At 62.7% G+C, this 43,680-nt stretch carries 34 protein-coding genes; 20 read left to right on the plus strand and 14 right to left on the minus strand.

Translation table 11 applies throughout. The features are described 5' to 3' along the window. Positions 1-460, plus strand: a 460-nt coding sequence (locus tag CIC12_RS33195) for a zinc-binding dehydrogenase (RefSeq protein ID WP_238812674.1), incomplete at its 5' end; no start/stop codon positions are given. 94 nt (positions 461-554) lie between these two features. Here the strand turns inward: CIC12_RS33195 and tssJ are convergent. From tssJ to CIC12_RS16885, 10 genes are all read right to left on the minus strand, one after another. After that, positions 555-1,166: a type VI secretion system lipoprotein TssJ gene (tssJ, locus tag CIC12_RS16840; RefSeq protein ID WP_168665253.1), complete on the minus strand. Its 612-nt coding sequence runs from the start codon at positions 1,164-1,166 to the stop codon at positions 555-557. Positions 1,167-1,203: 37 nt separating this feature from the next. Beyond that, positions 1,204-2,223, minus strand: coding sequence for a type VI secretion system baseplate subunit TssG (gene tssG / locus CIC12_RS16845; protein ID WP_168665254.1), 1,020 nt, complete (start codon positions 2,221-2,223; stop codon positions 1,204-1,206). Between the two features lie 74 nt (positions 2,224-2,297). Next, a complete protein-coding gene (tssF, locus tag CIC12_RS16850; RefSeq protein WP_168665226.1) occupies positions 2,298-4,121 on the minus strand; it encodes a type VI secretion system baseplate subunit TssF in 1,824 nt (607 codons plus the stop codon). Between the two features lie 37 nt (positions 4,122-4,158). Then, positions 4,159-5,733, minus strand: coding sequence for a type VI secretion system protein TssA (tssA, locus tag CIC12_RS16855; RefSeq protein ID WP_168665227.1), 1,575 nt, complete (start codon positions 5,731-5,733; stop codon positions 4,159-4,161). A 37-nt stretch (positions 5,734-5,770) separates the two neighbouring features. Beyond that, positions 5,771-9,517, minus strand: coding sequence for an ImcF-related family protein (locus CIC12_RS16860; protein ID WP_168665228.1), 3,747 nt, complete (start codon positions 9,515-9,517; stop codon positions 5,771-5,773). Then, positions 9,498-10,886 carry a hypothetical protein gene (locus CIC12_RS16865; RefSeq protein WP_238812675.1) on the minus strand — a complete coding sequence of 463 codons (1,389 nt, stop codon included), beginning with the start codon at positions 10,884-10,886 and terminating at the stop codon, positions 9,498-9,500. The genes CIC12_RS16860 and CIC12_RS16865 overlap by 20 nt, the downstream gene beginning before the upstream one ends. After that, entirely contained in the window at positions 10,838-11,101 is a 264-nt protein-coding gene (locus CIC12_RS16870; protein ID WP_342030544.1) for a PAAR domain-containing protein, read from the minus strand. The genes CIC12_RS16865 and CIC12_RS16870 overlap by 49 nt, the downstream gene beginning before the upstream one ends. A 166-nt stretch (positions 11,102-11,267) precedes the next feature. Then, on the minus strand, positions 11,268-11,873 hold the full coding sequence (locus CIC12_RS16875; RefSeq protein ID WP_168665229.1) for a hypothetical protein: 606 nt from the start codon (positions 11,871-11,873) through the stop codon (positions 11,268-11,270). Between the two features lie 10 nt (positions 11,874-11,883). Continuing rightward, positions 11,884-14,214 carry a M23 family metallopeptidase gene (locus CIC12_RS16880; protein ID WP_168665230.1) on the minus strand — a complete coding sequence of 777 codons (2,331 nt, stop codon included), beginning with the start codon at positions 14,212-14,214 and terminating at the stop codon, positions 11,884-11,886. 6 nt (positions 14,215-14,220) lie between these two features. After that, complete coding sequence (locus tag CIC12_RS16885; RefSeq protein WP_168665231.1) at positions 14,221-16,542, minus strand: type VI secretion system tip protein VgrG; 2,322 nt, start codon at positions 16,540-16,542, stop codon at positions 14,221-14,223. Positions 16,543-16,784: 242 nt separating this feature from the next. Between CIC12_RS16885 and tssB the strand changes: the two genes are divergently transcribed. From tssB to CIC12_RS16960, 15 genes are all read left to right on the plus strand, one after another. Beyond that, positions 16,785-17,294: a type VI secretion system contractile sheath small subunit gene (gene tssB, locus CIC12_RS16890; RefSeq protein ID WP_168665232.1), complete on the plus strand. Its 510-nt coding sequence runs from the start codon at positions 16,785-16,787 to the stop codon at positions 17,292-17,294. A gap of 25 nt (positions 17,295-17,319) precedes the next feature. Then, on the plus strand, positions 17,320-18,867 hold the full coding sequence (gene tssC / locus CIC12_RS16895; protein ID WP_168665233.1) for a type VI secretion system contractile sheath large subunit: 1,548 nt from the start codon (positions 17,320-17,322) through the stop codon (positions 18,865-18,867). A gap of 128 nt (positions 18,868-18,995) precedes the next feature. Then, the gene (gene tssK, locus CIC12_RS16900) at positions 18,996-20,342 is read left to right on the plus strand and encodes a type VI secretion system baseplate subunit TssK (RefSeq protein WP_168665234.1); all 1,347 of its coding nucleotides are present in this window, start codon (positions 18,996-18,998) and stop codon (positions 20,340-20,342) included. Then, entirely contained in the window at positions 20,339-20,998 is a 660-nt protein-coding gene (locus CIC12_RS16905) for a DotU family type IV/VI secretion system protein (RefSeq protein WP_168665235.1), read from the plus strand. The genes tssK and CIC12_RS16905 overlap by 4 nt, the downstream gene beginning before the upstream one ends. After that, a complete protein-coding gene (locus CIC12_RS16910) occupies positions 20,998-22,788 on the plus strand; it encodes an OmpA family protein (RefSeq protein ID WP_168665257.1) in 1,791 nt (596 codons plus the stop codon). The genes CIC12_RS16905 and CIC12_RS16910 overlap by 1 nt, the downstream gene beginning before the upstream one ends. A gap of 15 nt (positions 22,789-22,803) precedes the next feature. Continuing rightward, entirely contained in the window at positions 22,804-23,289 is a 486-nt protein-coding gene (locus CIC12_RS16915) for an Hcp family type VI secretion system effector (protein ID WP_168665236.1), read from the plus strand. Positions 23,290-23,416: 127 nt separating this feature from the next. Further along, positions 23,417-26,125, plus strand: a complete 2,709-nt coding sequence (gene tssH, locus CIC12_RS16920) for a type VI secretion system ATPase TssH (RefSeq protein WP_168665237.1) — start codon at positions 23,417-23,419, stop codon at positions 26,123-26,125. Next, a complete protein-coding gene (tssE, locus tag CIC12_RS16925) occupies positions 26,122-26,556 on the plus strand; it encodes a type VI secretion system baseplate subunit TssE (protein WP_168665238.1) in 435 nt (144 codons plus the stop codon). Before tssH ends, tssE begins: the two co-directional genes overlap by 4 nt. Before the next feature lie 409 nt (positions 26,557-26,965). Further along, positions 26,966-27,445, plus strand: coding sequence for a Na+/H+ antiporter subunit E (locus tag CIC12_RS16930; protein ID WP_174772080.1), 480 nt, complete (start codon positions 26,966-26,968; stop codon positions 27,443-27,445). Further along, positions 27,438-27,698 carry a monovalent cation/H+ antiporter complex subunit F gene (locus tag CIC12_RS16935; RefSeq protein ID WP_121324549.1) on the plus strand — a complete coding sequence of 87 codons (261 nt, stop codon included), beginning with the start codon at positions 27,438-27,440 and terminating at the stop codon, positions 27,696-27,698. Before CIC12_RS16930 ends, CIC12_RS16935 begins: the two co-directional genes overlap by 8 nt. 3 nt (positions 27,699-27,701) lie before the next feature. Then, positions 27,702-27,944 carry a hydrogenase subunit MbhD domain-containing protein gene (locus CIC12_RS16940; protein WP_121324550.1) on the plus strand — a complete coding sequence of 81 codons (243 nt, stop codon included), beginning with the start codon at positions 27,702-27,704 and terminating at the stop codon, positions 27,942-27,944. Positions 27,945-27,947: 3 nt separating this feature from the next. After that, positions 27,948-28,292, plus strand: coding sequence for a monovalent cation/H(+) antiporter subunit G (gene mnhG, locus CIC12_RS16945; protein WP_168665240.1), 345 nt, complete (start codon positions 27,948-27,950; stop codon positions 28,290-28,292). Continuing rightward, the gene (locus tag CIC12_RS16950; protein WP_174772081.1) at positions 28,292-29,011 is read left to right on the plus strand and encodes a Na(+)/H(+) antiporter subunit B; all 720 of its coding nucleotides are present in this window, start codon (positions 28,292-28,294) and stop codon (positions 29,009-29,011) included. Before mnhG ends, CIC12_RS16950 begins: the two co-directional genes overlap by 1 nt. Before the next feature lie 16 nt (positions 29,012-29,027). After that, the gene (locus CIC12_RS16955) at positions 29,028-29,402 is read left to right on the plus strand and encodes a sodium:proton antiporter (protein WP_168665242.1); all 375 of its coding nucleotides are present in this window, start codon (positions 29,028-29,030) and stop codon (positions 29,400-29,402) included. After that, positions 29,396-32,491, plus strand: coding sequence for a complex I subunit 5 family protein (locus tag CIC12_RS16960; RefSeq protein WP_168665243.1), 3,096 nt, complete (start codon positions 29,396-29,398; stop codon positions 32,489-32,491). The genes CIC12_RS16955 and CIC12_RS16960 overlap by 7 nt, the downstream gene beginning before the upstream one ends. A 29-nt stretch (positions 32,492-32,520) precedes the next feature. On the opposite strand, the gene CIC12_RS16965 is transcribed toward CIC12_RS16960, so the two are convergent. From CIC12_RS16965 to CIC12_RS16975, 3 genes are all read right to left on the minus strand, one after another. Further along, positions 32,521-33,960 carry an MFS transporter gene (locus CIC12_RS16965; RefSeq protein ID WP_238812677.1) on the minus strand — a complete coding sequence of 480 codons (1,440 nt, stop codon included), beginning with the start codon at positions 33,958-33,960 and terminating at the stop codon, positions 32,521-32,523. Positions 33,961-34,059: 99 nt separating this feature from the next. Further along, the gene (locus CIC12_RS16970; RefSeq protein WP_168665245.1) at positions 34,060-35,052 is read right to left on the minus strand and encodes a PDR/VanB family oxidoreductase; all 993 of its coding nucleotides are present in this window, start codon (positions 35,050-35,052) and stop codon (positions 34,060-34,062) included. 47 nt (positions 35,053-35,099) lie between these two features. Continuing rightward, entirely contained in the window at positions 35,100-36,422 is a 1,323-nt protein-coding gene (locus tag CIC12_RS16975; RefSeq protein ID WP_168665246.1) for a Rieske 2Fe-2S domain-containing protein, read from the minus strand. 281 nt (positions 36,423-36,703) lie between these two features. Here CIC12_RS16975 and CIC12_RS16980 point away from each other — a divergent pair, with 281 nt between their 5' ends. From CIC12_RS16980 to CIC12_RS16995, 4 genes are all read left to right on the plus strand, one after another. Then, positions 36,704-37,822 (plus strand): FAD-dependent monooxygenase, encoded by a 1,119-nt coding sequence (locus CIC12_RS16980; protein ID WP_168665247.1) that lies wholly within the window; start codon positions 36,704-36,706, stop codon positions 37,820-37,822. Positions 37,823-37,849: 27 nt separating this feature from the next. Further along, the gene (locus tag CIC12_RS16985; protein WP_168665248.1) at positions 37,850-38,641 is read left to right on the plus strand and encodes an IclR family transcriptional regulator; all 792 of its coding nucleotides are present in this window, start codon (positions 37,850-37,852) and stop codon (positions 38,639-38,641) included. A gap of 331 nt (positions 38,642-38,972) precedes the next feature. Continuing rightward, positions 38,973-40,088, plus strand: coding sequence for a porin (locus CIC12_RS16990; RefSeq protein WP_168665249.1), 1,116 nt, complete (start codon positions 38,973-38,975; stop codon positions 40,086-40,088). Positions 40,089-40,158: 70 nt separating this feature from the next. Beyond that, positions 40,159-41,115, plus strand: coding sequence for an AraC family transcriptional regulator (locus CIC12_RS16995; RefSeq protein WP_168665250.1), 957 nt, complete (start codon positions 40,159-40,161; stop codon positions 41,113-41,115). A 356-nt stretch (positions 41,116-41,471) separates the two neighbouring features. Here the strand turns inward: CIC12_RS16995 and CIC12_RS17000 are convergent, their stop codons facing one another. After that, positions 41,472-43,163, minus strand: a complete 1,692-nt coding sequence (locus CIC12_RS17000; RefSeq protein WP_168665251.1) for a Na/Pi cotransporter family protein — start codon at positions 43,161-43,163, stop codon at positions 41,472-41,474. Positions 43,164-43,680: the final 517 nt, after the last annotated feature.

Raw genomic sequence — 43,680 nt, forward strand, 5'->3', positions numbered from 1 at the left:
GGACGGCAACGATCACCGCCTCGACATGGCCCGCAGGATGGGCGCCGACGTCACGCTGAACTTCAGGAATTGCGATGTGGTGGACGAGATCATGAAGCTCACGGGCGGACGCGGCGTCGATTCGTCGATCGAGGCACTCGGGACGCAGGGCACGTTCGAATCTTCGCTGCGTATTCTCAAACCGGGCGGTACGCTGTCGAGTCTCGGCGTGTACTCATCCGACCTGACGATTCCGCTCGGTGCCTTCGCGGCCGGTCTCGGCGACCACAAGATCAACACCGCGCTTTGCCCTGGCGGCAAAGAGCGCATGAGACGTCTGATGAACGTGGTGGAGTCCGGACGTGTCGAGCTTGGCCCGCTGGTCACCCACCACTACAAGCTGGACGATATCGTCGCCGCGTACGATCTGTTTGCGAATCAGCGGGATGGGGTGCTGAAGGTGGCTATCAAGCCGCATTGAGCGAAAGGCGGGCGCGTGCAGGGCTGTGGCGCCGCAAGACAGGGCGCCACGTTATGGTCCGTTGCGCAATTTGCCCTCGAGCGACCCGCTCTGCTCACCCCGCCTGCGTCCCATACTCCTTGACCGCCGCGGGCTTCCGCTGCCGCGGGTTCGGCACGCTTTGCACTGGCGCGTTGCGCCTGATCGTGTCACCCGTCGCGCCGACGAGCGTCAACGTGTTGTCGCTCGCCTCGATCTTCACCGGATCGGTCCTCTTCCATTGCTTCTTCGGAATGACGAGCTTCCACGTCGCGTCTTTCCCCGCGTCGCGAAAAAACGCGACCACGCCGACATATTCCGCGTCGCCGTTCATCGGCTCGCTGATGCTCGCGCTTGCATCGGGACGCAACACGATATCTTTTGTCGCCAGCAGATCGGCCTTCAGGGTGTCGAGATCGTTCGTCTGCAACTGCCGATAGTCGAGTTGCTGAAACGTCTGTGGCGCCTTCAGTTGATAGATCCGCACCACCGTCGACAATGATTGTCCCGCGCCGTTCGCATTCAACGAGGCCCGGCTGACGAGGTCCACGTTCATGGTTTTCACCTGCGTCATGAACGCCCATTTTGCGGCGTTCACCGTGCTGTCCGTCACTGCCTGTCCCACTCCGCACGCTGTGATGGTCACGAGGGCGCACACCGAGACGCCGGTTCGAAGCTGTCGCATCATCATCCTGTTGATCCTTCCTGTTGGTCCTCTTGCGCGTTCATTGATCGCTGTCCTGATGCGCGGGCCAGTGCTTGTGTCGGCGCGCCTCGGGCACCTGACGAGTGTCTCGCTCGCTACCGCCCGCCCAGTCCCCCAGTTGCACGCGTGTGACCGTGGCCGCAGCGGCGCCTGTGCGTGACGCCGGCAACTGCGTCGTGAAACCCAGACTGACGTGAGCGGAATTCAATTGCTGCGCCGGCATCAGGTCCGGGCTGACGTGCATGACCAGATGCGCGCGCGCTTCGTAGCCGAGGTAAAAGCGCAGCAACGCCATCAGTTCGCGATGATTGCCGCGCCCCGGCATCAGCCCGAGCACCGCTTCACGCGTGTGCGGCGTAATCACGACGCGCACCGTGTTCGCCCGATCGTAGAAACCGCGGCCCAACAGGCAGCCTTCGCCTAGCGCGCCCGGCGTGCAGCCGTCCGCAGTGATCCAGACCGGATGGAACTCCTCGACCGCGACCCATGCGTCCGGCACCGCGTGCTGAAGCACGCCCGCCAGTCCTTGCGCCGTGCGCGTTTTCTGGCCGGCGAGCCCGAGCATCGACAGCAGCTTGCGCGAGCCGACCGCCCGCGCGACCTCCGGCGCGCCGAAGCCGAGCCCCGCGAAGCTCAGCAGGTAGCGCGACATCTCGTCGGTCCCGCCGTTGAGGAAACCCGCCGGATAGTAATACTTGCGCCAGATCCGGTAGTACTGCGTGACCACGCGGTGATGGAACAAGTCGAGAAAGGCCGCCATCGGCTCCGCGCCGTCGCGGTTCTGCGCGATCTCGTCGACGAAGTACGACGGCATGCGCGCATCGACGCCGTACAGGCCCAGAAACGTCGTTCGCACCGTCGGCGGCGCCGATGCATTGTCCGGGTCGTATTCGATCGCATCAATCTCGCGGTTGGGAAACCCGAGCTGCACCCGCGAGCGGAAACGAACCGGCTCCGAGGATGGCGAATCGGTCGTGCCCAGCGGCGGCTTGTCCGGCGCGGCCAGCTCGATCAACTCGCAAAAGCGGAAGAAATTCATCCACACGGCATCTTCGAGCAAGGCCGGCAGCAGCGGCCGGTCCGCACACGATGCGAACTCCCTGCCCGGCGCGTTCAAAACGGTGCTCCTTCGCCCTTCGTATCGGGCCATTCGATGCGGCGGCCGGTCGGCTGCGACACGATGACGAGCTTCGTGAACAGATTTAACGTCGCGTACAGCCCAAGGAAGCGGTTCAGCATCCCGCCAAACAATTCGACGTCGCCGTCGCCGGCGAACTGATGGCTGTCGAGCGTCACCTCGATCTCGACGCCGCGCTGCAAGCCGCCCGTCACGAGCTTCTGCAACAGCCGGTGCTTCACGTCGGTGATCGCCTCGACGCGGCGCCGGTTCAACTCGCCGTCAGTCCAGTCGTATAGCGCGAGCGAGCCGCGCAAAATCTCCGGGTTCAACAGCGACAGATAGTTCGGCGCAAGGTGCGACAGCACACGCCACTGGAAACGGTCGCCGGTCGGCGGATAAACCGGCAGCGTTGGCGCGCTCAGGTTGCGCACCGAGCCGATGTTGGTGAAGCCGCTGCGCATCCTCGTGATACCCGCTTCGCGTAATCCCTTGCTCGGCAGCATCCCGTTGGTGCCGGTCACGGATAACGACAGCGTTTCCCTCGGCAGTGTTGCCTGCTGCTCCCACGCATGACCGCCGAGCACGACCCACGTGTCGAACCGGCCCGATGGCCCGCGCCGCACGCGGGTATGGAAATAGCGCTCCGGCATTTCATGCCGCAGCATGCCGCCGCGATGACGAAACGACGCGAACGGCGCGTACTCGAAACGCCGCCCCGCGCCAGCCTCGAAGCCCTGCACGGTATCGACCGAATACACGTCGACGTGCTCGCCGTACTGCTCGATCGCACGGACGCGGTATTCGGTGTCGAACTGCGTGGCGACGACCGGGTTCGCTTCCAATTGAAACAGGTTGATGATCGGTGTGCAGAAGAGACGCACGTTGTCGGCGCAGAAGCGCATATCGTCCGGATAGTTCTTCTCCAGCACGACCTCGATGTCGAAATACGGCGCGTCCTGCGCAATGGCCCGCATGTCCAGACCGAGCACGTCCACAAACATGAATTTCTCGGGGAACGTGAAGTACTCGAGCAGCAACTGATAGCCGCTGAACGCGTTGTCGGCCTTCGGCCACAGGCGCTCGCCGGCCGCAAAGCCGGCCGCTTCGATGCGCAGGCCCGGCATTGCTCGCGGCATGCCGGGGCGGCCGGCGGGGTAGCCGGGCACGCGCACGTTGATCGTCACGGGCCTCGCGGTGAGCGCCGCATAGAGCGCGAGCGCGACGGGCCGCTCGGCGTTCAGGAACAGGCGCAGGCGCGGCACGTCCAGTTGCTCGCGCCGCGCCTGCGGTTGCACTTCGAGGCGCAAACGCAGCACCGAGCGGCCGTCCTCGCGCGCGTAGGCGTTGGCTTCACTCAGATACAACGGATACAGGTCGACTTCCTGCGTGGTCCGGTAGATGCACTCGACGCGTTCGTCGCCCGTACCCGAAGACGATCCCACGGGAATCGGATCGGAGATGACCTCCAGTCCCGCGGCGAGCGTCTCGTGCTTCTGCAACGCGCCGTCGGTCGGACTCAGCTCGAGAATCGATAGCGACGGAATCATGCGCAGATAGTGCGGCCACAACATGCTGACGAGCCCTTCGGTGAGTTCGGGAAACTCGTCGTCCAGCTTGTGACGTAGGCGTCCCATCAGGAACGCGAAGCCTTCGAACAGGCGCTCGACGTGCGGGTCGCGCTCGCCGATGCGGTCGATGTTGAGCATCCGCGCGCGATCCGGAAACGCCCGGGCGAATTCCTTGCCGGCCTCGCGCAGGTAGCGCATTTCCGCTTCGTAGTAGCGGAGAATTTCGTTGTCCTTGGTGGCGCGGTTCATGAGCGCGGTCTCGCAAATTCGATGTCGTGGTGGGAGCTCACGCCAGCGTCACGGCGCGCGCCGGATCGATCGCGGTCAGCTCGCCGGTCAGCGCGTCGATTCGCGCGCTCAGGGCGGACTTGTCCGCGCCCTTGCGGTTGATGCGGATCTTCAACAGGCGCAGCAGGCGGTGCTTGGTTTCGAAGGCCAGCGACGGCTCCCAGGCGGCCAGCTGGAAGCGTTGCGCGACCGGATCGAGCGTGGACAGCAGATGCAATGCCGTGTCCGCGCGATCGGCGCGCTCGGCCACGCGCGCCATCACCAGTTGCCGCACGAAGCGCTCGCGTTCGCCGTCCTGCGCGGGCAGGCACTGCAGCCAGGCGAACGCCGCGTCCAGCCCTTGCTGGACGGCAAGATCGGTGGCCTGCGCTTCGGTTTCCGCCCAGTCGGTATCGGCCGACGAGACGGCCACTGGCGCCACGGCCTCGCCGCGCTCGACGTCGCGCACGGTGGCGCAGCGCGCGATCCATTCGAGTGTCGCATCGTCGGCGAAAGGTGAGCCATCGGAGAACGTCAACTGGTCGAGACCTGGCAGACGCTCCAGCATCAATGCGCAGTCGGCCGCCACCCGATCGCAGATCTGCGCGTACTCGCCGCCCGTCTGCTCCTGCGCGCTAAACGCGTAGTACTGCAGATCCAGCCAGAAGTGATTCGCGCCTTCGGCAAACGCCGCCTCGACCCGATCGAGCAGCTCCGGCCACTGCTTCTGCAGCAGCAGGCGCTTCAGATGCGAGCGCAATTCCGTGCGCGGCGCGATGAGCCGCGTCCTGCCGCTGACTTCGTGCGGCGGCACTTCGGTAAGCGTGTCCCAGCGTACGCAGCGCATCAGGCGGTAGGACGCCAGATAGCCTTGCGGCTGGTCGCGCAGAAACTGCGCCATCTGCCGGGCGTGATCGAGCAGTTCGAAGGTGGACGAAACCTCGGTCGCCGCCGGCAGTGCCGCGGACGAAGCTGAACCGAACGGTGGGTCGCTGCTGTCGCTTGGCGCAGATAGCGGCGTTCCCACCCGGCCTTCGAAGCGGCGAAACAACGCGGCCAGCTCGGGTCGTGCGGCTTCGGGCCATTGCGCAGAGCGTTCGGTGATCAGTGCGAGCGCCGACAGCGTGCGTTCGAGCAGCGTGTCGGAGAGACCTTGCACACGATCAAGCCGGTCCGCGAAGGTGCTGCCCGAAAGCCATTCGAGCGCGGTCTTGCGGGCCCCGGCGCGGGCCGGCAACAGCATGTCGCCGAAACGATCGATGAGCGCCGACAGCAGTTCGAAGCCGGATGCCACGCCTTCCGCGCCATCGCGACGCATACGTCCATACACGTAATAGACCGCGAGACGCACATCTTTTGCGCGCTGCTTGAGCAGGCGCTCGGCGGTCTCGACGATCAGCGTGTCGTCGATGTTCGAGAGCTTGGCGACTTCGTCCTTGATCGCGAGGAAGTCGTCGTCGTAGCCGGGGTCGGCGCCGACGGGCACGCCATCGCCAATGGGACGCAGCCAGTCGTCCCAACGCCCCTGCGTCGAGCGGGCCAGATCGGACGGTGCGCGTGAGCCGAACAGCGCACTCAGAAGATTCGTAAGCATGACTACAGGTATCCCGGCGACGCGGTGGGGTCAGGTTTCATAGCGGCTCCATTCCGCCGGGCAGTGGCGTTTCAGCGTGCTTCGCGGCAACGCGCATCGCCTGCGGCAACGGCGGCGGACCGTCGGTCTGCGCGATTTTTTTTGCGCCCGTTGCGGCGACGGGCGCTTGAGGTCCCATAGCCGAGAAGATTCGCGCAGGCAGCACGAAGTTGCGCAGCGCCAGCATTTCCAGCGGACCCTTGCCGACGTCCGTGCGCATCACGAAACTCAACGGATAAGAGCGTTCCTGCGAGGCGGGCGTGAGCGGACCCTGTGTCGTCAGACTGTCGAGACGCTTCGCGCCGAGCGGCGTCATACCGATTTCGTACTCGTCTTCGTCATCGGCGATCGCGTCGGCGGCTCCGCTCGCCGCCGACGCCGCCTGCGCGGCTTTCGTTGCGCCAGCCTCCGTGGCGGCCTGCCACGTGAGCTCGAATGTCGCGCCATCGATAGGCTGCACCCGTGCCCGTTCGAGCATGCGTATGAACCCCCAGCGCCCGCTGAACTCGAAGCTTTTGTTCGTCCCGGCCTTCTCCGTCTGCCATTGCAAACGCGTGCCCAACCGTTGCGGATCGTTGGATGGCCACGTCAGCGCCTGCCACGTCTCCTGCTGGTTGTAGTAGTGCAGGCTCTGAGCGTCGAGCGTGAGCACCATGTCGGTCACACCCGCCGTCGGCACCGGCTTGAAGTCGAAGCCGTAGTGCGGCTCGCCCTGCGCGAGCAGGTGCGCGGCAATGCGCTGCAGCGTATTCAAGGCTGTCAGGAAGGCCGGATCGAACCTCAGCGTCGTATTGCCGGCAGGCGCCGGCACCCATTGGTCGCCCTGCAGTTCGAGCACACCCGCGAGCTGCGAATCAAGGAAGGCACCGATCAGCCCGCCCTGCGGACGCAGGAAACGCGCGAGTTCGGGCAGCGACGCATCGTTGTCCGTATTGGCGAACGGATAACGTCCCGCGAACGAACGGTTCCAGGTCGCGAGGACCGTCTGGCGCCAGGCGTCGTTCAGGCTTGCCTGCGCCGGTTGCAGCACCGCCTGCGTCGCCTGGGCGACCGGTCGCACGAAGAGGGCATCGCCCATGCCTGCCCACTGCGCGCCGAGACTCGCGGCGATCAGTTGCGCATAGGCGTAGGTATCGGCCAGCTCCGAACTTTTGCCCTGGAAGAGCGACTGGGCGACCTGTCTTGCCTGGGCGTCGGAGTCGGGGCTGTCGCTGATCTGCTGCAGTTTCAGCCGCAAGGCCGTCACGCGATCCATGAAGCGCAGCAGGCTCAGGTCGCCGCTCGCGCCGCCCGTCGCCCTACCCTGCGCGACGAGGCGTAGCACCGGCCCGAACAACGCGCCCAGCGGCCCGGCGGGATCGGGTCTCGCCGTCTCCGGCCCCTCGACCTTGCCGCCGAAGACGCGCTGCGCCTTGTCGACCAGCGTGTCGGATAGCGACGTCTTCAACGCCCCCGCGCCGCCCTGGTATTCGAGCGTCTTCAACAGCGCGAGCACGGGCGACTGCCGTGCATCGGCCATCAGTTTCAACTGCTGGATCGCGGACGGCAGCGTCGGCGATGGCTCCCACTGCAGCGTGTTCATGAAACCCTGCCAGTGATCCGCGTAGTCGGCGAAGTAGCGGCTGGTCAGCGACGCTTTCATGTCGTCGGCGGACTGTTCCGGTGCTGTGCGTTGTGCATCCGTGGCCAGCACCCAATCGCTTGCCACTTCGTTGCGCTTCGCGGCTTCGTCGATCGATGCTGCAATGGTGCCCTCCCAAGCCTGGCGGGTGAAAACGCCCGCGACCGACGATGATGTGCGCATCAGTCCACGCGTGTCGGTGCCGGCTGTCAGCGAGGCGAGTGTCTGGTCCGGGTAGCGGCTGCCTGCCGTTTCGAGCACGCGCTGGTAGATCGTGTCTTCCGAGTTCTTCACGCCGATTATCGCGAGCAGTGTCTGGCGCGATGCGTTGACCAGTTCCTGGCGCGACTGGATGCGCCAGTCTTCATGCGCTTTCAGGTGCCGCGCGTAGAAGCCGAGCAGCCGCCCGGACAGGTCGTGCTTCTCGCTGGTGGGCAGGTCTGCGTTCGCGCTCCAGTAGCGTGCGAGTTGCGGGCCGATGAACGCTGCGTCGGCACGGCCTGGCTCGGCCAGCATCAGGTAGGTCTTGAGCGCCTTGTGGCCGTCTAGCGCGAGGCGGCTGGTCTGGTCGTCGAGCTGTCCGGTTTGCATCTGGCTCAGTTCGACGAGCGAGGCTTCGAGGTTTCGCTGGATAGGGGTGACGAGGATGGTGCGGCTCGCCCGGGCATAGGGATGCCACAGTGCGGCGAGGACTTCGCGGTCGTGATTCAGACCCGAGCGCAGATGCCACGGAGCACCATGCCGTTGCCGGTATTCGAGCGTCTCGATCTGCTGCTGCAATGCGAGCGATATGCGCAACGCCGCAGGCGCACCCGCTGCCGCTACACGCGCCGCATCGGCGCTTGCGTGCGCGCTCCTGATCAGATGCAGGTTGCCGGCGAACGAGATCGCCATCGTCAGACACCAAGCGATCGTCCCCCCGATGAGTGTCATGGCCAGCGCCCTTGGCCAGTAAAAGCCCACGTGCTTACCGCGATGGACGCGCAGGCCGCGGCCGATCTCCTGCCATACGGGCAGCAACGCGGCCGGCTGCTCGTACGGCACTGCGCCGGGAATGCCGGGTTGAGTGCTGACGTTGGCCGCATCGGTAACGGGAAGCGGTGCTGCCATCGGCTGGCGCGGCGCAAACACCGGTGCGAACATGAGACCGTCTAGCGGCGCACGCAGCCACTTCGACGCAATAAGCGCCTCCCAGCCCGTCACAATGTATTTGTGCTGTTTGCCAATATAGGCCGAGACCTGACCGAAATACGTTATGGGCATCGGCTCGCAGCATAGCTGGACACCGATCGTCCCTGTGCGGTATTCAAGCGTCGTCAAACGATCGCTGAGTTCGCTGGCAGAGCCCTGCGCTGCGCGCGTCACCGAATCTGACAGAAAGACGCCGACTGCCTGGAATGCCTCGGGCTGCCGCCCCGTTGTCTGGACTGCGTGCAGGAACGTCACCGGTGCGGCCCAACCCAGGTCTGTGGCGATCTTCGCGAGCGTGCGCGGCAGGTCACCGTCGGGCTGGTTTCCCTCTCCTGGGCGCATGACCTGCACCAGGCTGTCGACCGGACGCTTGCGTCGCAGTTGCCTGATCTGCTTGCGCCACAGCGCAGCCTCGATGCCCTCCGGTGCTGCATGCACAAGAATCCCATCGGCGACCTGCATGATGCCGGCCTGCTTCAGCCCTGGCGCGACTTCGTCGAGCCGTTCGTCGCTGCCATTGACCATCAGCCACGGCCTCCGGTAGCGCCAACGCCAACCGTGCCAGGCACGCAGTTCGTCGCACAAATATTGCAATCGCGCATCGCGCACGAGCGCCGGCGCGACCGTGATGGTTTCAAGGCCGGTGTCCCGGCGGAAAATCCGCCCTGCCATGCTGTACGCGCCTACACCCATGGCACCGAGATGCAGGATCAGGATCGCCGCGAGGGCGACCAGAATCCATATCGAAGCGGTCTTTTTTGCGTCTGACGTCGGGACGTTGAACATCCCGCCCTGGAACCAGACCAGCACTAGCGCAAGCGCGGCCAGCACGATCGCGACCACGACCAAGCCCCAGATAGCAAGCGTCGAGGTTGCGGTAGAGGGCGGTTCCGTTGAGGCGGCCGCGGCCAGGTTATTTGTCGGATTCGTCATGCGAGGGAGGAGAATTCACGTAGAGGATCGCTGCCTGGGCGCGTTGCGCGTTATGCAGAATCAGGTGTGGACCCACCAGCCCGGACTCGACAGCGGCGGCAATCGACAGCCAGCCGTCGGCGGCACCCGCGCGACCGATGATGCGATCGACGCGGCGCTGCGCGTCCTGTTTCGAGACAGTAGTGAGCGACGCCTTGGCGAGCGCGGCGAGCAACGCCGTATCGTGGGTGGCGTCAAGGCCGCTAAGCCAGGCGGTATGGATTGCCTGGGCGTCGACGTTACCCCACAGCACGGCGTTGCCGAGTATGTCGCTGAGCCCGGCAAAGTCGTACGCCACTGGGCGGTGCAAGGTCCCGAGAACCGTGACTGGTTCGGGCAGCCGCAATACGCCAGAGCCGAACAGCACTGCGACACTGCCTTCGGTGCTACCGGCAGACGGCGGATTGCGCTCGTCGTGCCATCCGGCGGCGATTACCAGCAGCGGGCGATGCTCGCCCGCGTCGAGCCACGCGTCGGCCACCAGCAGGCCGTCTGTGACAGGGACGGCCGAGCAATCGAGCGCGGGCAATCCGGCGATCCCCAAGGCATGACGCACATCCCGTACGCGCAGTTCTGCCGCATCGGCAGAAGCAAGCACCCGCACGGCGGGTGCATACGTCGGACCGTATTGCGATAGTGCGCGCAGACGGCCGGCGAGCGGATCGAGAGTCTGGGCAAACATCGCAACATAGGGCGAAACCTCCTTGGTAGAGGACCAAAGTTTCGGGGCGTTGTCTTGCCCTGTATCGTCAATCACGGCGTCATCCGCTCTTACCCCCGTATATTTTTCATTAGAGACGTCAAATTTCGGGAGAGGATCATCATCTGAAAAACGGCCATGCATTAGCCGACCAGATCCACGACGCAAGGCCTGCGCCTTCACTTGCGGCGTGCCTGCAATGATCACTTCTGCGAGACCCTTGCCGCCGAGCGGCAGGCAATACGCGGCACCCAGGATCTGCAGTGGCCGCTGTGCGTAACTCACCCGCCTGTGCAGCCATGCCTGCCGGTGCCGGTTGCGGTAAAGCGCCTGCACATAAAACGCGTCGTAGCCGGCGCGAGCAATGCCGAGCAGGAGAAGAAACAGTCCGTTTGGGGCACCCGCGACGCAGAGCCAGAACCACGCGCCGCGCGCGGGCTCACCCACTGGCCACAGCAGCAACGCCACCGGCGCACCGATCCCGCAGCACAAGCCCCAGATGATGAGCCACCGCACGAGACGCGGCTTATTGGTGGGGTAAGTGCTCGACAGGCCCACAGCAGACAAATCGACCGGCATCGTCAGGCGATATTCACGTTGAGCAGCGAGGAGATCAGCCGGCAGCCACATACACAGCCATGGTGGTGCATCGCAATCCACTTATCGCCCTTGCCGGGAAACCCCTCGCGGCCTTCGGCAATCGTCGTCTTGCCATGCTTCACACAGAGCGCCTCATCACCTTTGCACGCGAGAGGCTCGCCCATGAACGTCATTTCCGACGAGGCAGTGGTTACCTCACCGCCGTTTTCCAGTTTGTCGCCTTTGCGTATGGGAGATTTCATCATTAACAGCTACCTCTGCGAACCACAGGGTTGATTTTGGATAGATGGGTTATTACCGCATTCGATGCCAAAGCACGACAATAAATAAAAAAGAGCGCGACGACGAAAGATCGAATGATTTTTCCCGCGCCAACAGAGGTAAGAACAGCACACCAATAAGTAAACCACTTTATTTAAAAAGCACAGTACATGCGTCATCTGTTGCCATGACGCGTCGACCTTTCTGAATGTCCCATACCCCCGGATAGGCATCTGTCGAGCAGTCCATTTGCCCATCTGGAGCAACAAAGCGTCCATCAGGCGATATGATCGACGTGCCGGCGTCGCCACTACCACCAAAGGCGAATTTCCTCAGTTCGCCTGGTTTTTTGCCCTTGACGTATGCCCCCTTTATTGACACAAGGTTTCGCGACGATCCAATGTGGGCAACCGTAGCCAGATATAAAAATGGCTCAACAGCAACAAAGTCAAGGGCGACATAAATTCCTTTTGAAATATTTATGTCGGATAACACACCCACATTCGATGGGATAGAAAGAACATGGACTGCGCGCCCTGTCTGACAATGGAGCAGCTCCTGCTTCATAACATATCCGGTCTCGGACACCATGACCGCCCCCTTGTCGTAACTTTCAATCGCATATCGCGGAATCTTGTCGAGCAAGCAAACTCGTCCATTATTAAATCTCAGCGAAGAACCGATCACTTCGAATTCATCGGCGAACGCCTCTCCGCCGAAAAATATAAAGAAAAAAATCAGACAAAATTTGTACATTTCAATTTGCTCACGAGATTATGTTCTTGGCCAACCTGACATATTGAAGCCGCCTGGCTTCATCCATATACCCACCATTAATCGCATAGGTAACATCGCGCGAGATTCGCCTCTCGTTCGCCCTGTCTGCATCAGAAATAGCCATTTGCGCAAAGTCCTGATCAATACGTCTGGCGACATTTGGCCTGGAAAATCGCAAATAAAACCCTCCGCTATCCAGACAATTTTCTGGAAGGCTTACTTTCTCGGGAGAATCAATCACCGCAGGAATTCTTGTCATGCCACTTCGATGACGTGCCGCAAACGCCGCGTCCAACCACCATGATGCGGTGAATGACGCCCTGGAAATCCATGATTTAAATACCCAGTAGTCCGTATAGTTGCTTCGTCCGGTCAGTTGCTTAAATCCTCTCCCCCGAAATTTTTGGGCGTCCTCACGATCGCAGTTACCGTTCTTCCAGTCATAGGAACCCGTAATTCGCACTCCGTGGCTATTGAACTTTACCGATCGAAACCAGGCATCGTCCTCCGAAGGCATCTGACCGTACCAATGCCCCAAACTGGACTCCAAAACTGTGGACGCCGGGTTGGTGACAACCCCATGAAATCCGTCACTCTCGAGGTGGCCGCCCATGCTGGTTTCCTGCATCGACGATAGCCACGCGCTTTCGACAGCACCTTGCCCAAGGAAATGGGCAAGCCTCGTTGGCGATGTCAGGCCATACTTTCGGGTCGCTACATTTAGCGGCTTCAAATATGTTTCACGTAGTTGATGCGGCGGTGGCTGCTGATGCCTGCTGTAGCGGTTATCTGAATAGATCTGCTTAAATTCACTTTGACTTAACCACCCGCATTTCCTGAAATGCCGGATAAACGCGAGCGGATGAAAGAACCAGACCTTCTGTCCGGCAGGCAGTCCCGTCTTGTCCCAAAACTGGATCTCCTTCAGGTACTTGAGGAAGTCGTTGTAGCCCTGGTCATTGCCGTGATAGAACCCGCCATCATCGAGCAGTTTCACGAAGCGCTCCTCGTTGTGCGTGCTGTCCCATTCGCTGGGAGCGTTGCAGATGAAACCGCGCAATTGCGGGCGCACGTGCGCGTCGTTCCTCACATATGCTGAAAGCACATCGGCCCTCGCGGCTTCCGTGACTTGCGACTGTTCCTGGAGCGATTCGTGACCCACGGCATCCATCAGCAGTTTCTTCAACGCATCTGCGTCGCACAGCCCGTCGCTGCCGAATGGCGTACTACCGTCGCTGATCTTCTGCCAGCCCATAAAAAACGGGAAATCTGCATCGGACAGTTTTTTGATCGCCGCGCGGCTGACGTCGATGTAGCCTTGCTTCCCGGCGGCGTAGGGCACCTGCACCCATGTCGGCTGTGTTGTGGTCGTGGAGAGGACGCGCCCGAAGCGCAGCAGCTCGTATCCGTCACTCGGACATGCGGAATAGAGCGCCATCGCGCGTCTGTAAAGATCGTATTCATAGTCGGCTTCGGGTACCGGCTGGGGCGTGAGCAGCGTGCGGGTGCCATCGTCCGCGACACTCCATACGTTGGTGTATTTCGTCCCCTTGTTGAAATACGACTCCACGGCCAAGGACACAGAGTTCGTATGTGCCTGCCCCGGCTCGAACTGGATGCCGTGCAGTTTGTGATGCTCGTCCGTTCCTGGCGGCAACCCATGGAGCTGCTGTCCGGCAGGGATCAGGTAGTAGGTGTGCCCCCAGCAGTCCGAAGTGGTCGCTGTGGGCGGCGCGGTATTGCCGAGCTGGGTATGGCCGAAATACGCATCGAAATCCCCCGGCGTCATGAAGATCTCGAAGTGCAGGTATTTAAGACCCTGGTAGGCCCCGAGGAAACCCACTATGTCCTTGCGCTTAACCTTCTTCCCTCCGCCCGATACGGCGGGCGTCACCGCTCCCTGGACATCAGGGCCGGAAGGCATGCGCAGGAATGCTGGCATCTGCATTGCATCATGTCCAAACGATTGATACTCGGCGAGCGGCAGCAGGTGCATATAGAGGGAATAGAACGTCAGCGTGCGACCTTCGCCTGTATCGGTCGTGTGCTTGAGCAGCACGAACCCCGCATGGCTGTTGCCGGAATCTATTGCATGCTGGCAAACCCGATGCGCTACCACCTCGCCATCCGCAATGGCATACACCGGGCTGTGCATCTCAGGTGCCAGGTGCACCCCGCAATGCCAGCGCCGGTCGAACGCAACCGGATAGATGCCGTGAGCAAGTTCGAACTGGTCGACGGCGTCCATCATGGGATCCGGCTTCGAGGCGTCGGTCGACGTCAGGCCGGACGCAGGCAGGAAGGGAGGGCTGATGATCATGGGCTTCTAGCGCGTATGGCAGTACTGTTCGCTTACTTTGAGATCGCTTTGCGGTAAGACGGGTAGCGGGGACGCGACGTTATCCGGCCCCTGGAAGGTGAACGATGCGGCCTTGATGACAAACACGCCCGGGCAGTGGAAGGTCATGTTGCCGCTCTCGATCACCAACGAAGCTCCGCCGCTGTTAAGCGTGATCTTCGACTTCGCCGACACCTGTACATCCGCGCTTTCACTCGCGACGCGCAGCTGTCTGTGCGCGAATAGATCCAGTGCATCGTTCTGCGCCTGGATTTCGACCTTGCCCTTCGCCGCAAACAGCTTTATCCCGAGCTTGTGCGCACACATCGAGATCAGATCGCCCGCCGCCATCGTGACGCGCTTCACCGCGCTAAGGTCGATATGTTTGCCGGCGCTAACCATCATGTTTTCACTGGCGGCCTGCTGGATTGAGCGCGGCGTCACCAGCGCGATGCCGGCCGGTGCGCTGGCGATCAGGCCGGCGCTTCCAAGCTGATCGAGCGCATCCAGCAGGCTGGATTGCGTCGCCTTGTCGGCCGGCGTTCCCTTGGCCTGCGTGGTCGCATTCACCAATGCCGTCACCCGGCTCAGAGCCGACTGCAACTCCTTCAGGGCGGCTTGCATATCTAGCTGCTGGCCACCGGCATTCGGCTGGTCGTCTGCCGAAATGAACATGCCCTTGCCACCGCGGATCGCGCCCCGCCCCGACGTGCGCAACTCGAAACCTTCGCCGCGCCGCTGCTTCTTCGAATCGACCAGATAACCGAGATTCAGCTGCGACTTGCCGGAGTGCTCGGTCGACAGCTTGATACTCTCGTAGCCCTTCCAGTCCTCCATGCGAAGCTTGTTGTTCGCCTGCGTGCGGATCACATTGCGTGAGAGCCACCGGTCCTGATTCGTGATCAGGTCCACCGCCTGGCTGTGGTGATGGAACTGCGAGATATACGGTTTGTCCGGATTGCCGTCGCGGAACTCCAGCACCGCTTCGTCACCGTCCCGCGCGGGGAAGTGGAATCCGGTCTGCAACTTGCCCGCAAACGGTTTGGCCAGGCGCAGCGGCACGCATTCGCCGCCTGGATTCCATTCGTCGAAGTCCAGGTCGAAGCGCACCGTGTAATGACCCTGCTGTGTCAGGTACGCGTACTCGTAGTTGCCTGGCGAAGTCACCCGCGCGCTCAGCGTGCCCGTGATCTTCGGCCAGGTATCCTGTTCGAGCTTCAGCCGGAAACGCCGGTCGGCCGGAATTGCCCTGTACAGGTTGCGATACGCCTGATCGCGCGCCCCAGTATGCGTCACCTCGATGATCACCTGGCCGCCTGGCGCATCGGGCAGGTCTTCATCGAGGCGCAGCACACGTGCCGGACGCAGGTCCGGGACGTTGCTTTCACCTTCGTAGACGATCTGCCACGCAATCTCCGCCTCATGGCGTAGCTGTGCTTCCCACTGCGCACCTTCCTCGTCAAGGTGATGCGTACCGAAGATGTACGACTGCCCGTAAGTGGTCGTGTCGTTCTTCGCGACGTTCGCGCCGGCCCTGAACCGCTCCCACGCCTGATCAGGGTTGTAATCAGCCACCAGAACCGATTGCGGCACCGTCTCGGCGTGCATCTCCAGCGCGAAGACCGACTCGATGCCTGATTCCAGTCCCGCCTTCTCACGGTATGGCACGCTCAGCTCGGGCGTATAGATGTAGTGGTCCACGTCGTCCGCGAAAACCAGTACATCTCCATGCTCGCCGGATACGAAGTAGCTGTAGATCCCTTCCTTCTGCATCAGGATCTGGATATACGACAGATCGGATATCTGGTACTGGAAACGGAACGGATACTGCGGGTGCTGACGCCGCAGCCTGAAAACGAACTGATTGCCTGTAAAACCATGACGGCGCAGGATCGCCTCGATAATCTGCGGCCCACTCTGCTGCTGGTAGATGCGGCTCGCGCGCGTGAGTCTCAGGCGCGCGATGTGCGGCTCGACCACGATCCTGTAGCCGCTGAAGTCCTTCGTGGTTTTTGTCCTGCTGAAGCGCGTGATGCAGCCCGCAAACACGCGCGGCTCGGTGCCGTCCGACGGGTCGATCGTAAAGGTCGCGTCGCGGCCAAGATAATCGCCCCGGGAAAGCACATCCGGATGCGTCAGCTCGACGGTAATCCGGTACGGGTCGCCCATGCGTTCGACTGCAACGAATGACACCACCGACAATTCACGGCCGTTGGCCGGCCCCGTGACGCCCAGAAAATACGGCTGCCGACTCGCCAGCGCTTTCAGGCTATTTGCGAACTCTTTCACGCTTACGGACAAATCGGTCACTTTTTTTATTCCCTTGGCATAGAATCAGCACCCACATCTATAAAACGGCTTTTTACGACAACTGGCATGAATGTTCGCGAGCAAAGATAAACGCTTTGAACTCCATTGTGAATAGCACATCGGCCTTTTCTCATGACTTGGCAAAATTTCCCAATTCAATTATTTTGAGATGAAATTTATGCTATCAATTCGCCCTAACACTAGCCACTCCAATTGTTATCTCAATAAATAAAGGGAATAAAATGGCAGAGAGCTTCCAGAATGAGGTACCTAAAGCCCGGATTAATATCAGATTGGACCTGCACACCGGCGGCGCACAGAAGAAAGTCGAGCTGCCGCTGAAGCTGCTGGTCATGGGCGACTACAGCAACGGCCAGGACACGCGGGCACTCGCGGAACGCACCAAGGTCGATATCAACAAGAACAACTTCGATTCGGTACTCGCGGACTACAACCCGAAAGCGAGAATCTCCGTCGAGAATACGCTGGCTGGAGACGATTCCGAATTGCCGGTCAATCTCGACTTTAAATCGATGGATGATTTCAAACCGGATGTCGTCGCAGGCAAGGTTCCCGAATTGCGCGCACTGATGGCCGCGCGCAATCTGCTGCGCGACCTTAAATCGAATCTGCTTGATAACGCCATGTTCCGTCGCGAGCTTGAGAAAATCCTCAAAAACCCGGCTTTGTCGGATCGCCTACAGTCCGATTTGCAGAAAATTGGTGAATCCGCACCGGCAGGACAACAATAACGGCGCTCATTGAGGAATATCAACCATGCCAAAAAACGAAACGGGGTTTCAGGGCTCGGCGGCAGCGGATACGGTCGTGCTGGACGCGCCTGATAAAAGTGTCTACGAATTCCTGTGCGAAAAGATCAACCTGACGCCGGTCAAGGAAACACGTCCATTCCACTCCTTCCAGAACGCCGACTCGCTCTCGGAATCATCGCTCGATGAGCGCGTCGCGCAGGCGATGAGCGTGTTCCTGAAAATGATCAAGGACTCGTCGCAACAGGTTGATCGTCTCGACAAGAGCCTGCTCGACTTCCACATCGCCCACCTGGATCAGCAGATCAGCCGTCAGCTCGACGCAATCATGCACAACGAAGCGTTCCAGCAAATCGAATCGGCATGGCGCGGCCTGAAGTTCCTTGTCGACCGCACCGATTTCCGCAAGAACGTGCGCATCGAAGTGCTGGACGTGTCGAAAGACCTGCTGCGTCAGGATTTCGAAGACGCGCCTGAAGTCATTCAGAGCGGTCTGTACCTGCACGCCTACATTCAGGAATACGATACACCAGGCGGCGAGCCGATCGGCTCGATCATCTCGAACTACGAGTTCGACCGCAGCGCGCAGGACATCGCCCTGCTGCGCAATATCTCGAAGGTGTCGGCGGCGGCGCATATGCCGTTCATCGGGTCGGTGTCGCCGAAATTCTTCGGCAAGGATTCGATGGATGAAGTCGCGAGCATCCGCGACATCGGCAATTACTTCGATCGCGCCGAATATCTGAAGTGGAAGAGCTTTCGCGACTCGGACGACGCACGCTATATCGGTCTCACGCTGCCGCGCTTCCTCGCGCGTCTGCCGTACGGCCCCGATACGACGCCGGTGCGCGCATTCAACTATGAGGAAGCGGTCAAAGGCCCGGACCACACGCGCTATCTGTGGGCGAATGCTTCGTTCGCATTTGCCGCCAACATGGTGAAGAGCTTCATCAGGAACGGCTGGTGCGTGCAAATCCGCGGCCCGCAGGCGGGCGGTCTCGTCGAAGACCTGCCGATCCATCTGTACGACCTGGGCACCGGCAATCAGGCGAAGATCCCGAGCGAAGTGCTGATTCCCGAAACGCGCGAGTTCGAATTCGCCAATCTCGGCTTCATTCCACTGTCGTACTACAAGAACCACGACTTCGCGTGCTTCTTCTCGGCGCACTCGGCGCAGAAACCCGCGCCGTACGATACGAAGGAAGCCACCGCGAATAGCCGCGTCAACGCCCGTCTGCCGTACATCTTCCTGCTCTCGCGCATCGCGCATTACCTGAAGCTGATCCAGCGCGAGAACATCGGGACGACGAAAGATCGCCGTCTGCTCGAGCTCGAACTGAACACGTGGGTCAAGTCGCTCGTCACCGAAATGACGGACCCGGGGGACGATTTGCAGGCATCCCACCCGTTGCGCGAAGCCAAGGTGATCGTCGAGGACATCGAGGACAACCCCGGCTTCTTCCGCGTAAAGCTCTTCATCGTGCCGCACTTCCAGATCGAAGGGATGGATATCAATCTGTCGCTCGTCTCGCAGATGCCAAAGGCGAAGAACTAACCGAGCCTTATCCGGCTTGGCCGGTAGTTCCTGCGCGGCGGCCTGCGAGGCGCCGCGCGGTGTGCATTTCAATGCGAAACCGTGTCCCTCTACGGACTTCCTATGGGCGTCCAGGGCATCAAACAACGATGAAGATAACAAGACCGCTGTGGGCTCAGGGGATTTTCATGACACCCCAGCATTTTCAGCAACAGGCGCTGTGGGACCGGTACGCCGATGAACGAATCGCGCGCATCGGCAGTCCCGATCCGTGGGGAGTCAGCCGCGTCGCGTTCGACACGCAGGCGTTGACGATCAACCGTCTGCAACTGACGGCGCTCGATCTGCGGCTACCCGACGGCACCTTCATCGACACCGAATCCGCCGACCGCCTGCCGCCTACGCGCGATCTGGCCGATGTACCCGCGCAGACCGAGTCGGTCGTCGTGCTGGCGGCGCTGCCGCTGATCGACCCGCAAGGCGGCAACTGTATCGAAGCGGGCGACAGGCCGGCGCGTCCGCGCCGCTTCACGCGGGAATATCTGCAGGTCGCCGATATCAACGGCGCCGGCCGCGAAGAAATCAGCGTCGAGCGGCATACGCTGGTGCTGCTGTTCGACTTCGAGGAAGCGGGCGACTACGTGAGCTGCCCGGTCGGTCGCTTCGTGCGCAATGCGCAGGGCCGCTTCGAACCCGATCCCGCATTCGTGCCGCCCTGCCTCGTGCTGTCTGCGAGCGCGCAACTGACGAGCCGCATGAACCGCCTGTCGGAAATCCTCAGCGCCAAAAGCGCCAGCCTCGCCGTACGCCGGCGCGAGCGTTCCGATCAGATCGCCGACTATGCGGTCGCCGACGTGTCGCTGTTCTGGCTGCTGCACAGCGTGAACAGCACGTGGCCGGATCTCGCGCGGCTGTGTCAGAGGCCCGATCAGCACCCCGAGCGGCTGTACGGGGTGCTCGCGCGTTTGGCCGGCTCGCTGCTCACGTTCTCGACCACCGAAACGCTGCAGGCTATCCCGGCGTATGCGCACGACGCGCCGGAGCCGGTGTTTGCGGAACTGGAGTCGCTGATCCGGACACTGCTCGATACGGTGATCCCGTCGCGCGTGGTGCCGATCGTGCTTGAGCGGATTCGCGGTACGGCCTGGATCGGCAAAATCAACGACGAGCGGCTGGTCGCGGGCGCCGACTATTACCTGTCGGTCCAAGCCGGTTTGCCGGCTCATGCGCTACTGGATCAGCTACCGCGTCTGTGCAAGGCGGGCGCGCCCGATGAGGTCGAGCAGATCGTCAATTCCGCACTGTCCGGCATTCCGTTGCGCACGATGCCACGGGTTCCTGCGGCGATTCCGGTGCGCATCGAGAACCAGTATTTCGCGCTCGATAGCGCTCACCCCGCATTCAAGCGCATGGTGAATGCACGCGCATGTCAGTTCTATATCCCCGCGTCGATGCCGGACGTCTCGCTCGAACTCTACGCGGTGCTGCCGACATGAAGTCCACCTCGACACGCCCCATCCACACGCTGCTGCCGGTCGCGCTGCGCGATACGGCGCTAACCGTCGCGAGTCTTGCCACCCATCCCGCGCCGCCCGCCTTCGATTTGTTCCGCCATCAATGCAAGCAGCAGGTTCAACGGCTGCGCGAGGAAATGCAATCGGCGGGGCATCCGCATGACGTGGTCGAAGATGCCGTCTATGCGCAATGCGCGCTCCTCGACGAAAAGGCGCTCAGCAATCTGAAGGGCCTCGATCGCGACGCATGGGAGCGCGTGCCGCTGCAGGTCGAAGAGTTCCAGAGCAACGACGCCGGACACGAACTGATCGCGCGTATCGAGCGCCGTCTCGCTGAGCCGCAACCGGTACTGCCGCTGCTGGCGATCTTCGGCGCGGTGCTCGATCTCGGCTTCGCCGGCAAGTTCGCGCTGGCCGGGCGCGATGCACGCGTGGCACTCGTCAAGGCGATCGGCGCACGTCTCGGCCACGATCACGGTACGGCTGGCCCCGTCGTGATCCGGCCGCGCGCCACGAGCCGCTGGACATGGCGGCTTTCGCCGCTGGCCTCGGTCGTGATCGCCTGCGTGGTCGCGGCCGCCGTGTACGTGGTGCTCGATCAATGGCTCAGCGCCTCTATTGCCGGGATCGCACATTGATGGGGCCGCATTTGACTGGTTACCCGAGTGGCTACCCGTATCGCACACTGTTCGTCTGGGTCGCGCTGCTGGCGTTGAGCTGGATCAAGCTGTGCTCGCCCTGGCCGGCGGGATGGAACATGGTTTGCCTGATGCTCGTGGTCTTTGTCACGCTCGTCGCCATCGTGGTCACGACCAGACGGATGCGAGTCCGGCGCGAGGCGACGCGCCGCGCGCTGCATGCGGTCGACGCGGCACTGAGTTCGCTGCCCGCCGACGTCAAGCGCAATACGCCGCTGGTGATCGCCGTCGGCCATACCGGTGATGAACTGGCGCAGGCGTTCGGCGCCGATCCTGTGCGCATGACCGACTCCGCCGTGTGGGTGCGCCACGACGATCCGGCGCGGTTGATGCACGTGGCTGACGCCCTCAAGCGCTGGCGTGACGGCCAGGGGCCCGACGCCGTCGCGTATCTGCTTGCCGCCGACCAGGCCATGGGGTCCGTCACCTTGCACGCGGGACTGAAGCGCTGGTGTTCGGCGATCGGCGAGGCCAGCCGGGCAGTCGGCTATCCATTGCCGGTGTGCGTCGCGTTATACGCACGGGAGACCAGGGGAACCGCGGACGAATGTCCGTGGTTCGGCGTGTCCGGCATCGGCGGGATGCAGCCGGGCCGGCTGACGAATCTCATTGCCGCGCGGCTCGCGCAGTACACACACATGGCCAGTCCGGAGATCGCGGAGGAGCGCCAGGCGCGAGCGCACCGCACCGCCCTGCTCGACAGCCTAGTGCGCTGGGCCGCTCAGGCGATTCTGCCCGCGTTCGCCGGCACGCAGCGTGGCACGGTGCAGCTTGCGGCACTAGGCGTAACCGGCATCAATGGACGTCCCGCTTCGGACTCGCCATATGGTCGGTTCGTGACCGGCATTACCGAACTGCCGCTCTGCGCTGCGGACGGCGCGGCGCTGTCCGAACCGTCACGCATGTCGCCTGGGGGGCGCTGCCGGCTGCCCGAACCGCTGATTCGCGGAATCCAGCCTCAGCCCGTCAGGCGCGCGCTGCCGCGTGCGCTCGCGCATGCGTTCGTGTGTTTAGCCGCCGGCTTCTGCGCGGCGGCCGCCGCGGCGGCCTGGCAGAATCGCGCGCTGGTCGAACGGGTCGTCGGCGATATGGCCCGCTACACGAGTATCGCGCCCGCGCAGGCCGCGGCGCGCGTCGATGCACTGAAGGCGATCCACCGCGATCGCGATGAACTGGAGCGTTATGCGCGGTCCGGCGTGCCGCCTCGGCTCGGATTGGGCCTGTACCGGGGCACCCCGTGGCTCGCGCCCATCAACGCGTTGATTGCAGGCTATCAGCCGCCGGTGCCGCCGCCCACCATCGAGCTGGACAGCATGTCGTTGTTCCGCTCCGGCAGTGCGGTCCTCAGTTCCGGCTCCAACCGCGTGCTGGTCGGCGCCCTGCAGATGATCAAGGCCCACCCGGACAAGCGCGTGCTGATTGCCGGCCATACCGATTCGATCGGCAATCCGGCAAGCAATCTGAAGCTCTCCGAAGCGCGCGCCGCCAGCGTGCGCGACTGGCTCGCGGACGCCCCGGGTATCGCGCCCACGCGTTTGGCGATTCAGGGCTACGGCGACACGCGTCCCAAAGCCGCCAACGACACTGACGCGGGACGCGCGGCGAATCGCCGAGTCGAGATCACGCTCGTTCCCGATTGCCGCAAGCCGCAGCTCGCCAGCACGAACGGCAATGACAGCAGCAAGAATGGTTCTGCCCCCCAAGGCCAACCGGCCTGTTTATTCGAGTAAAAGGAGAACAACAACATGGCAATTCCGGCATACATGTGGATCAAGGACGATGGCGGCGCCGACATCAAAGGCTCGGTCACCGTTCAGGGCCGTCAAGGCAGTGTCGAAGTCGTGGCGCTCGATCACGGTGTCAGCATTCCGACCGACTCGAACACCGGCAAGCTGACCGGCACGCGCCTGCATCTGCCGATCAGGTTCACGAAGGAAACCGACTCATCCACGCCGTACCTGTACAAGGCGGTGACGAGCGGCCAGACGCTGAAGTCGATCGAAATCAAGTGGTACAAGATCGACGACGCGGGCAAGGAAAAGGAATACTTCAACACGAAGCTCGACAATGTGAAGGTCGTGGCGGTCAACCCGAAGATGCACGACATCAAGGACCCGGCGTTCGAAAAGCACAACCACCTCGAAGAAGTGCAACTGCGCTACGAGAAGATCACCTGGTCGTACAAGGACGGCAACATCATCCACAGCGACACGTGGAACGAGCGCTCCTGAACCGCACTCTCCAAAGCTGGCTTTGCCCGTTCTGATCCCCCGAATGGATCGGGCACCAGCTTTTTTGCCAGTCCGCTCCGCGCAGGCTGGCTCTTTTCTTCGCCGCTTTCTCTAGCCGCTTGCCGCCATGACCCATCGCGACTTCTCTGCGTTCCTGCGCCGTCTCAACGATCATTGCGCCCGCGCGCTTACCGATGCGGCGAGCCTGTGTGAGACACGCGCCCATCGTGACATCGAGGTCGAGCACTGGCTGATCAAGCTGCTCGAACTGGGTGAAGGCGATATCGTTTCCATCATGCGCCGCTATGAACTCGACGTGAACGGCATCTGGAACGGGCTGCTGCACGCCATCGACCGTCTGCCGCATGAACTGCGTGGCAAGCCGGCACTGTCTCGACGGCTCGGCAAGTTGCTCGAAGCCGCGTGGATGCGCGCCTCGCTCGAAGAGGGTTCGCCGTCGATCCGTTCGGCCCATCTGCTGGCCGCACTCGCGGACGCGCCGCATCTGCTGCGTGCGCCCGATGCGTGGGCGCTGCTGTCGGTGTCCGCGACGCAGATCGAGCGGCTCGCGCAAGAACTCAACCGGGCCTCCGTTGAAGCGCCGATCGCTACAAGCAATGCGCACGATGGCATGACCGCGCGCATCGCCGGACACGCTGCGGGCGGCGAAACGCAGCCGGCGCCGTGCGTGCGCGGGAATGGGCTCGCTCACCCCGTCTCGGAAGCGCTCAAACGTTTCACTATCGACGTTACCCAGAAAGCGCGCGAAGGCAGGATCGATCCGGTGTTCGGGCGTGATGTCGAGATCCGGCAGATGGTCGACGTCCTCGCGCGCCGGCGCAAGAACAATCCGATCCTCGTGGGCGAACCTGGCGTCGGCAAGACTGCGCTGGTCGAAGGGCTCGCCCTGAAGATCGCCGAAGGCGACGTGCCGGCGGTGATCCGCGAGGTCAGCGTGCTCGCGCTCGATCTGGGTCTGCTGCAAGCCGGCGCAGGCGTCAAAGGCGAGTTCGAGCAGCGTCTGAAGAACGTCATCGAAGCGGTCCAGCAAGCGCCGACGCCGGTCCTCCTGTTCATCGACGAAGCTCATACGCTGATCGGTGCGGGCAACACCGCAGGCGGCGCCGACGCGGCGAATCTGCTGAAACCCGCGCTGGCGCGCGGCGAGTTGCGCACGATCGCCGCGACGACCTGGTCCGAATACAAACAGTACTTCGAGCGCGACGCGGCACTGGAGCGCCGCTTCCAGATGGTCAAGGTCGACGAACCCGACGACGACAACGCCTGCCTGATGCTGCGCGGCCTGAAGGAACGCTACGCGCAGCATCACGGCGTGCACATCACCGACGCCGCCGTCAGCGCGGCGGTGCGGCTGTCGCGCCGCTATCTGACGGGACGCCAGTTGCCCGACAAGGCCGTCGACCTTCTCGACACGGCAGCCGCGCGCGTGCGCATGAGCAGCGACGCCACGCCGATCGCGATCGCCGCCTGTCACGCGGAGCGCGCTGCGCTCGACGTCGAACGCGTCGCGCTGACGGAGGATCAGGTTGCGACGTCGGCTGATGTCGGCGAGCGGCTGGCTGCCATCGGCGCGCGCCTGACCACACTTGCGCACGAAATTCACTCACTGGATGAGGCTTATGCTGACCAGAAAGCGGCCGTCACTGCGCTCGTCGCGCTGCGGGAGCAATGGCACGCCGCCATGGACGAATCCCGACGGCGCGATCTTCAGCACGAAATCAGGGCTGCACACGACAGACTCGTCGGATATCGCACCGAGACGCTGATCGAGGCAGAAGTCGACGAAGCGGCGATTGCGCACGTGATCGCCGACTGGACCGGCGTGCCGGTGGGCGGCCTGCTCGAAGACGAACTCGCCGCTCTGCTCGATCTGGAAGCGCGACTCGGATGCGTCGTGATAGGCCAGGACGACGCGCTCGCAGCGGTGGGAAAGAGCCTGCGGGCAGCGAAGGCCGGACTGAGGTCCGACGACGCGCCGCTCGGCGTGTTCCTGCTCGCCGGTCCTTCGGGCGTCGGCAAGACGGAAACGGCCCGGGCGCTGGCCGACCTCATGTTCGGCGGCGAGCGCTCACTCATCACGATCAATCTGTCGGAGTACCAGGAAGCGCACACGGTGTCGCAATTGAAGGGCTCGCCGCCAGGCTATGTCGGCTATGGCCGGGGCGGCGTGCTGACCGAAGCGGTGCGTCAGCGCCCCTACAGCGTGATCCTGCTCGACGAACTTGAAAAAGCGCACCGCGATGTGCTGAACCTGTTTTATCAGGTGTTCGACCGCGGCTTCATGCGCGATGGCGAAGGGCGTGTGATCGACTTCCGCAACACCGTGATCGTGATGACGTCCAATCTCGGCGGCGAGCAGATCGTGGCCGCCACGGAAGCGGCCGCCGAAGCCGGCGGCGAAGTGACCACCGCCATGCTGATGGAAGCGATCCGGCCGATACTGGTCGAGCATTTCCAGCCGGCTTTGCTTGCCCGCTTTCAGACCGTGGTGTACCGGCAGTTGACGTCCGGCGCATTGGACGCCATCGTCCGGATGAAACTCGACAAAGTCGCGCACCGTATCGGACGCCGCTTCGGCGTGCCGCTCGCGTGTGACGACGCGCTCGTCGCCGAACTCGTGAGGGCGTGCCTGCTGCCCGACTCCGGTGCGCGCAACATCGACAGCCTGCTCGATCAACAGATACTGCCGGTGCTTTCGCGTGCACTGCTCGAGCGTATTGCAAAGCAACGGCTGCCTTCGCGAATCGTGCTCGCGTTTTCGGAAGAAGACGGCATCACCGTCGATGTCGACGACGCGCCCGAGGTGGCCGCATGACACGCGGCGGGCCGGGACTGTTCGAGGCGGTGACGGGCCACTTTGCAAACGGCGCGCGAATCAACGATTACGACGCGGCGACGCAGACGTTCCTCTCGGTGCAGGACAACATCCAGCGCATCCTGAACAGCCGCCGCAACGGACTCGCCCATCTGCCCGACTATGGGCTGGATGACCTGTCGGAAATCTATCGGCATCTGCCATCGTCGTCGCACAGGCTCAGGCATGCGATCGAGGCGACGGTGCTGAAATACGAGCCGCGCGTGACCAGAATCGAGATCGACATCAGGGATACGGAGCCGGGCATGCTGTTGAGTTTCACGATGGTTTGTTATCTGCATCGGGAAGGGTTGGTCAGGTTTGGTACGCACTTTACGCCTGATGGGCGGACGCGGCTCGATATGCTTAAGGGGCGATTGAATCGGGACTGAGGGCTAATGGACTGCCCGCAAACCGGACAGGTGCCCCAGGCAACGCGACATCGCAAGGATCTCGCACGCGATCGGCCAGCCGGGCCCCGACCTCTGGCTGACCGTGGCGTTCACCCGCGGCCACGCTGGCATTAAGCGCCCGCCCGCGCGCTTTTTCATCGACGGCGTGAAAGCGCTCACCTGCTTCCGTGGGCGCGCCCTTTGAGACGTCAAACCGTCTTTTTGGAGCGCCAGGCTTGCCCATCCGACATCGAAGCCACGCCAGCAGGCCGAAAACCCAGGCGCGGCGCGCGCCCCAGTTGCTTTGCCCCAGGTTGTCACCTAGAATTTTTGCTAGCGCCCTCTTTTGGAACCTGAAGACGTGGCTTCGAACAGCGGAAAACCGGTGTCGTCGTTTGTTCCTCAGGGCATGGTCGGCCTGTGGGTCGTCCTGTTCGTCATCTGGATGATCGCCAATGCGTCGCTTGCCGTCGAGCCGGCAGTCGTCGGTGCCGCGATCACCTTCGTATTGGCCCACGCCTTTGCCTCATCCAGCGAAGCCTGGCGCCGGCTGCGCCTGACACCTCGCGCGCTCTATCACTTTCTCGCCTATAGCGGCACCTTCCTCCTCGAACTGGTGCGCGCCAATCTCAACATGATGGCGTATGTGTACTCCCCGCGTATCGACATCAAGCCCGGCATCGTCAAGGTCCGCACCCGTCTGCAAACGCCGTTGGGCCGCCTCGCGCTGACCAATTCGATCGCGCTCACGCCAGGTTCGCTCGTCATGGATATTCGGGACGACATACTGTTTATCCACTGGCTCGACGTCAAGACCACCGACATTGACGAGGCCACTCAGGCACTGGTCACACCTTTCGAAAAGCATCTGGAGAAAGTCTTTGGCTGAGATCATGCTCCAGATCGCCACCGTACTGATCTTCTTCGCGATCCTGTTCGGCGTGATTCGCCTCGTGCTCGGCAAGACGCTCGTCGACCGGGTCGTCGCCATCGACATGCTCACAGTCATCTCGATCTCGCTGATCGCGCTGTATGCCCAGGTGTCCGGCCGTTTCGTCTATATCGATGTCGCGCTCGTCTACGGATTGCTGAGCTTTCTGGCCGTTCTCGCGATTGCTCGGTTTCTGGAAAGGGGGCTGTAAGCCGTGCTCGAACTGCTCGTCCTGCTGGTATGCGCGAGTATTCTCGTAAGCGGCGTGCTGGCCGTCTGCCTGAAAAATCTCATGGCCGCGATGGTGAGCTCGGGACTGGCGAGCCTGTTCGCCGCAGTGGCTTTCCTGCTGCTCGCCGCGCCCGACGTCGCGATGGCCGAAGCCGCGATCGGCTCGGGGCTCGCAACGTTCATCTTCCTCTACGCGATTCGCAAAACCGGCTATGAGAAGGGCTAGCGCATGATCGAACTGATCGGCAGCACGCTCATTCTGGCGGGCGCCGTCTTCCTGTTCTCCGCCGGTCTGGGCCTGCTGCGCATGCCGGATGCCTACACCCGCATCCAGGCCGGCACCAAGGCATCGACGCTCGGTAACATGCTGGTGCTGCTCGGGCTCGCCTTCTATCACCCGGGCTGGACCTTCAGGCTGATACTCGTCGGCTATTTCGTGCTGGTGACCAACCCGGTGTCTTCGCACGCGTTGTCGCGCGCGGCATGGCTGATTCGCACGCCGATGAGTTCGTCCACGATGACCGACGCGCTCGCCGCAGATGGACAGCGCGACGGCGGGGAAAAGGAAGCGTGATGCGCCGCGTGTTCACCCTGCTGACGGTCGCACTGTTCGCGCTGATCTTCTGGCGCATCGTCGGCGGCTATAGCGAGTTGCAGGCGCTTCGGCCGCTGGCCGAACACTATGTCGTGCAGGGGCCGATCGAACTCGGCGCGCCGAACATCGTGACTGGCATTCTGATCACGTACCGCGGTTTCGATACGCTCGGCGAAGTGGCCGTACTGTTCATGGTCGCGGCAAGCGTCGGCCTGCTTCTGAAAGGCGAAAGCGCAACTGCGCAAGCCACCGCAGAACCCGGACCCGCATCCGATGAAGAGCACGATACCCCGCGCCGGCCAGCCGGCGAGATCGTGCGCACCGGCACCCAGGTCCTCTTGCCGATGATCCTCACCTTCGGCGCCTATGTCATCGTCAATGGCCACCTTTCCGCCGGCGGCGGCTTTCAGGGCGGCGCCATCGTCGCGTCCGGCGTCATGCTCATGCTGCTCGCGCGGCCGGGCGCCGCGCTGAATGTCGCGCTGCTGAGCGTCGTCGAGTCGTTTGCGGGCGTGGTCTACGTGTTCATCGGTATTCTGGGTCTGGTGCTGGCGGGCGGTTTTCTCGACCCCCGCTTCCTGCCGCGCGGCGAGTTCGGCGCCTTCTTCAGCGCCGGCGCCATTCCGTTGATCTCCGCATTGCTCGGCGTCAAGGTCGGCGCGGAGCTGAGCGTCATCATCGACCGGTTCAGAAGCTGAGCAAGGAGAACAGCGCATGACCACGGGCCTACCGGTTTCGACCATCCTGCTGATCACGGGATTCTGTCTCTCGCTGATCGGCTTGTGGGGAATGCTGACCCAGCGCAACATTCTGCGCATCATCATCGGCTTCGCGCTGATCGACACGGGGCTGCACATCGTGATGGTCGCGACCGGCTATGTCACGGGCGGCACCGCGCCGATCATCGACGCGGCGTTGAGCAAGGCCAACGCCGCGCGGCGCGCGATCGATCCGATTCCGTCGGCGCTCGTGGTCACCGCGATCGTGATCGGCCTGTCGGTCACGGCCATCATGCTGGCGTTCGCGATCCGCCTTTACGCCGCCAAAAAGACGCTCTCCATCGACGCCTTCACCGAGTCGAAATGGTAGCCGCGCTGTTTCATCCGCTGCACATCTTCATTCTTGGCCTGGGCGGCGGCTTCGTCATTCCGTTGCTCTACCGGCTCGGCAAGCCGTGGTTGACCGGCGGCTTCTTCGTCGCGCTCGGCGGTATCGTGCTAGTGAGCGGCGTGTCGTTCTTCAGCCTGCTCGACGGTGGCCAGACAATCAACGTGCTCACGGCGGGCGCATTGCCGCCGGTATCGATCAACCTGCGCTTCGGTGTATGGGAAGGCTTCTTCACGCTCAGCGTCAACGTGGTGGCACTGCTCGGCGCGCTGCAGTTGTGGGATCGCCTGCGCGGCAACTACGCGGCGCTGCTGCTGTATCTGATCCTCGTGATGGGCATCGACGGCATGGTGATGACCCGCGACCTGTTCAATCTCTTTGTGTTTCTCGAGATCGTTTCCATCGCCACCTACGGGCTGCTCGGACTCGATCGTACGCCCGCCGCACTCGCCGCCGCGTTCAAGTACATCATCGCGACGGTCATCGCATCGACCTTCTTCCTGCTCGGCACGGTGCTGCTCTACTACGTCGCAGGCACGCTGAACATCGACGACCTGATCGCGCTCCGCGCCGATCTCAACGGCCCGATCGCCGTCACGGCGTTGCTGCTCGTGTTCGCCTGCCTCATCATTGAACTCAAGCCGTTTCCGGCGAACGGTTGGGGGCTCGACGTCTACGAGACCGCACCAAGCGGCATCGCCGCGATGATTTCGGTCGGCGTCTCGGCCGGCGTGTTCTTTGCGCTGCTCAAGTTATTGCCGCTCTTCGAAAACCAGCTCGGCCTGATTGCCGTGTCCGGCGGCGTCACGTTCCTGTTTTCCAATCTGCTCGCGCTCAGACAGAAGAAGCCGCAGCGGGTGCTCGGCTATTCGTCGATCGGACAGATGGGATTGCTGATGCTGGCGCTCGCGCTGCTGCACCAGGTCGGCGCCGACAGGTCGATCCCGCTGGTGGTCGGCGGCCTGTTCGTCAACCATCTGTTCGCCAAGGCGGGACTGTTCTGGCTCATCGGCATTCTCCGGCGGCACGGCACCGACGCACGCGCGATCCTGTCGCGCAGTCCACTGCTGATCGGTCTGCTCGGCCTGTTCATGGTGGCTATCGCTGGCCTGCCGCCGTTTCCCGGCTTCTGGGCGAAATGGGAACTGGTCATGCAGTTGACCATCGCCGGCAAGCCCTACTGGATCGTGCTGATCCTGACCGGCTCGCTGCTCGAAGCGGCCTACATGTTCCACTGGTTCGTGCGTGCGTTGCGTCCGCCCGAGGAAGAGACCGCGGACCGCCCCGAGCTGGTCGCGCTGCTGCCGCTGTTCGGCGTTGCCGTTCTGCTGATTGGCGCGGGTTACGCCGGCGCTTCGTTCGCGGGCGCGGGATCGGCATGGCTGTTCTCGCCGTTGCTTGCGGGCGCACTGTTCTATGCCGCCGATCGTCTGCCGGGCCGGTTCAAGGGCGTGCTGACGCTGATTGCCGTTGCGCTGGTGGGCTCGTGGCTCGCCGAAGACGCGCACGGCATTGCGGCGCTGTTTGCATGGCTGCTGCTGGGCGGCAGTCTGGTCATCGCGGCGGCGAGCCTCTATCGCAGCGATGTCCGCGCCGGCTTCTATCCGATGCTGGTAGTGCTGCTGCTGTCGATTCCGGCGCTGCTGCGCGCCACGACGACGCTCGAATTCTTCTATAGCTGGGAGATCGTGACGCTGTCGTCCTGCTTCCTGATCGCGAAATGCCGCAGCGCCGGGCCGCATGTGCTGGCCTTCCTGCTGTTTTCGTTGCTGTCGGCGTTCTTCCTGCTGGCCGGTTTTGCCGCCGTTGCCGCGCTCGACGGCAGTATCGAACTCGCCGCGCTGGTCAGATCGGGCCCGGACGCAAGCCGCGCGTTCGTGCTGCTGGCGGCCGGCTTCCTCATCAAGGCGGGCGCGATCGGCGTGCACGTGTGGCTGCCCGGCGCATACACGGAAGCCGAGGACGACGTCACCGCGATGCTGTCGGCCGTCGTCAGCAAGGTGGCGATGTTCGGCCTGCTGATCGGCACCTATCTGACGATACGCTCTGAGGTCGGACTGGAACTCGCGCACGTGATGGCGTGGATCGGCATGCTGACCACGCTCGCCGGCGCGCTGATGGCGCTGCGGCAGAACGACTTCAAGCGCCTGCTCGCGTTTTCCAGCATGAGCCAGCTCGGCTATATCGTCACCGCGATTGCGTTGATGAGCCACCTCGGCTGGGTCACGGCGCTCTATCTGGTCGCCAACCACATGCTGGTGAAGGGCATTCTGTTCCTCGCGCTGGCGGGCGTCATCCTGCGCATCGACACGCACAACTTCGCCGAGGCGGGCGGTCTCGCCCGCGCGATGCCGTTCACGTTCACGATGGTGCTGATCGCACTGGTCTCGATGTCGGGCTTGCCGCCGCTGATGGGCTTCGGCGGCAAATGGCTGCTGCTGAGCGCGATGACGGACAAAGGCTGGTACGGACTGGCCATCTGCGGGCTGCTGGCGACGTTCGTCGGCTTTCTCTACATGATCCGCTTCGTCAGCGGCCTGTTCCTCGGGCCGCGACGGGCAGAGCAGGCGAACGTCAGCGAAGCGCCGCCCATGCTGCTCGTGCCGCAGTTCGTTCTGGTGATCGGCATCGTGGTGCTGTCCTTCTTTCCGAAGCTCCTGATCGAACCGGTGTCGGCGGCGATCGATCCGCAGTTCGCCTCGACGCTGGTGTGGGAAGGCATGTCGCTGGAGAGCATCTACGGCTTCTGGAACCCGACGCCCGTCGTCCTCGTGGTGCTCGCGGTGGCCGCCGTGCTGTTCGCGCTTTTCGTGCTGTTCTATCGCAGCCGGCGGCGGACGGACGACAACGTCCCTGGGTTCTTCCGGTTCTATCGGCCGATACTCGCACGCACGGTGCCGCCGTTCGCGCTGATGTTCTGGCGCGGCGTCTCGCATGTCGCACTCGCCGCAGCGGGAAGGATACGGCGCGTCTATACCGGCAACGGGCAGACTTACGCGCTCTATGTGCTTGGGTATTTTCTCGTGCTTTATTTCGCGAGTACGGGGTTCGGGACGGGGTTGGCGCGGTAGCGGTGGTGACGTACCGCGCGCATCGCAGCTCACGTGTCGGCGGTTGCCGTCGTCCCGGTCGCAATCTCGTCGAGCGTTCTGCCGCCCGTTTCCATCGCGAATGCGCCGATCACTATCGAGCCGGCCAGCGAGACGAAAGCGAAGTAACCGAACACCGCCTCGACGCTCAGATACGTCAGCAGCGCACCGATGATCATCGGCCCGATCACCGACGACACCCGCGTCACCGCCGAAGCCGCACCGGCTCCCCGGGCGCGGATCCGGGTCGGATAGACCTCGGGCGCATAGACATAGATCCCGCATTGCACGATGGCGATCAGCGCGACGCTGATCGACGCCAGCACCGACACCTGTTCGGCCGGCACGCGCGTGCCGGCGAACGCGAGATACAGCATCGGAATCGCGGCGCCCAGAAACGCAATCGCAAAGGTCTTCTTGCGGCCGAGCCGGTCGATCACGAAGATGCCCACGAGCGTGCCGATCAGCGTCGCGATCATGCTCAGCATGCCGTAACGCAGTGCGACGTTCAACGGCAAGTGATACACGGTCCGATAGAGAGAGGGCAGCCACACCAGAATGCCGTACGTGGTCAGACTGCCGCAACAGGCCATCAACCAGACCACCAGCGTGCGCGCAGCGAAACCCCGCTGAAATAGCGCACGAAACGATTCCTTCTTGTGATCCGCAGGCGTCTCGACGACGCGCGGCGCGGGCAACTGCGCGTATTGATCGCGCGGCACCGATTGCTCGATCTTCTCGACGATCCGGTTCGCTTCGGCGGCGCGGCCATTAATCGCCAACCAGCGCGGCGACTCCGGCGCGGCACGTGGCAAGATCGCGGCGAGCACGATCGGCAGCGCGCCCACCAGGAACATCACCTGCCAGCCGTACGTGGGAATCAGCCACATCGCGGCAACGGCGGCAATCAGGTTGCCGACCGCGAAGGTCGATTGCAGCACGAAAATCAGCCGGCCGCGAATCTTCGCGGGACACAGTTCGTTCATGTAGGTGGCCGACACCGGCGATTCACCGCCAAGACCAATACCCTGAAACAGGCGCAACGCGATAAACACCACATAGCTCGGCGCATAGGCCGAAGCGAGACTACCCAGCGCCAGAATCACGAGAAGCCAGCGCAACACGCGTAGTCGTCCGAAACGTTCGGCGGCCGCGCTGAAGAGCAATGCGCCGATCGTCTGCCCAACGTAGCCGCCCGACACCAGCAAGCCCGCTTCGCCCGGTGACAGGTGCCATAAGCCGATCAGCACCGGCAGCACGTAGGCAATCGTCAACGCGTCGAAAGCGTCGGTCATATGAACGACGCCGACCACGCTCAATACGCGCGCGTGCCAGCGCGTGAACGGCAAGCGCTCGATGCGAGCGGAAATCGTCGCCGCGTCGTGCAGATTGCCTGCGGGCGCGATGGCGCGGGCGTCGTGCGGTTTTACTGTGCTCGAGAGATCCATCATGTCCTCAAAGGGTGATTGCGGGGACGCAAAAAACTGGCCGTCCGGAAGGGGAAATGCGCTGCTTCGAAGGCGAGCAGCTTCAATGCCTGAACACCGGCGTCACGCGAGATCGAGCACCAGCGTCCCGCTCTTTGCGCCGGATACGCAGATCATCATCACGTTGTTGGCGGCCTTGTCGGACTGGCTCAGCACGGCGTCGCGGTGATCCGGACAGCCGCCGAGCACGCGCGTCTCGCACGCGCCGCACAGGCCTTCGCGACAGCTGTAGTCGACATCGACACCGGCTTCGAGCAGCACATCGAGCAACCTCGCGCCGGCTTGAACGGCGAGACGGCGGCCGCTCTTCGCGAGTTCCACGATGTAGCTGCTCGCTTGCGCATCGACTGTTGTCGCCTCGGCGGCGAATCGTTCGATATGCATGTTGCCGATGCCCGCTTTTTCACAGGCGGCTTCGAACGCGCTCAGCATCGCGTTCGGGCCGCAGCAGTATGCGTGAACGTCAGCAGGTTGTCGGGCGAGCACCGCAGCGAGATCGAGCGGACGACCGTCGTTCTCGGCGTCGAAATGCAGATGCACACCGCCTCCGAGAGCGCCGAGTTCGTCGAGAAACGCGGCTTGCGAGCGATCGCGCGCGCAGTAAATCAGACGCACGTCGCGGCCTTTTTCGCGCAATCGGCGGTACATGCACAACATCGGCGTAATGCCGATGCCACCGGCAATCAGCACCGTCGACATCGCGTCTTCGTCGAGTGCGAAATTGTTCCGCGGTGCGCCGATCGGCAGAACCGCGCCACAACGAAGCTGCTCGTGCACGAAGCGCGAGCCGCCACGGCTGTTGACGTCGTCGAGAATGGCGACCACATAGCGGCCCGCGTCGTCCGGCGAATTCACCAGCGAATAGCTGCGCGTGATGCCGTTCGGAAGATGCAAGTCGATATGCGCGCCCGGCGTGAAACGCGGAAACCCGTCACTGTCCGCCGGAATGAGTTCCACGCTCAGCACGCGCTCCGCTTCGTGGCGAATCGTCCGGACCCGCGCGCGGATGCGTGTCTGTGCGCGGTTCACGACTTCGCCGCCTGTTTGCTCTTGCATGTTTCCCGACTCTCCATGAATTGACGACGCACTGACGACACGCGCGCTTACGACGACTCGGCCACTTCCGCGTCCGTTTGACGCGCGCCGTGCACCGAGAAGAAACGCGCCCGATTCACCTTCTGGCCGATTGCCGCTTCATAAGCGTCGCGCACGCTGTCGGGCTGTCCGTACTGACCGATGAAATCGCGCAGGTACGCACCGAGCAAGGGATGCGCGGCCAGTTCGGCGCGCGTCATGCCGTTCAGCATTTCGTCACGGCATGCCGATGGCAGAAATACGTTGTGATTGCGGGCGCTATCCGTCATCAGGCCTTTCGGTTGAGCGCCGGCGGCCAGCGCGTCGAGTTCCTCGAAAAAGCGCCGGCGCAGCATCACGATGCCGCGATCGCTTGCCCCGAGGGTTTCGCGCGTGCGATCAGTGATCGCACCTTGCCCGACCCACGCGGCGAAGTCCTGATTGGCAACGTGAGTGGTGATCCAGTCGCCGTTTTCATCGCGCAGCGGACCGTACCAGGCGGGAATGTGCTCCTGCACGTACGGCTCCTGTTCCTTGGGCACCTTGTTGAACACCCACAGCAGGCTCAGTGTGTTTTCATCGTCGATAGGAACGCGCCATTCGAAGTGATGCCCGAGATAAAAGCCGTTCGGCCACAGCGTCACGCGGCCCGTCGTCCACATCGGGTTCTGCTCGGTTTCGTGCGCCCGCAATCGCTTGTAGACGAAGCCGAAATCGAACTCTTCATACTTCGCGCTCAGATGCGTCGGCACGTGTTCAGATTGGCTGTCCTGTTGACGTTCTGTCCAGTTGTTATGCGTCCACTCGAAATGGATCGGATCGATCGAGTTTTCCTGGCATTGAAACCAGTTGCAAGGAATCTCGGCCATCACGACCTGCGCGAAACCGTTCGTGTAGTTGAACGGTTCCCAGTCGGGCAATTCCGGCGCGGGCGACGGTCCCATATACGCCCAGACCATGCCGGCCTTCGCGCGTACTTCATATGCGGTGATTTTTGTCTTCTGACGCAGGCGTGCTTCCGTATCCACGATCTCTTCAAACGGCTGATGCGTGCACTGCCCACTCGCATCGAATTCCCACCCGTGATATGCGCAGCGCAAACCGCATTGCTCGACGAAACCGAACGCGAGGTCCGCGTTCCGATGCGGACAACGACGCTGCACGAGCCCGAACTTGCCGCCCAGATCCTTGAACAGCACGAGGTCCTCACCGAACAGGCGGATGGGGCGCACGGACTTCTGGTCAAACTCGGCGACGCCGGCCACCGGATGCCAGTAGCGGCGGAGATAGTTGCCCATCGGCGTGCCCGGACCCACTTCGGTGAGCAGCCGGTTCTTTTCCTGACTCAGCATGTTTTGTGTCCTCGAATAATGGAAACGCCGCCCGCCGCGACCAGCGCGTACCGCGAGCGATGAGCGAATTCTTGGCGACGCGGCAGGGCTGCACAACCTCTCCAAAATCCAGAAAGGTTGCCGTTCGTCCATGGCTCATATCGTTGCGAACGCGCGAGCAAGGGTTTAACCGAAGCCGTTTTTCCTTGCCGTCAAAAATAATCCACTTCAAAATGACTGTTCATATATGTTCTATGCGTTCATTTTTGAACGTTACGGCAAAGATTCAACGCGAGGGAAGCATGGAAATCGGGATTGTCGGTGGTGGGATCGGCGGGTTGGCGGCAGCGATTGCGCTGCGCGAGGCAGGGCATCGTGTCACCGTGTTCGAGCAGGCGGAGCGCTTCGGGCGGGTGGGCGCGGATATCAACCTGACGCCGAACGCGGTTCGCGCGCTCGACGGCCTCGGCGTCGGCGCGCAGTTGCGTGAAACGGCGGCTCGCCCGAATGCCCGCATCAGCCGGATGTGGGACACCGGCGAAGAAACCTCACGCCTCGCCATGTCGGACGAGGCAGAGCGCAGATACGGCGCACCGCAGTTGACGATGCACCGCGCGGACGTGATGACCGCGCTGGAACAGGCGCTTCGCCCAGGCGAACTGCAACTCGGCAAACGCACCGTCGAATTCCGTCAAACGGACGATCAGGCGACACTCACCCTGGCCGACGGTTCGACGCACGCGTTCGATCTGCTGCTCGGCGCGGACGGCATTCACTCGGGCGTGCGCCAATATCTGTTCGGCGACGAGCGGCCGCAGTTCACCGGCATCGTGTCGTATCGCGCGGTGGTGCCGGCCGAGCGGCTGAGCGGTGGTGATCTCGGTGCGTTTGTCAAATGGTGGGGGCCGACCGACGACCTGCAGATCGTCACGTTCCCGCTCAATCGTGGCCGTGATGTGTTCATCTTCGCGACCACGTCGCAAAGCGACTGGACGCATGAATCCTGGACCACGCCCGGCGATCCGGACGCCTTGCGCCGCGCGTATGCGAGCTTCCATCCGGAAGCGCGCAAGTTGCTCGATGCGTGCGATACCGTGCTCGCGTCGGCGTTGTATATTCGCGATCCGTTGCCGAAGTGGACTGGCGCGCGCATGGCGCTGCTCGGCGACGCCTGCCATCCGATGATGCCGTTCATGGCGCAAGGCGCGGGCATGGCCATCGAAGATGCGATCGTGCTGTCGCGCGCGCTGACCGGCGTCGAAGCGGACACGCTCGGCGCGGCGCTGGCGCAATACGAACGCGCGCGGCAGGAACGCACCGCCAAAATACAGATCGGCTCGCGTGGCAACAACTGGCTGAAAACCGGCGGCAATGCCGACTGGGTCTACGGTTACGATGCGTGGACGGTGCCGCTGGCGTGATCCTCGTTTAACCGGAACACCTTGAAGATGACCGACACACCCGACAATTCGAAGGCCACCGACGCGTCGGCGTCACCGGTGGAACGTGCGTTCCGCCTGCTGCGTTTTATCGCGGAAGGTGGCTCGACGGCGAACCTTAGCGACGTCGCGCGACAGATCAACGTGAATCGCGTGACGGTCATGCGCCTGCTCGAATCGCTGAAATCCGTTGGGCTGATCGAAGTCATTGCGCCAGGCGGCTCGCATCGGCTAGGCATGCCGTTTCTGACGCTGGCCGCAAGCGCGCTCGGCTCGTCCGATCTGACCTCGCGCGCGCGTCAGGTGTTGCCGGGACTGGCCAGTCGAACCGGCTTGTCCGCGTATCTGGCGGTGCGCGAAGGAACCGAGCTGATCTATCTGCTATGCGAGACACCGGACACGCCGCTCGTCAGCCGGATTCGCGTCGGCAGCCGCATTCCCGCGCATCGCGCGACACCAGGACTCGCGATGCTGGCCCATCTCGACGCGTCGGAACTGGCCACGCTCTACGCAAACGCAAACCAGCCGAACGCCGGCGCGAACGACGACCAGCCGGATTGGGACACGTTGCAAGCCGCGCTCGATACCGTGCGCGCGAACGGTTGCGCGTGGAGCTTTTCGGGCCTCGAAGCAGGCATCGATTCGTGCGCGGCCGCTGTCATCGATAGCCGCGGCAACGTGCTCGCGGCATTGAGCGTGGCCGGGCCGAATACCGCGTTCACGAACGACGGCACGCTGCGCGCGACTGTCGAAGCCAGTGTCACAGCGGCCGCTCGGGAACTTTCGCGTTCCAGCCTGTAGATCTCGCCCGCCAGTTTCCTGGCGGTAGACCTTTCCTTCCGCAAAATCGCCGCTATTTTGCCGTTGTTTCGCCGGTGGCTCGCGCCGCGCGAGAACGGGACGATCGGCTACTTTTCAGAGACCTAAGGTCCTTGGCGGCGTTTTTTGCGTCACCAAGAATCTCCCCATTCGCCCACTCCATTCCGCTGAATTCGCTGAATTTCGAGGGGCGATGCGCCCCGTGCGAGACGGCATCTGAACCGTTCGCCGCACGCCGCCTGGGGAGACCGGTCGCCATGACCGACTCCGGACCCACAAAAAAAGCAGGGCTGCATACAAGGCTTGGAGAAACATGAAGGTCAAACGGAACGTCAAACGAACGGCTGCCTACACCGCGCTTTTCGCCGCGATCGGCGCCACGACGGCGCTCGCCACCGCCGACGCACGCGCACAGAGCAGCGTGACGCTATACGGCATCGTCGATACGGGCGTGCAGTACTACAACAACGCGGCGGGTGGCGGCTCCGTGGTCGGCATGCCGACGCTGACCGGCGAAGTGCCGTCGCGTTTCGGGCTGCGTGGCAGCGAAGATCTCGGCGGCGGCTTCAAGACGTTCTTCGTCCTCGAGAACGGGTTTGCGATGAATAGCGGTGCGCTTAACTACGGTGGACGTCTGTTCGGCCGTCAGGCGAATGTCGGCGTAAGTTCACCGTACGGGTCGCTCACGCTCGGGCGGCAGATGAACATGTCGATGTACGTGCTGCTCAACGCTGACGTGATCGGCCCGTCGATCCACTCCATGGCGAGTTTTGACGGCTATCTGCCGAATGCGCGCAGCGATAATGCGGCGGGCTATCTCGGCAAGTTCAACGGGGTCACGGTCGGCGGCACGTATAGCACCGGACGCGACGCGGCGGGCCCGGCCGGGCCGTCGGCGACCAACTGCGGCGGCAACGTCGCGGGCGATCCGGTCGCATGCCGTCAGTACACGATGATGCTCGCGTACGACGCGTCGCAATTCGGCGTGGCCGCTTCGTACGACGTAATGCGCGGCGGTGTCGGCGCGTCGGCGCCGCTGTCGAATCCAGGGTACACCGACACGCGCACCATCGTCGACGCGTACGCGATCTTCGGTCCCGCGAAAATCGGCGGCGGCTGGATTCGCCGCAATACCTCGGCCGCGGTGCATAGCCAGTCGGACATCTATTTTGTCGGCGCGACGTATCACGCGAGTCCGGCGCTATCATTCGATACACAGGTGCTGCGCTATTTGCTGCGCGAGACGTCGAGCTCGACGCTGTTCGTCGGCCGCGTGAATTACCTGCTGTCGAAACGCACGACGGTGTATACGTCGGTCGGATTCATGGAAAACAGTTCACGCGGCGCCGCGGCGGTTGCGGCCGGCGGATCGGTCGGCGTCGGACAAAACCAGCTTGGCGTGATGGCCGGCATCCAGCAGCGTTTCTAACGCGGCGCAGTGCCAGACGCGAGACTGCGGTTCGCCAATCAATCCACCCCACGATTCACGGAGTCACACGATGGCGACCGATCTTCTCAGCGACATCCTGGCCGACTTACGCGCGGACGCGGTCGTTACCGGCCGTTTCACGTTGAGCGCGCCGTGGGCGATCCGCAAACCCGCCGTGTCCGGCGCGCCCTTCCGGATGGGCTCGGGCAGCCCGTTCTACCTGTGCGTCGCGGGGGCGCCCGCCGTGTATGTCGAACCGGGCGACTTCGTCCTGTTGCCGCACGGGCATGAGCATGTGATGGCTTCGTCGCTCGATGAGCAGCCGGTGCCGTTCGATTCCCTGATGGCCGACAAGGGCATCCATCCGCGCTTCGACACGCCGCTCGAATTCACCGCCGGCGGCGGTGGCGAGACCAGCGATCTCTACACCGGCATCGTCGTGTACCGCGACATCATGCGTAGTCCGTTGTTTTCGGTGTTGCCGCCGTTGATCCATGTTCGCGCGAATGATCCTGCCGTCGCGCCGTGGCTGGCAAGCACGCTGCAAAGCTTCATTCAGGAATCGATGACCTGCCAACCCGGCTGGGCAATCGCCGCCGCTCGCCTCGCGGACGTGCTGTTCGTGCAACTGCTGCGCGCGCATCTGCAATCGACGGCGAATCATACGGGCTGGTTACGCGGCCTCGCCGACCCACAGATCGGTCGGGCCATGGCGCTGATCCATCGCGATCCGCGTCGTGAATGGAGCGTCGCTAGTCTCGCGACGGCGGCCGGCATGTCGCGCTCGCGATTCAGCGCGCGTTTCGTCGAACTGGTCGGCGATACGCCGATCGGTCACTTGACCGCGTATCGCATGTACCTCGCGAGCGGCGAATTGACCGAGGGCAAACGCAAGCTGATCGAGATTGCCGAACGGGTCGGCTATTCGTCGGAGAAGGCATTTTCGCGCGCGTTTCATCGCTGGTCGGGAATGGCGCCGCGGCGTTATGCACGCAGTCCGCGCGATCTTCATAGTCTTGAGGAATAGGATGATGCCGAGCGTTCCAGGTTCGCGGCATTTCCGATGCCACGCTGCACGTATTGGACACAGGGCGTACGTCCTGCGCGGAAGATCCGGTGGGCTTTTCCGCTGTTTTGCGCGCGATCGCCTGTGAAGCACACGCGACGCGCCGACGCTGACGGGCGCGCAATTCAATCGCGGACAGTCGACACAGAGCGAGCAATCAAGAGGATCCCGAATGAATTTTGACTTCAAGCCGGGATGCTCTTTACCGCAGCGACAGCGGTGTTGTTTCTGTATCACAATCGGCTCTCGCTTAGCCGCCACAGACCGCTTGGCAAGAAGTCGTGCTCCAAGTGGGCGCGACTCTATTTCCCGATACGCTATCTGCACTCCTCCGCACTCTTCGCCAACGCCCTCGCGAACTGCGCAATCTGTCTGCCGTGCTCGATCAGATCCATCGCTAGCCGGAACGCCAGCACATCGGTTTTGTCCGCCAGTTGCAGCTTGGCAAGCACGACCTGGCGCGCCGCTGCCGCCATCTGTTCGACCTCTGCCCTCGCCGCGATGACTTCCGCTGCTTCGTTCGTGTAGGACTCGTCGATCGAGCGGACCGCCTGGACGAGATTGCGCATGACGGTGTCTGTAAATTGCGTCGTGGCTGGATCGCGCAAACGCGTGAGGTCGATCTGATGCGTCAGCCTTTGCTGGCTGACCGACACCAGATTGGTCCCGACAATCCCACTGATGCTTTCCAGGGTGGACACGATTTGCGTGAATGCGACCATCCGCTGACCTTCGTCCTCCGAGTGCTCCACCTGCGACAGGTGGCCAATATAGTGAAGAATCTCCGCTGCCAACCGGTCGGCTTCCTTGTCCCGGTCCAGCAGCAGGTTGATCTCTTCGATCGTCCCGTTCGAGACGACCTGGGTGCCGCGTCTAACGATGTCGAGCACCTCCTGCCCCAACCGCGTCAATTCGATGCGCACCCGCTGCAAGCCGACCGACGGCACCGTCAGCGACGATTTGTCGAGATAGAGCGGGTCCCCTGTCCGTTTGACCTCCTGCGCCCGCCTCGGCACGAGGAACTCGGCAAGCCGCGCAATCGGACCGGTGAACCAGATCAGGATCAACGTGCTTGCCACGCTGAATATCGTGTGGGCGTTGGCCACCTGGCGCGGCGTCTCAGCCGCCAGTCTCGCCACGCCCTGCAACTCCGGATAGGACGGCGACACGTGCCGCACCATGTCCGCCATCTGCGGGATGAAGAAAACCCAGAACAGCACGCCCAGAATATTGAAGATCAGATGCACCATGCCCACCTGGACCGCCTCGGGATTTTTTCCGATCGATGCGAGCAGCGCCGTTCCGCATGTGCCCACTTTTGCGCCCAGAATCACTGCGATGCCAACTTCGAGGGGCATCAGCCCTTGGGCTCCGAGAGCGATCACGATGGCGAGGGTTGCTGCGGAGCTTTGCACGATCGCGGTAAAGATCGCGCCCACCAGAATGCCGACCAGCGGGTTCTCCATGTCCTGCATCGCGTCGATGAATGGCTGGAACGTGCGTAGCGGACGCGTCGCGTCACCCATCAACTGGATCCCGAGGAAAAGCAGGCCCAGTCCGAGGACCACGCGGCCGATCTGGCGCAGCAGTTCGCGCTGGCCGAATGCATGCAGGACAAAGCCTATCGCGAGCATGAACGACGTTAGCTTCGATACGTCGAAAGCGATGATCTGCGCGGTGACTGTCGAGCCGATATTGGCGCCCATGATCATGGGCACCGATTGGGTCAGCGTCATCAGGCCGGAAGAAACGAAGCCGACCATGAGGACCGTGGTGATGGTCGACGAATTCAGCAGCGCGGTGACGACGGCGCCGGCCAGCACGCCGCGAATGCGGCTCGCGGTCAGCATGCCGAGTAGCGCCTGCAGTCTCGAGCCGGCAATCGCCTTCAGGCCGCCGGTCATGAACTCGAGACCGAGAAGGAAAAGAGCGAGGCCTCCGATCAACAGTCCGAAGATCTGCACGAGATTCAGGCTGTTGGGGTCCATTCCCGCAGTGTAAGGAGTCATCTTGCTGTTCCTTTTGTCATGACGCGCATTCATGCAAAGAACCACTGGCGGACGGCTTCCCTGTCCGTCTTCACTTTCGGCTTACACGACGGATCGCTGCTTGCGGTTCCAGGCGTTTTGCCAAAGAACAAGAGCACGGACGATGTGGGCTTACCTGGTAAATGGACGGATTCGGTCCTAGCCCGGTAAAGCGATGCCGCGCCACGGAGCGTTCGCGAGTTGCAGGGGCATTTTCACACACCCCCGAGGGGATGCGCTTATTCGGGCTTGCTTTCGCCTGAGGCGCCAGGTCGAATGGGTGGGACCGGATGTGCGGTGATGAGAGTCGCTGAAGGACTTTGGTATGGGTATCGAAGTACAAGTCAGCGATATGAGGCTCTTCGAGCTTCGCGATAGAGCCGGCTTATTCGCTCAAGCCAGAATAAGGCCCGTAAACGCAGAAACCCCACCTTTTTGGGGTGGGGTTTCTGTTGCTGCTGGGGAGCCTGACGATTACCTACTTTCACACGGGCAATCC

This window comes from Paraburkholderia sp. SG-MS1, from assembly GCF_012275575.1.
Taxonomy (GTDB): domain Bacteria; phylum Pseudomonadota; class Gammaproteobacteria; order Burkholderiales; family Burkholderiaceae; genus Paraburkholderia.

Coding starts and splice junctions, on each gene's coding strand:
- CIC12_RS16875 (WP_168665229.1), bottom strand. CDS start 11,873: ATGTACAAATTTTGTCTGATTTTTTTCTTTATATTTTTCGGCGGAGAG.
- tssA (WP_168665227.1), bottom strand. CDS start 5,733: ATGCTTACGAATCTTCTGAGTGCGCTGTTCGGCTCACGCGCACCGTCC.
- tssC (WP_168665233.1), top strand. CDS start 17,320: ATGCCAAAAAACGAAACGGGGTTTCAGGGCTCGGCGGCAGCGGATACG.
- CIC12_RS16930 (WP_174772080.1), top strand. CDS start 26,966: ATGGTCGGCCTGTGGGTCGTCCTGTTCGTCATCTGGATGATCGCCAAT.
- CIC12_RS16910 (WP_168665257.1), top strand. CDS start 20,998: ATGGGGCCGCATTTGACTGGTTACCCGAGTGGCTACCCGTATCGCACA.
- CIC12_RS16905 (WP_168665235.1), top strand. CDS start 20,339: ATGAAGTCCACCTCGACACGCCCCATCCACACGCTGCTGCCGGTCGCG.
- CIC12_RS16865 (WP_238812675.1), bottom strand. CDS start 10,886: ATGTGGCTGCCGGCTGATCTCCTCGCTGCTCAACGTGAATATCGCCTG.
- CIC12_RS16965 (WP_238812677.1), bottom strand. CDS start 33,960: ATGATGGATCTCTCGAGCACAGTAAAACCGCACGACGCCCGCGCCATC.
- CIC12_RS16980 (WP_168665247.1), top strand. CDS start 36,704: ATGGAAATCGGGATTGTCGGTGGTGGGATCGGCGGGTTGGCGGCAGCG.
- tssF (WP_168665226.1), bottom strand. CDS start 4,121: ATGAACCGCGCCACCAAGGACAACGAAATTCTCCGCTACTACGAAGCG.
- tssG (WP_168665254.1), bottom strand. CDS start 2,223: ATGAATTTCTTCCGCTTTTGCGAGTTGATCGAGCTGGCCGCGCCGGAC.
- CIC12_RS16880 (WP_168665230.1), bottom strand. CDS start 14,214: ATGATCATCAGCCCTCCCTTCCTGCCTGCGTCCGGCCTGACGTCGACC.
- tssB (WP_168665232.1), top strand. CDS start 16,785: ATGGCAGAGAGCTTCCAGAATGAGGTACCTAAAGCCCGGATTAATATC.
- tssK (WP_168665234.1), top strand. CDS start 18,996: ATGAAGATAACAAGACCGCTGTGGGCTCAGGGGATTTTCATGACACCC.
- CIC12_RS16975 (WP_168665246.1), bottom strand. CDS start 36,422: ATGCTGAGTCAGGAAAAGAACCGGCTGCTCACCGAAGTGGGTCCGGGC.
- CIC12_RS16950 (WP_174772081.1), top strand. CDS start 28,292: ATGCGCCGCGTGTTCACCCTGCTGACGGTCGCACTGTTCGCGCTGATC.
- CIC12_RS16960 (WP_168665243.1), top strand. CDS start 29,396: ATGGTAGCCGCGCTGTTTCATCCGCTGCACATCTTCATTCTTGGCCTG.
- tssJ (WP_168665253.1), bottom strand. CDS start 1,166: ATGATGCGACAGCTTCGAACCGGCGTCTCGGTGTGCGCCCTCGTGACC.
- CIC12_RS16985 (WP_168665248.1), top strand. CDS start 37,850: ATGACCGACACACCCGACAATTCGAAGGCCACCGACGCGTCGGCGTCA.
- mnhG (WP_168665240.1), top strand. CDS start 27,948: ATGATCGAACTGATCGGCAGCACGCTCATTCTGGCGGGCGCCGTCTTC.
- tssH (WP_168665237.1), top strand. CDS start 23,417: ATGACCCATCGCGACTTCTCTGCGTTCCTGCGCCGTCTCAACGATCAT.
- CIC12_RS16870 (WP_342030544.1), bottom strand. CDS start 11,101: ATGATGAAATCTCCCATACGCAAAGGCGACAAACTGGAAAACGGCGGT.
- tssE (WP_168665238.1), top strand. CDS start 26,122: ATGACACGCGGCGGGCCGGGACTGTTCGAGGCGGTGACGGGCCACTTT.
- CIC12_RS17000 (WP_168665251.1), bottom strand. CDS start 43,163: ATGACTCCTTACACTGCGGGAATGGACCCCAACAGCCTGAATCTCGTG.
- CIC12_RS16955 (WP_168665242.1), top strand. CDS start 29,028: ATGACCACGGGCCTACCGGTTTCGACCATCCTGCTGATCACGGGATTC.
- CIC12_RS16970 (WP_168665245.1), bottom strand. CDS start 35,052: ATGCAAGAGCAAACAGGCGGCGAAGTCGTGAACCGCGCACAGACACGC.
- CIC12_RS16860 (WP_168665228.1), bottom strand. CDS start 9,517: ATGACGAATCCGACAAATAACCTGGCCGCGGCCGCCTCAACGGAACCG.
- CIC12_RS16915 (WP_168665236.1), top strand. CDS start 22,804: ATGGCAATTCCGGCATACATGTGGATCAAGGACGATGGCGGCGCCGAC.
- CIC12_RS16990 (WP_168665249.1), top strand. CDS start 38,973: ATGAAGGTCAAACGGAACGTCAAACGAACGGCTGCCTACACCGCGCTT.
- CIC12_RS16995 (WP_168665250.1), top strand. CDS start 40,159: ATGGCGACCGATCTTCTCAGCGACATCCTGGCCGACTTACGCGCGGAC.